Below are 57,671 nucleotides of genomic sequence, written 5' to 3'. Positions count from 1 at the left end.
CGGGTAGCGGCGCATCACCGTGTACAGCAGGCTGGCGACGAGCAGGCCGCACACGTCGATCACGAAGCACCAGCCGACGCCCGCGTACGCCACCAGGAGGCCGCCGAGGGCCGGGCCGGCGAGCCTGCCGGCCAGCAGGCCCATGCTGTCGAGCGCGCTCGCCGCGGGCAGTTCCTCGTGGGCGACCGTGCGCGGGAACAGCGCCTCACGGGAGGGCCGCTGCAGGCTGCTCGTGCTCGCCAGCGCCGCGGCCGCCACGAAGATCACCCACGTGCTCGGCTGGTGCTGGAAGGCGTTGGCCGCGAGCACCGCCGTGACGGCCGCCTGCGCGAGCCCGGTCAGCACCAGGAGGCGGCGGCGGTCGACGTGGTCGGCCAGCGCCCCGCCGTACAGGCCGAAGACGAGCAGGGGAAGGAGCTCCGCCGCGCCGACGGCGCCGACCATGGCGTTGGAATGGGTCAGGGCGTAAAGCTGGTACGGAACGGCGACGTAGGTGACCATGCCGCCGAGGTAGAAGACGGTGCCGGCCATCAGCAGCAGGCGGAAGTCACGCGAGGTGCGCAGCGGCGTGGTGTCGACGCGCAGCGCCTCGAACCGGTCGGACCAGGACACGGAAGGACATCCTCGCAGCGTGCCGCCCGGCTGGGCTGCCCGGCTGGCCTGCCCGGCTGGGCTGCCCGGCTGAACTGCCCGGCTGAACTGCCCAGCCGGGCCGACCCGGATCCGGGCGGTCGTCGTGAGATCCCTCGCCCGGGCCGCCGGCCCGGACCGGGCTCCTCCAGAATCCAGGTGATCGGTCCGGCTGATGAGTTCCTTTCCGTCGAGGGTCTCCGGTCGGCGCCTGGCACCGGTCAACTCGCTGGTCCGGCCGGAGATCTCGGGCGAGAATGAGCGACGTGTTGGAGGTACGCCTGCTCGGCGCGTTCGAGGTCCGCTCGGGCGGGACGCCCGTCGTGATGACGTCGTCGCGGGCGCAGTCGCTGCTGGCGTACCTGGCGCTGCGGCGGGGCGCCCCGCAGCGGCGTGAGCAGGTCGCGTTCCTCCTCTGGCCCGACTCCACCGAGCAGCAGGCCCGCACGAACCTGCGGCACGTGCTGCACACGCTGCGCTCCGTGCTTCCCGCCGCGGACCACCACGTCGAGGTGACCGCGCGGACGCTGTCGCTTCGCGGGTTCTCCACCGACCTCATGGCGTTCGACGCGGCGGTCGCCCGGTCCGGCGTGAGCACCCGGCGCGGCGGGACCGCCCACTCCGGCGAGGCCCCCCAGCCCGGCGAGAACGCACGGTCCAGCGAGAACGCAAGGTCCGACGAGAACGACCCCGACGTGCTGGAAGGGCTGCGGCTGGCGGCCGACCTGTACGCGGGCGACCTGCTCGACGGCTGGTACGACGAATGGCTGATCGCCGACCGGGACGAGTACCGCCAGCGGCTCATGGCGGTCCTCGCCCGCCTGGTGCCGCTGCTGGAGGGGCGCGGCGAGATCGACGCCGCGGTCGGCCACGCGGAACGCGCCCACCGCCACGACCGCCTCGCCGAGGCGCCCTACCGGTGGCTGATGCGCCTGTACGACGCGCAGGGCGACCGGGCCAGGGCCGTGAACGCCTACCACGAGTGTGTGGCCACGCTGTCCGACGAGCTGGGCGTCGAGCCGTCCGCGCGGACCCGGGCACTGTACGAGACGCTGCTGCCCAGGGGCGACGACGCGCCGGCGGCAAGCGGAGCCGCGGCCTTCGTCGGGCGCCAGGCGCAGCGGCGGCGGCTGACCGAGCTGTGGCGCGACGCCGGTGCCGGCGTACCCCACCTGGCTGTCGTCACCGGCGAGGCCGGCGTCGGCAAGACCCGCCTGGTCGAGGAGCTCCGGCACTGGGCCGCGCGCCACGGCGCGATCACCGCGCACGCCCGGTCGTATGAGGCGGAGGGAGCGCTGGCGTACGCCCCCGTGGCGGCCTGGCTGCGCGACCTGGGCGCGGCCCGGTGGCGTGGGCGTCTCGCCCCCGCGCAGGTCGCGGCGCTGGCCCCGCTGCTGCCGGAGCTGGCGGCCCAGGCGGCCCCGGCCGAGCCGGGTTCGCGCCTGCGGCTGTTCGACGCGGCCGCGGACGCCCTGCGCGCGGCCGCCAGCGCCGGCGCCGGCCCGGTGCTGCTGGTCGCGGACGACCTGCACGCCGCCGACGCCCCGACCCTGCGGTTCCTGCACTACCTGGTGCGCGCCGACCCACCGGTGCCGCTGCTCGTGGTCGGGACGGCTCGCCTGCTCGACACGGAGGCCGGGCACCCACTGCACGGCCTGCTCGCCGGCCTGCGCGTCCTCGGCCGCTGCACAGAGCTGACGCTGGGCCGGCTGGAGCGCGCGGAGACAGCCGCGCTCGCCGGGCGGCTCGGGCACGACCTGGACCGCGCGGACGCCGACCGGCTCCACGACGAGACGCAGGGAAACCCGCTGTTCGTGGTGGAGGCGCTGGCGGCGGGCTGGCGCGGTGACGGGCCGCGGGTGCTCACACCGCGGGTGCAGGCCGTCCTGGAGGCTCGGCTGCTGCCGCTGGCCGACAGCGCCCGGGAGCTGATCAGCATGGCGGCCGCGGCGGGATCGTCGGTCTCCGTCGACCTGCTCGTCAGGATCCACGGGCGTGGCGAGCACGAGGCCGCCCGGGACCTCGACGAGCTGTGGCGGCGTCGGCTGCTGCTCACCAGCGGCGGCGACACCTACGACTTCAGCCATGGCAAGCTGCGCGAGGTCGCCTACCGGATGATGTCGCCGCCGCGGCGTCGCCACAGCCATCTCCTGCTCGCCCGGGCGCTCCAGGACATCCACGCCGGCCAGTCGGACGAGGTCGCCGGGCAGATCGCCGCCCACCTCCACCAGGCGGGCGCCCGCGACGAGGCGGTCGACTGGTACGCGCGCGCCGCCCAGGCCGCGGGGCGCCGCTACGCCGACGCGGAGGCCGCGGACCTGCTGCACCGGGCCTGGGAACTCCTGCGGTCCGCGCCGGCGTCCCCGGCCCGCGACGAGCGCGAGCTGGCGCTGCTGACCGCGCTGCCCGGCCCGCTGAGCGCGGCCGACGGGTACGCCTCCCCGCGGCTGCGGACGGCCCTGGACCGGGCGTTCGACCTCGCCGCGCGGCTCGGCGCCGAACCGGCGGCTCCCCTGCTGCGGGCGCGCGCGATGGCCGTGCTGTCGCGCGGGGAGTTCGACGCGGCCCTCGAGTACGGCGGGCAGCTGCGTGCTCTGGGCGAGAGCGACGACGTGCTCGCCGTCGAGGGTGACTTCGTCCGCGGCGTCGCGGCGGCCTGGCGCAACGAGGCCGCGGCGGCTCGCGATCATCTGCGCGCCGCCATCGCCCGCTACCGGCCGGAGAACCGGCCCGCGCATCTGCTCGCCTACGGTCAGGACCCGCAGGTGCTCTGCCTCGCCCGCCTCGCGCACGTGTGCTTCTGCCTCGGCGACGTGGCCGAGGCGCGCCAGTCCCAGTGCCGTTCACTGGAGCTGGCGCACGCGGTCAACCACCCGTTCACGCTCGCCGGGGCCCTGCTCTTCGCCGCGATACTCGACCTGGACCTGGCGGACCTGCCATCGCTGCGTCGGCGGGTCGCCGAGCTCGCGGCGGTGCGCCAGCGGGTCGAGGCGCCGCCGGTCCGCCTGATCACCGAGGCGATGACCAGCTATCTCGACCTGCTCGACGGCGCCGCCGGGCCGGGCCTGGCACGCATCGACGCCGCGCTGGCCGACCCGGCCCGCGACACCGCGCCCGGCGTGCCCGCGATGCTGCTGCGTATCCGCCTGGCCGCGGCGCGGGCCGCCGGGCTCGACGGTGAGAGCCGCGAGACCGCCCGACGGCTGCTGGCCGACGGGGTACGGGTCTGGGACGCGATGGCGCTGGCCGAGCTGGGCACCGGGCCACCCGACGCGGACGGGCCTGTCAGGCATTGACGAGCCAGCCGAACGGCGAGGCCGCCAAACGCTGAGACCGGCGTCGAGGAACGCTCGCGGAACGCCCGCCCGCGCACCCTGCCCGCATGACCACATCAACCCTGCACCGCGATCCACCGGACGCGCTGCGCCGCCACTTCCGCGGGACGGTGCTGCGACCGGGCGAAGAGGGCTACGCCGAGGCCCGCCAGGTCTGGAACGGCGCCGTCGACCGCCGGCCCGCCCTGATCGCCCGCTGCGCCGGCACCGACGACGTCCAGGCGGCGATCCGGTTCGCCCGCGAGCGTGACCTGCCGATCGCGGTCCGCGGCGGTGGCCACTCCGTGCTCGGGTACGGCGTGTGTGACGGCGGCATCGTGATCGACCTGTCGCAGCTCAAGGCCGTGTCGGTCGACCCCGCCGGCCGCGCCGTGCGTGCCGCGGGCGGCCTGACCTGGGCCGAGTTCGACCTCGCGACCCAGCGGCACGGCCTGGCCACCACCGGCGGGTCGGTCAGCTCCACCGGGATCGGTGGGGTGACGCTCGGCGGCGGGTTCGGGCACCTGATGCGCCGGCACGGGCTGACCGTCGACAACCTGCTGGCCGCCGACCTGGTCACCGCCGACGGCGACCGGCTGCGGGTCGACGCCACGACCGAACCGGAGCTGCTGTGGGGGCTGCGCGGCGGCGGCGGCAACTTCGGCGTCGTCACCGCGTTCGAGTACGGCCTGCACCCGGTCGGGCCCGTCGTCCTCGGCGGGCCGGTCTTCTGGCCGCTGGACCAGGCCCCGCGGGTGCTGCGCTTCCTGCGCGCGTTCGCGCCGACGGCACCCGACGAGCTCAGCGTCGCGATCGTCGCCATGCTGGCTCCCCCGATGCCCTTCCTGCCAGCCGAGCGGTACGGCACCCCGGTGCTCGGGCTGCTGCCCGTGTGGTGCGGCGACCTCGCCGAGGGCGCCGCGGCGCTGGCGCCCCTGCGCGCGGTGGGAACGCCGATCGGCGACCTCGTCCGGCCGGTCCCCTACCGCGCCCTGCAGTCGCTGCTCGACGTCAGCGCCTCGCCGGGGAACGGCTCGTACTGGCGTTCCCACCGGCTTCGCTACCTGTCCGACACGGCGATCGACGTCGTGGTCGACCTCGTCGCCTCGATCACGTCTCCGCTGTCGCTGCTCAACGGGTGGATGATCGGCGGCGCGGTCAGCCGGGTGGGCGCGGACGCCACGGCCGTCGGTCCCCGCGATCCCGGGTTCGAGCTGCGCATGATCGCGAACTGGCGCCCCGGCGACCCGGACCCGGAGCGGCACCTGGCCTGGGCGCGCGAGGGGTGGGCGCGGCTGCGGCCCGACAGCGCCGGCCAGTTCGCCACCTTCCTGTCCGACGAGGGCCCGGCCGGCATCGAGGCCGCCTACGGCGACCGCCTCGGCCGGCTCACCGCGCTCAAGGACCGCCTCGACCCGTCCAACGTCTTCCGGCTCAACCCGAACATCCCCACGAGCGACCCGAACACCCCCACGAGCGACCCGAACACCCCCACGAGCGAGCTGACCATCCCCACGAGCGAGGGAGTCTCCCGATGAAAATCCTGGTGACCGGCGCGACCGGTACCGTCGGCCGGCACGTCGTGCGCGGCCTCGCCGAGGCCGGCGTGGCGGTGCGGGCGTTCGTCCGCGACGCCGGCGCGGCGGCCGGCGTTCTCGGCCCTGGCGTGGAGCTCGCCGTCGGCGACTTCGCCGACGGCGACGCGCTCGCCCGCGCCCTGTCCGGCGTCGACCGGCTCTTCCTCGCCTGCGGCAACGTCCCCGGGCAGGTCGGGCACGAGCGCGCGGCCATCGACGCGGCGGTGACCGCCGGCGTCGGCCGCGTCGTCAAGCTGTCGGGCCCCGACCCGTACCCCGCCTCGCCGCTGGTCTTCGACAGCTGGCACGGCGTCATCGAGCGGCATCTCGCCGCGTCCGGTCTGCCCCTGGTGCTGCTGCGCCCGAGGACCTACCTGACCAACCTGCTGGCCTACGCCCCGGCCGTCGCGAGCATGGGCATGCTGTTCGCCCCGGCCGGCACCGCCGAGATCTCCTTCGTCGACCCGCGCGACGTCGCGGACGTGGCTGTCGAGTGCCTGGCCGGCGACGGGTACGAGGGCCGGGCCTACACCCTGACGGGACCGGAGGCGATCACCTTCGAGCGCGTCGCCCGCGAGCTGGGCACGGCCACCGGTCGCGACGTCCGCTACGTCCATGTCGGCGACGACGACGCCCGGGCGGCCATGACCGCCGACGGGCTGCCGCCGATGGTCGTCGACGCCATCGTCGCGATCTTCGCCGCGCAGCGGACGGGGTGGATGGCGACGACCACCACCGACGTGCGGGACGTCACCGGCCGGGCACCCCGGTCGATCACCGACTTCGCCCGCGACCACGCCCACCTGTTCGGACCGGCCGGCTCCGGCGACGGGCGCGGCGGCGAGGACGGCCGCGCCGATATTGCCTTGGCAGAGGCGGGCGACCTGGCGTAGAGATTCCTCGATGAGTCTCTCCAGGTACGTCCCCGCCCGAGTCTGACGGCGTAGCGACGCGGTGCCAGCCCGGCCCGGCTCGGTCATCCGAGCCCGGCCGGGCCACCGTCCCATGCCCTGACCTGGAACGACGTGGGGCGGGCGCCCGCGGCGCCCGCCCGGAGACGAGACAACCCATGGATCTTCACGAATACGCGTGTCATGACGCCGTCGGTCTGCGGACGCTGATCGCGAAGGGCGAGGTGAGCGCCGTCGAGGTCGAGGCGGCGGCGCGGGAGGCGCTGGCGTGGGCGCACGACAGGTGCAACGCCCTGGCCGCGCCCCTGTTCGGCCCGGCGCTGGACCACGACCCGCACGGACCGCTCGGCGGGGTGCCGTTCCTCATCAAGGACACGGGGCCGATGGCCGCGGGGGTGCGGTTCCGGTGCGGCAGCCGGAGCCTGGGACCCGGGGTCCCCGCCCAGGCCGACCATGAGCTGATGCGCCGCTTCCGGGCCGCCGGCCTGGCGACGCTCGGCCTGACGATCTCCCCGGAGCTCGGGCTGAGCTTCACCACCGAGCCGCTGCTGCACGGCCCGGTCCGCAATCCCTGGGACCCGTCGCGCACGGTCGGCGGCTCCAGCGGGGGCTCCGCCGCGCTGGTCGCGGCCGGCGCCGTCCCGGTCGCCCACGGCAACGACGGCGCCGGGTCGATCCGGGTCCCGGCGTCCTGCTGCGGCCTGGTCGGCCTCAAGCCGAGCCGCGGCCGGACGCCGACGGGTGCCGGGCTGGGCGGGGCGGCGTTCGGCATGCTCTCCGAGTTCGCGCTGACCCGCACGGTGCGTGACGCGGCGGCGCTGCTCGACGCGGTGCACGGGCCCGCGGCCGGCGGCGCGTTCGCCGCGCCCCCGCCCGCGCGTCCCTACGCGGACGAGGTGCTGCCCGCCGCGTGGGCCGGCCGGCCTTCGGGCGGCGGCCCGCGGGTGGCGGTCATGACCCAGGCCTGGTCCGGCGCCGCGGTCGACTCCGAGGTGGCCGCGGCGGTCGTGCGCGCCGGCGGGGCGCTGGCCGCGCTGGGGCACCACGTCGAGGAGGCGTCGCCGCCGCTGGTGTGGGACGACGTGATCCGGGCCTGCGTGACCGAGGCGATCGGCGTGGCCGCCCCCTTCCTGCTGGCCCCCCGCCAGCCTCCGGCCGACCGCCTCGAGGCCGTCTCCCGGCGGGTCCTGGCCGACGCCCGGGACGCCGGCGCCATCGACCTCGTCATGGGCCTGGACGCGGCCGGCCGGGTCGCCCGCGACCTCGACCGCTTCCTCGCCGGGTACGACCTGCTGGTGACCCCGACGCTCGCGCGCCCACCCGTGCCGCACGGCACGCTGGACTACGACGACCCGAGCCACACCGTCGAGAGCTGGCTTCGCGCGATCTTCGACTTCGGGCCGTTCACCAGCGTCGCGAACGTGACCGGCGTGCCGGCGGTGAGCCTGCCGCTCGGGCAGAGCGCCGCCGGGCTGCCGATCGGCGTCCAGATCATCGCCGCGCACGGACGGGAGGACCTGCTGCTGCGCGTCGCGGCCGCGCTGGAGGAGGCGATGCCCTGGCGGGACCGCCGGCCACCGCTCGCCGTCGACCGCGCGTGACCATCGCTGTCCGGGCTACCGGATGGCCGAGCCGCCGGGCACCCGGTAGCCGGTAGCCCTGGCCACCACGCCGTCGTCGTGCCGCCGCCCCATGTCGGGCGGCGGCACGTCAGCGGTCAGCCGGCGAGCCAGGCGCCCGGCACGGGCGGGGCCAGCACGTCCTGGACGCGGGCCAGCAGCTCGTCGACGTCGACGGGTTTGGTGACGTACTCGGTGGCGCCCGCGTCGAGGCACTTCTGCCGGTCGTCGGGCATCGCCTTCGCGGTGACCGCGATGATCGGGATGTCGGCGAACCGGGGCATGGCCCTGATCGCGGCCATCGTGGTGTACCCGTCCATCTCCGGCATCATCACGTCCATGAGGACCAGGTCGGTCGACGGGTTGACCAGCAACTTCTCGATCCCCTTCMGGCCGTCCGGGGCATGGTCGACCGTCGCGCCGTAGAACTCGAGGATGCTGGTGATCGCGAAGACGTTGCGGACGTCGTCGTCGACGACGAGAACCGACCGCCCGACCAGGATGTCCTCCTCCTCACTCGCGGCGGCGGCCTCGGCGGCGGCGCTCGCCGCGGCCGGCTGACCGTTGCGCGCCGCGGGGCGCGCGGCCGCGGCCAGGTCACCGGCGGGTGGAAGGTCCGCGCGGCCGCCCTGGTTCGGCACGTGGGCCGGCCGGTCCTCGGGAGCCGTCCGGGCACCGACGGTGCGCGGTCCCGCGGCGGGCGGCCGCGGGTCCACGGACGGCGGGCCGGCGGTCGCGTCATCCGTGGCGTCGCCGGGCGTCTGGTCCACCGGGCCGGGCAGGCCTCCGTCGGCGGCCCCGGCCATGCCGGCCTGGCCGACCGCTGCCTTGTACACGGCACCAGCCGCGAAGATCCCCAGGGCGCCCGCCGCGGTGCCCGGGGCGGTGGCCGGCACGGCGTCGCGGCCCGGCTCGGCGCCGGTGAGCTCGGCCGGCGGGGTGGTGGGCAGCCGCAGGGTGAAGGTGCTTCCGCTGCCGTAGACGCTGCGCGCGCGGATCTCCCCGCCGAGCAGGGTCGCGACCTCACGGCAGATCGACAGTCCCAGGCCGGTGCCGCCGTAGCGCCGGCTGGTGGTGCCGTCACCCTGCTGGAAGGCGCCGAAGATCCGGTCGAGGTTCTCCTCGGCGATACCGATCCCGGTGTCCGTCACGGCGAACAGGATGTGGTCGCCCGCGGTGGCACCCGGGGCCGGGGCCATCGTGATGGCCAGGTCGACGCGGCCCTGCTCGGTGAACTTCACCGCGTTCGAGAGCAGGTTGCGCAGGATCTGCGCGAGCCGGTGTTGGTCGGTGAGCAGGCGGTCGGGCACGTCCGGGGCCACGTCGACGGTGAGCCGCAGGCCCTTCTCGATGGTGACGGGCGCGAACGTGGCGCGCAGGTCGTCCACGACCGAGGCGACGGCGACCGGCTCGACGTGCAGGTCCATCTTGCCCGCCTCGACCTTGGACAGGTCGAGGATGTCGTTGATGAGCTGCAGCAGGTCCGAGCCCGCCGAGTGGATGACGTGGGCGTACTCGACCTGCTTGGCGGTGAGGTTGCCCTTCGGGTTGCGGGCGAGCAGGCCGGCCAGGATGAGCAGGCTGTTGAGCGGCGTGCGCAGCTCGTGCGACATGTTGGCGAGGAACTCGGACTTGTACTTCGAGGCGAGCGCCAGCTGGCGTGYCCGTTCCTCCAGCTCCTGGCGGGCCTGCTCGATCTCGCCGTTCTTGACCTCGATGTCGTGGTTCTGCTGGGCGAGCAGATCGGCCTTGACCTCGAGCTCGGCGTTCGAGCTCTGCAGGTCCTCCTGGCGGGACTGCAGCTCCTCCGACCGGGCCTGCAGTTCGCCGGCCAGCCGCTGGGACTCCACCAGCAGGGCGTCGGTGCGGGCGTTCGCGACGATCGTGTTGACGTTGACGCCGATCGTCTCGGTGAGCTGGTTGAGGAACGCGTGGTGGACCCCGGTGAACGGGGAGAACGACGCCAGCTCGATGACGCCCAGCGCCTGGTCCTCGAAGACGATCGGCAGCACGACGAGGGCGACGGGCGCGGCCCGGCCGACACTCGAACCGATCGTGATGTAGTCGACGGGGGTCTGGTCCACCACGATGGTGCGCCGGGTGCGGGCGGCCTGGCCGATCAGGGAGTCGCCGAGGCCGAACCGGCGAGGCGTCGCCGGCGAGGGCTGGTAGCCGTAGCTGGCGATGAGAGCGAACGCGGGTTCGTCGACCGAGTCGACCGAGTCGACCAGGAAGAACGTGCCGTGCTGCGCGCCGACGAGCGGGGTCAGCTCGTCGATGACGAGCTGCGCGACGGTCGCCAGGTCACGGTGGCCCTGCATCAGCCCGGCGATGTGCGCCAGGTTGGTCTTCAGCCAGTCCTGTTCCTCGTTCATCCGGGTCGTGTCGCGCAGCGAGCGCACCATCGCGTTGATGTTGTCCTTGAGCTCGGCCACCTCACCCTGCGCGTCGACGGTGATCGAGCGGGTGAGGTCGCCGGTGGCGACGGCGCTGGTCACCGCCGCGATGGCGCGGACCTGGCGGGTGAGGTTCCCCGCCAGCTCGTTGACGTTCTGCGTCAGGCGCTTCCAGGTGCCGGACACGCCCTCGACCGTGGCCTGGCCACCGAGGATGCCGTCGGTGCCGACCTCCCGGGCCACCCGGGTCACCTCCGCGGCGAACGAGGACAGCTGGTCGACCATCGTGTTGATGGTCTCCTTCAGCTCCAGGATCTCCCCGCGCGCGTCGACGTCGATCTTGCGGGTGAGGTCGCCCTGGGCGACCGCGGTGGTGACCTGGGCGATGTTGCGGACCTGGCTGGTCAGGTTGTTCGCCATGAAGTTGACGTTGTCGGTCAGGTCCTTCCAGGTGCCCGACACGCCCTTCACGCTCGCCTGGCCGCCGAGCCGGCCGTCGGTGCCGACCTCGCGGGCCACCCGGGTCACCTCGTCGGCGAAGGCGCCCAGCGTGTCCACCATCGTGTTGATGGCCGACGCGAGCGCCGCGACCTCACCCTTCGCCTCGACTGTGATCTTCTGGGACAGGTCGCCGCGGGCGACGCCGGTGGCGACCTGGGCGATCGAGCGCACCTGGTCCGTCAGGTTGGACGCCATCACGTTGACGTTGTCGGTCAGGTCCTTCCAGGTGCCCGACACGCCCCGCACGTTGGCCTGGCCGCCGAGGCGTCCGTCCGTGCCGACCTCACGGGCCACCCGGGTCACCTCGTCCGCGAACGAGGACAGCTGGTCGACCATCGTGTTGATGGTCTCCTTCAGCTCCAGGATCTCCCCGCGCGCGTCGACCCGGATCTTCTGCGACAGGTCACCCTTCGCCACCGCCGTCGCCACCTGGGCGATCGAGCGGACCTGGCTGGTGAGGTTGCCGGCCATCGCGTTGACGTTGTCGGTCAGGTCCCGCCACGTGCCGGACACGCCCTTCACGTCAGCCTGGCCGCCGAGCCGGCCGTCGGTGCCGACCTCACGGGCCACCCGGGTCACCTCGTCCGCGAACGAGGACAGCTGGTCGACCATCGTGTTGATGGTGTTCTTCAGCTCCAGGATCTCGCCGCGGGCCTGCACGGTGATCTTCTGGGACAGGTCTCCGCGGGCGACCGCCGTCGCGACCTGGGCGATGTCGCGGACCTGGCCGGTGAGGTTGCCGGCCATCGCGTTGACGTTGTCGGTCAGGTCCTTCCAGGACCCGGACACCCCCGGCACCTCGGCCTGGCCGCCGAGCTTGCCCTCGCTGCCCACCTCACGGGCCACCCGGGTCACCTCGGAGGTGAAGAGCGCGAGCTGGTCGTTCATGCCGTTGAAGACCACGGCGATCTCGTCCATCAGCTCGTCACCCACCTGGGGCAGGCGGGTGCCGAAGTCACCTCCGCGCACCGCGGTGAGCCCGGCGAGCAGCTGACGCAGCGCGCTGTCGTCGGGCCTGGCGGGCGAGGCCTTCGTGGGAACCAGGGTGTCGCTCACCGACGTCCTCCCTGCGAGTGTTCAGATGCCGGCACGGCACGGCGACTGCGGTAGCACATTGGCAGCCATCATGCCTTCCGACGGCCACCGAATGTGCGAGAATGATCTTTCTCGGCACACCCGACGGCCATGTCATCCGGCTATGAATGGCACCCCAGTAGGGTAAGCGGCGCCATAGCAGCCCGCAGGTGAGAAGCCTTCACGAGGGCAAGCAAGAGGAGAAGGGTGGCCCGAACGCCGCAGGAGCCCGAGCCGTCGCCAGAACGCCGCAACCGGCTCCTCGACATCGTCATCCGGCAACGGCAGCGGATCGTCGAGCTGGAAGCCCGGGCCTCCGGCGCCCACCTCGTGGACCTGGCCGTCGGCCTCCTCGTGGCGCGGCTCAACGCTTCCCCGGCCGACGCCGCCGACCAGCTCCAGCGGCTCGCGCACACCGCCGGCGTCAGCCCGGCCGAGTTCGCCGCCGAGCTGCTGGGCGAACCGCGGCCCACCATCGCCGGCGCCCCCGCGAAGGCGGGGGCCTGGCGGCGGCTCTGGCGTGCCACCACGACGGCGGACCACGCGGCGGACGGCGACGCGGTCGCCCGGGCGGTGCTGCGGGAGGGCCTGGCCGCCCACGGAGCCCGCGCCATCGCCCTCTGGATGCTGGAACCGGACGGCGCGCTCACCCTGGTGGGACAGCACGGCCTCACGGCACTCGACGCGAGCCGCTGGCGGCGGATACCCCCGCAGCTGGACTGCGCGCCCACCAGGGCGGTCGCCCAGGGGCAGCCGGTGTGGTGGCCGGCCGGAACGCCGCCGGCGGACGAGGACGGATACGCCGATCGCCCGCCGCCTCCGAGGCTGGGCTCCTGGGCCGGGGCCCGCGCCGCGCTGCCGCTGCTGAACGCCGGCACCCTGGTGGGCGCGGTCGAGATCTGCTGGACACGGCCGCTGGACGGCGACGGCACCCGCCTGCTGCGGGAGCTCGCCGCCCTCGCCGACATCTGCCAGCGCGCGCTGCGGCCGCGCGTCGAGGAGGGCGACGGCGCGGCCGGTGCTGGTGCTGGTGCCACCGTCGCTGCCGGCGGCGGCGGTGCTGGCCGGGTGCCGGAGGCCTGGCTGCCGGCCCTGCTGGACGGGCTCGCCGGCTCGGTCCTGCTCGCCCAGGCCATGCGCGACGACGCCGGCGAGGTCGTCGACTTCCGGGTCACCCATGTCAACCGCGACTTCGTCGACCCCGCCGGGCTGCCCGCGGACGAGGTGCGCGGCGCCCGGCTGCTCGACCTCTATCCCCTGATGGGCGCGGACGATGGCCTGTTCGGGCGGGCGGTCGATGTGCTGGGCACCGGCGCGCCGTACGCGGCCGACCGCACGATGCTGCTCTGCCTCGTCGGCGACGTGATCGTCAGCCGCGAGATGGACATCCGCGTGACCAGGCACGCCGACGGGGTCGCGATCAGCTGGCGGTTCACCGACGGGGCGGACGCGCCGGCGTCGCTGGGCACCCATGTCCAGCGGCTCGGCGGGTTCGGCGGCTGGCAGGAGGACGTCGGCAGCGGGGCCATCCGGTGGACGGACAACACCTACGACCTCTTCCACCTCCCGCGGTCGGCGCCGCCGATCGCGCTCGAGGACCTGCACCCGCTCGTCCACGCCGAGGACCGGGACGCGTTCGAGCACCTCCGGACGGCGCTGCTGCGGCTGGGCCGGGCGGCGAGCGCCTCCTTCCGCGTCCTGCTGCCCGACGGCGGGCTGCGGCACTGGCGCACGTTCGCCGAGCCGGTCACCGACACCGCCGGCACCCTGGTCGCCGTCCGCGGGGTCTACCAGGACCTGACCGACCAGTACCGGACCGAACTCGTCCTGCACGCCACCCAGAGCCAGCTCGCGGACTCCGAGGCGCGGGCCGCGAGCCAGCACATGCTCGCGCTCGCCCTCCAGAAGGCGATCCTCCCGGAGGCCCAGCCGCTGCTGACCACCAGCGGCCTCGCCGTGGCCGTCCGCTACCGGCCCGCCGAGCAGGAGAGCCTGGTCGGCGGTGACTGGTACGACGCCCTGGTGCTGCCCGACGGGCAGATCCTGCTGGCCGTCGGCGATGTCGCCGGCCACAGCATCCGGTCGGTCGCGGGAATGACGGCGCTGCGCAACGGCCTGCGCGGCCTCGCCGTCACCGGCGCCGGGCCCGGGCAGCTGCTGCGGTGGCTGAACAACGTCGCCTGCCACCTCACCGACGACATCACCGCCACCGTCGTCTGCGGCCTCTACCGGCCGGAGGACCGCGCCCTGCGCTGGGCGCGCGCCGGGCACCTGCCACCCGTCCTGGTCCGCGACGGCCGGGCCGAGGCGCTCCCGGTCCCCGATGGCCTGCTGCTGGGTGTCGAACCCGACGTCTCCTACGAGGAGACCGTAACGCAGCTCACACCTGGCGACGCCCTGCTGCTCTACACCGACGGACTCGTCGAGCGGCGCGGAACCGGCCTCGACGAGTCGCTGCGTGACCTGCTGCGTCTCGCCGCCGCGCCCCACCCGGACGTCGGGCGACGGGCGGACTTCCTGCTCGCGCGCTGCACGCCGGACACCGACGACGACACCTGTCTGGTCATCGTCGAGTTGTTGGCCTAACTGCGGGTGATACCGCCGTTCCGCCGGGTAAGACCCGGATCGGCATCTTTCAGACGGATCGAGAGAAGGTGGTCGCGCCGTGAGGCTGACTGTCCCACCGCCGGGCGAGTCCCGCTCTCGGAGACCTTCCCACAGTCCTCCKCGGGGCGCGGTGCTCGATATGTTCACGGTGCCCGCCAGTCCCGAGTCGGCCCGGATCGCCCGGCGGCGGGCCACCGAGGTACTGACCCGGCACGGATGCGAGCCGGCCCTGGTCGACGACGCGATCCTGCTGCTGAGCGAGATCGTGACCAATGYGGTCGTGCACGCGGGCAGCGCGGCCGAGGTCGAGGTGCGGGCCGACGACCTGGTGGTCTGGTTCGGCGTCCGAGACGCCGACAGCCGTCGGTGGCCGGTTCACTGGCCGGTGAGCCTGGGCGCGTCCGGTGGCCGCGGCCTTCATCTTGTCGCGACGCTCGCGGCCGGCTGGGGCACGAACGTGCACGGCGACGGGGGGAAGACCGTCTGGTTCTGGCTTGGTCGTTAACCGCGCGCCTCGACGCCGTCCCCTTTCTGTCGGCCTCAGGACAATGTTGCCCGGTGACGTAAGCCAGGCAGCCCGACTCGGTCTCCTTGTCGTCGTATCGCCGCAGGCGGATGGCACATGTCCGCCTGACTCCAAGCGATGAATCATAAACTGAACGTGACATGCCGAGCAACAATCACTCCCGGTAGTGACAGACAGTGACTTGAACGGGCGGGAATTCGAAACAAAGGCCACCGTAGGACGCCTTCTAGAAGTCGTCTCGCGCCCCGTGCGGGCCAGAAGCACGATCCGCGGATACCTGAACCGGGACCGTTCCGGGTGCGGTCTGTGCGCCGATCGGTGCAGGTAGAGTTTCCACCTGGCCGAGAAGCCGTGGTCCGGCGGCGCGGGGAGGGGGYGGCCTTGGAGGCATTGGGTCCGAATGACCCGACGACTGTGGGCAGCTATCGGCTCGCGGCCGTACTGGGCAGCGGCGGTATGGGGCGCGTCTATCTCGCCTTCTCACCGAGTGGACGCCGGGTGGCCATCAAGGTTATCCGCCCCGATCTCGTCCAGGAGACGCACATCCGTCAGCGGTTCGCCCGCGAGGTGGCCGCGTCCCGCGCTGTGAGCGGATTCTTCGCGGCGCCCGTCATCGACGCCGATCTCGACGCGGATCCGCCCTGGCTGGCCACCGCTTTCATTCCGGGCCCGTCCCTCAACGCCGCGATCCGTGATGCCGGGCCGCTTCCGGTCACGTCCGTGCGAGCGCTCGGCGCCGCCCTGGCCGAGGCGCTCGCCGCCGTCCACGCCGCCGGCCTGGTCCATCGGGACCTCAAACCCGCCAATGTGCTGCTCGCATCCGACGGTCCCCGTCTGATCGACTTCGGGATTTCCTCGCTCGCGGATTCGGGAACCCTTACCCATGCCGGCGCCATGATGGGCTCGCCGGGATTCATGTCGCCAGAGCAGGTGCAGGGCAACCAGGTCGGGCCGGCGACAGACATTTTCGCGTTCGGCGCGGTCCTCGCCTTCACGGTCACCGGAACCGGTCCGTTCGGCGTCGGGTCCGTGCCCGCCATGCTCTACCGGAGCGTGCACGCTCCGCCGGACCTGTCCCAGGTACCGGACGAGCTGCTGCCCCTGTTGTCCGCCTGCCTGTCCAAGGACCCCGCCAGCCGACCCGATCTGACCACCATCCTCAGGCAGCTGACCGGCGGGCAGGGCGCCGCCGACATGTTCCCGCCGGGCTGGCTGGCCGCGGCCTTCGCCACGGCGCCGATCACGATCGCGACCCCGCCGCCCCTGGCGGGACCGACGCCGGCACCGCTGGGAACGACGCCCATCCCGCCCAGTCCCCCGATCGCCGACAGGGCCCCCGGGGCCGCCCCAGCCGGGTCGCGCGGGTCGGCGGACATGGCCACCCGGGAGCAGAGCCTCGCCCCCACGCCCATCCCCGTCGCGGGCGAGCCGACGGTCCGCCAGGAGCCCGCGCGGCCCGCGCCCATCCCCCGGGCCCCCACGGCTCCCGAGGAACCGCCGGACCAGCCATCTCAGCAGGCGCGGCCCAGCCGCCGTCGGCTGCTGGCCGGTGTGATCGGCGCGGTGGGCGCGGTCGGCGTCGCCGCCGCCGGAACGACGGCCTGGCTGCTTCTCGACGACGACGCTCCCGCCGCCAGGACCCTGCGCTGGAAGTTCCGCACGGTTGGCACCACGTTCTCCCGGCCCCGGGTCGCGGGCGACTTCGTATACGCGTCCAGCAACGACGGAACCCTGTACGCGCTACGGACATCGACCGGGACGCAGGCGTGGAAGTTCACGACCAAGGCCGCGCTCGGGTCCGCTCCCTTCACCCTCGGCGGCGTGGTCTACCTCGGCGCCGACGACACCAACCTGTACGCCATCGACGCCGTCACGGGCCTGCAGCGCTGGGCATACAAAACCGGCGGGATCGTGCACTCCGCGGTGGGCGGCGGGGGCATCGTGTATGTCGGCAGCGCCGATCACAACCTGTACGCCGTCGATGCGGTCGCCGGCACGCGCCGGTGGCAATTCACGACCGACAACGACACGCACTCACCAGCCTTTGCCGGCGAGACCGTGTACGTCGGCAGCAGCGACACCAATCTCTACGCCGTGGACGCCTCCAGCGGCGACCAGCGATGGGCCTTCCCCACCTCCGGCGCGGTGTCCGGCATACCAGCCGTGATGGGCGGGACGGTCTACTTCGCCAGCGGCGACGGAACCCTGTACACCGCCGAGACCGGCAGTGGGAAGAAGGGCTGGACATTCGGTGACGTGTCCGTCGACGCCGGGCCGACCATCGCCAACGGTGTCCTCTATATAGGCGGTAAAGATCGGACCCTGCACGCGCTGCGCGCGACAACGGGGGAAAAACTGTGGACGTTCCGTGCCTCAGGGGACGTCAGCGCGCCGACGGTGGTGGGTGACACGGTCTACGTCGGCAGCAGCGACACCAATCTCTACGCCCTGGACGCCGCCACCGGAGCACAGCGGTGGGCGTTCCCCGCCAGCAGCGGAGTGCACACGGTCGCGGTCGTCGACGACACCGCCTACTTCGGGACCGATGACAACGAGCTGTGCGCAGTACGCGTCGGATGACCTCCTCGCGTGACGTAACAAACCTCACGTCCCGTCGGCTCGCTGATTCCGTGCCAGGAGCCAGGTGGTCAGGGCGGTCCATGGCGAGGGGGAGGCTATGGCGGTAGCCGGGCGGAGATCCGCGCGGCCGGTGGCGAAGCACGCCCGCCGTAACCTCACGGTGCGCGACGTCTACGCGCGCTGCGCCGAGGCTTGTGGACCCCTGTCCGCCCCGCGGGGCGAGAACCCGCGGGTGGAGTTCCGCTCCGTGGTGCCACCGGGCCGCCGGTTCGCCCTCACGCTCCTGTTCACCTTCACCACGCTCGTGGATCTGCTGCTCATCGGCTGGCTGCTGCTGCCGGACCACGTGCCCGGCCCCGGCGTGATCGGTATCGGCGACTGGCGGCTGGCCCTGGCCAGGGTGAGCTTCTGCCTCGTCATCCTCGTCGAGGTCATCAGGCTCGTTCAGGTCACGGTCATCTGGATACTCGCCTGGAACGCCAAGGACCCCGTACCGCTCACCCCGCCCTCGGGGCTGCGGGTGGCGGTGCTCACCACGATCGTTCCGTCGAAGGAACCGATCTCCGTCGTGGCCAGGACCCTGCGGGCGATGCGGGAGATCTCCTACCCCGACGGTTTCGTGACGCCGTGGATCCTGGACGAGGAGGACGATCCGGAGGTCCGGCGGATCGCGGACGAGCTGGGGGTCCTGCACTTCAGCCGCAAGGGACGCCCGGAGTACAACCAGCCCAGCGGCGAGTTCCGGGCCAGGAGCAAGGCCGGCAACCACAACGCCTGGCGCGCCGAGCACGAGAGCCACTATGACGTGGTGGCCCAGATGGATCCCGACCACGTGCCGCTGACGTGTTTCCTGGAACGCACCCTGGGCTATTTCCGCGATCCCGACGTCGCCTTTGTCGTGGCTCCCCAGGTCTACGGGAACATGCGCGAGAACTGGGTCGCGCGCGGGGCCTCGATGCAGCAGTACCTCTTCAACGGCGTGATCGAGCGGGGCGGGAACGGCCTGGACGCCCCGCTGCTGATCGGCACCAACCACCTCTACCGCCCGGACGCCTGGCGGCAGATCGGCGGCTACCAGGACTCGATCATCGAGGACCACCTGACCAGCATGCGCGTGCAGGGGACGGTCAACCCGGCGACCGGAAATTCCTGGAAGGGCGTCTACACGCCCGACGTGATCGCGATCGGCGAGGGGCCGACCACCTGGACCGACTACTTCAACCAGCAGAAGCGATGGGCCTACGGCGTCTGGGACGTCAAGCTACGCCGCCGGGCAAGGGCCGGGATCAGGCTGCGCGCCCGCCAGCGGCTGGTGTACGGAATGGTGCAGTTCTACTATCCGAGCGTCGCCATGAGCCTGCTGTTCGGCAGCCTGGCGACGATCGCCTACCTGATTTTCGGTGCCACCGCGATCAGCCTGCCCGGCGATCCGTGGCTGACGCTGTGGTCGGCGAGCCTGGGCAGCTGGCTCAGCGTGTGGCTGTGGCTGCGCCGGTTCAACCTGGCCAGTCACGAAAGGCGTGAGGCCGGGATGGCCGGCATGGCCCTGACGCTGTTCGCCGGGCCGATCTACGTGTCCGCCGCGGTCGCCGCGCTGCTGCGCCGGCCGCTCGCCTACGCCGTCACCGCCAAGGGCGAGCTGCGCAGCAGCGAGTCGCTGCGCACGTTCCGTCTGCACCTCGCCTGGGCGGCCATCGCCGGGACCCTGCTGGGCGTCAACCTCACCGTGTACCGCCACTACGCCACCCCGCAGGCCTGGGCGCTCCTCAGCCTCGTGGTGGGAGTGTCCCCGCCGCTGATCGCCGCGGTGGGCAGAATCGCCGCGCGCGGGGAGGCCAGAGCCGGGCCATCCGCCGACCTCCCCGAGGCGGCGGTGCCGCGCATACCCGCGCCGGCCGCCTCGGACCGGGTGGAGAACCAGCTCCTGCTGGCGCCGCGCCTGGCCGAGCAGGCTCCGGGCAAGGAGAGCGCACGGTGAGGCTGGCGGTGCCGCGGGTGCTCGGCGTGGTCCTGGTGCTCGCGCTCGCGGGCTATGTCTTCCGGGTGGCGCCGAACCTGGCCGGAGCCGAGGAGCCGGCGGCGACGCTGTCCGGCGCGCTGCCAGCGGATCTCATGCCGCCCTCCGCCGGCCCGGGGGCGGCGGGCCCCGCGGCGCTCTTCCCCGACGAGGGAAAGGTCTTCGTCGGCATCATGACCGCCGAGGGAGTCCACGACTTCGGCGCCGCCGCGGACTTCGCCCGGACGACGACCTACCGGCCTCGCGCCTATCAGTTCTCCCAGGGCTGGGCCGGCGATGGGTTCAGCGCCGACGCCCTGAACAAGGTCGCGGGCGCGGGCATGATGCCGATCGTGGCGTGGGAGCCGTGGGATTTCACCGTCGTGCCCAGGAGCGACAAGCTCCGCGGCGAGCAGCCGGAGTACCGGCTCAGCCGGATCATCGAGGGTTCCTTCGATTCCTATATCCGTTCCTGGGCGCGCGGCGTGAAGAAGCTCGACTACACGATCGCCATCCGGTTCGCGCACGAGATGAACGGCTACTGGTACCCCTGGTCCGAACAGGCGAACGGCAACAGGCCGGGGGACTACGTCCGGGCCTGGCGCCACGTCCATGACATCTTCGCGGCGGAGGGCGCGACCAACGTCGCGTGGATCTGGAGCCCGAACATCAGCTACCAGAACTCCACCCCGCTCGCCGAGCTCTATCCCGGCGACGCGTACGTGGACTGGGTGGGCTTCTCCGGCTACTACRGCACGGCCGGCCTCGAGTCCTACCGGTCCTTCGACGAGCTGTTCGACAGCAGCATCGCCGAGGTCTCCCGGATCACCCGGAAGCCGATCGTCATCACGGAGACCGGCGCGGCCGACGGGGCGGGGCGCAAGGCCGAATGGATCGCCCAGCTCTTCCAGTCCCTGCCGCGGCACCCCGAGATCATCGGTGTCATCTGGCAGGAGGCCGTGAAGGAGACCGACTGGCGGGTGTCCGTGTCCCCCACGGCCGCGCGGGCCTTCGGCCTCGGTGTCGCCGATCCTCGCTACGACGTGACCTGGCAGCGAGGGAGCAGGCCGCGGCTGACCCTGGCGCTGCGCTGACCCGCGGTCAGGGGGCGACCCGGCGCCAGACGGTCCACCCGCTGGGATCTGGCACCTGCGCGATCTGGCGATACCTCGTCGGGTCGTCGAGGATGTCGCGGATCTGCCGGTCGAGCGCCGCGGTGGGGCCGTAACGCAGCACGACGATCTCGAAGTAGCGGTCGGTGAGGGCCGCGCGGTAGGCGTCCACACCACCGGCGATCGCCGTCTTCGTGTCCGGGTCCACGTAGTAGAGGTAGTACGTGTTGTCCCACTGCCCGGACGCCGTCCGGTCCGCCAGGTAGTAACGCGGTACTTCCGACTCCTCGACCAGGTAATGGTCGGATGGATTGCCGACCTGGGTCCTGAGGAACGCGACGAGAGGACGGCTGTCCGCCCACTGGCCGAACAGGTCGTGCGCGGTCCGTGCGCCGCTGTACAGCAGCGCGAGGCCGGCCACCGAAGCGAGAACAACGGCGGGTGTCAGAGTTCGCCGGGGATCACGAGCGCTCAGCCACGTGACCGMGCTCGCCACCCCGGCGCCGGCCAGCGGGGCCGCGAAGGCGAGGCCGAAGGCCACGTGCTTGTGCAGCGACGTCAGCTCACCGGACCGCGCCTGGAAGATGATCGGAAGAAGGGAGGTGACGAGCAGCAGGCCGGTCAGCGCCGGCCGCTGACGCCCGACCAGCGCAGCCGCCAGTACTGCCACCAGCAGGGCCGGCGCCGCCCACCGGAGACCATGCTCGAACACGTCCAGCCGACCCGTCGTGACGAACGGCGTGCGGGAGATGGTGGTCGTCACCATGCCGTCGAGCTGGCCGGTGCCGGTGAGCCCCAGCCAGATGCCGGCGACGGCCGCCGCTCCGGCCACGCCGCCGAGCGCGAGCGCGGCCAGCCGTACCGACAGCCGGAACTCCCGGCCGCGGGCCCGCCGGGTCTGCCTCCGGTGGCTCCCGGCCGCCGACGCGCCCGCGGCTGGCGGCCCCGGCGCCGGACCCGGCCCCGGACCCGGCGCCGGCGCCGGCGCCGAGGAAGGCGCTCCCGGAGCCTCCGTACTCCGCTGGGACAGCGACCTCGATCTCCGAATGGTCATGGTGAGGACGACCAGGCAGACGGAAGGGACGAACAACGCGACCATGTACTTCGTCGCGACGGCCCCACCGAGAAGGACGCCCGCGACGGACGCGAGCGGCAGCGCGGTCCTGGCCCGCTCCGCGGCCGCGGCCCGGAGCCCGGCGGCCAGGCCGCCGACCAGGAGCATGAGCGCCATCGCGTCGTAGGTGGCGAATCCGCCGAGGAAGAGGACCGGGCCCCCGCAGACGAACGCCGCCGCCCCGGCCACGCCCGCGGCCCGGCTGAAGAGGGTGCGGCCCACCGCCGCGACGAGGACCGTGGTGACGAGAGCGAAGAACAGGCTGAGCGTTCGTGCGCCGGCGAGACCGCCGGCGCCGTCCGCCAGGGCGCCGAGCGGCGGGTAGACGTATGGAGAGCCGGAGAAGTAACTGGCGTAGTCGTCATAGCCCGGCCCGCCGTGAATCCAGGAGTTCAGGATCTGCCGACCGGCATGGAGGTAGAGCGCCTCGTCCTCGAACGCCGTGGCCGAGAGGCTCAGCGAGATCGCCGCCTGAACGGCCAGCACCGCCACCAGCCCGGCAGCCAGTCCCAGCCGGGCGTCGACGACGAACCGCGGCCGCCCGCGGCGCTGGCTACGGGTGCTGCTGATAGCCGGTGCCCGCGGGGGTGCGATATCTGTCATTGAGAAGCGATTTTAGGGTTGCGGCCCGTTGCGTCGCAGCTCCGCCAACCACACGGCGGCGCTCCCGTCGGAGGGAGCGCGCCAGTCGCCGCGCGGCGACAGCGTGCCGCCGTAGGTCACCTTGGGGCCGTTGGGCAGCGCGGAGCGCTTGAACTGGGAAAGCTGGAAGAAGCGCAGGAGAAACTCCTCCAGCCAGCGTGTGATCGTCGGCAGGTCGTAGGCGTGCCGGCGGTCCTCGGGGAAGCCGGCCGGCCAGCGGCCCGCGTCGGCGTCACGCCAGGCATGCCAGGCCAGGAACGCGACCTTTGACGGCGGCAGGCCGTAGCGCAGCACGTGGTACAGAAAGAAGTCGTGCAGCTCGTAGGGGCCGATGCGGTCCTCGGTGCTCTGCATCGCGCCCGTCTCCTCGTCGGCGGGAACCAGCTCGGGTGAGATCTCCGTGCCGACGATCTCGTCGAGCAGATGTCCGGTCGTCTCGTCGAACTGCCCGGAGGCGATGGTCCAGCGGATGAGGTACTGGATGAGCGTCTTGGGAACACCCGCGTTGACGGCGTAGTGGCTCATCTGGTCGCCGACGCCGTAGGTGCACCAGCCGAGCGCCAGCTCGCTGAGATCGCCGGTGCCGATCACGAACCCGGCCCGCTGGTTCGCCAGCCGGAACAGGTAGTCGGTACGCAGGCCGGCCTGGACGTTCTCGAAGGTCACGTCGTACACGGGCTCGCCCGCGGCGGCCGGATGCCCCAGGTCGGTGAGCAGCTGGCGAGCCGCGGGGCGGATGTCTATCTCCGCCGCCTCCACGCCGAGCGCGCGCATCAGCGCCCAGGCGTTGGCCTTGGTCTTCTCCCCCGTGGCGAAGCCGGGCAGGGTGAACCCGAGGATGGACGAGCGCGGGATTCCGAGCCGGTCGCAGGCCTTCGCCGCGACGATCAGCGCGTGCGTGGAGTCGAGGCCGCCGGAGACCCCGATCACCATCGTCTTCCCGCCCGCGGACCGGAAACGCCGGGCGAGGCCGTGCACCTGGATGTTGAACGCCTCATAGCAGTCGAGGTCGAGCCGTTCCGCGGTGTCGGGGACGTAGGGGAAGCGACGCTGCCGGCGCTTCAGCCCGACGTCGCGCCGGTGCGGCCGGTGCTCGAACTCGACGGTCCGGAACCGGCGTTCGGGGTGGTCCGCCTGGATCGCGTTGTCGTTGAACGTCGGGGTGCGCATCCGCTCCAGCCGCACCCGCGCGAGGTCGACGTCGGCGACCAGCAGCTGCGGTGTCTCGGCGAACCGTTCGGACTCGGCGAGCAGGTCGCCGAGCTCGTGGATCGTGCCCTGGCCGTCCCAGGACAGGTCGGTGGTGCTCTCGCCGGTGCCCGCCGCCGAGTAGACGTAGGCCGCCATCGCCCTGGCCGACTGGGCGGCCGACAGCAGGGCGCGCTCCGCCGACTTGCCGACGACGATGTTCGACGCCGAGAGGTTGGTGAGCAGCGTGGCGCCGGCCATCGCCTGGTAGGACGACGGCGGGATGGGGCCCCAGTAGTCCTCGCAGATCTCGATGCCGACCACCAGCTCGGGTAGGTCCTTCGCCGCGAAGATCAGGTCGGTCCCGAAGGGCACCGTCTGGCCGGCCACCGAGATCTCCTCGCCGACCACACCGGCGCCGGGCGCGAACCAGCGCTTCTCGTAGTACTCCCGGTAGTTGGGCAGGAACGTCTTCGGCACCACCCCGAGGACGCGGCCGTGCGAGATCGCCAGCGCGGTGTTGTACAGCCGGCCGCGGCGGCGCAGCGGCGCGCCGACGAGCAGCAGCGGCGCGAGGCCCCGAGACGCGTCGCGGAYCTGCGCCACCGCGTCCTCGACGGCGTCCAGCAGCGCGTCCTGCAGGTGCAGGTCGTCGATCGCGTAGGAGGACAGGCCGAGCTCGGGATAGACGACGACGTCGACGCCGTCCGCGTCGGCCTCGCGGGCCAGCGCGATCGTCGCGTCCGCGTTGCGCGCCGGGTCGGCGATCGCGACCAGCGGGGTCGCCGCGGCGACCCGGACCAGCCCATGGCTGTGGATAGCCCCAAACGCACGCTGACTCACGTCGTCTCCCGTCCTGTCACGGCTTTGGCCGGTGTTCACGTACACGGCGGCCTTAGCGGCCTACCTCCATCCTCACCCGCCTGCTCGGCCGCCTCATCGACCGGCCGCCACGGCCCCCGCCTGTGACATGCCGTAGCGGACCGGTCTCGCCGCATCGGCTCGGCGGCCGTGGCGACCGGACGGGCGCTCAAAAGGGGTTAAGGCGGTGAAAACGGGGAACCCGAGGATCATCGTCGCCGAAGGCCGGCGCGGTGTTCCTCCCGGAACCCATCCTCGTCTGTTCTGGAGCGCTGACATGGGCCTGCGTTATACCCGTCGCCCGCACTACGGTCCCTTCCACGTGAACATGAGCGAGAACGGGGTGCAATCGGTCACGCTGAAACTCGGGCGCGTCTCCTGGCGGGTCTGGTCGAAGAGGCGCCGAGCTGGCCTGTCCAGCGTCGACCTTCCCGGCCCGTTCTCGTACCGGCGCGAAGGCTCAAGTTCCCGCCGATAACGGTCCGCTAACGATCCGCGCCGTCCCCGCCCGGTCTCGCGGCGGGCGGGGACGGCGCGTGTCAGGCGTCTCCGGTCCGCGGCCCCTGGCCGGCGATTTCTTCGATCTGTGCCCGGACGAACGCGTCGACGGCCTCATAGCCGGAGGCGATGCCCAGATCGACGTCGATTGTCATGATCTGGGTCAGCCCTATCATCGCCAGCTGYGCGAAGAGTGGTGGGCACCGTTCCGGCGGAACCCCGAGGTCGGTGAGCGCGACCGTGAAAGCGTCGAGCTGAAGCTGGCGATAACGCTGGTAGTAATCGATGATCGCGGACCGGATCGCCTTGCGGTGGTTGGCGAGGGCCATGAACTCCATGTTGAACCTGGAGTTCGTCACGCCGGTGTCGCGCAGGTCCCAGAGCTGCCGCAGCGTCGGCCGGGAACCGAGCACCTCCCGCAGGAGCTCCAGGCCCACGTCCGCGCGCCGCCGGAACACCTGCAGAAACAGGTCGTCCATCGTCTGGAAGTAGTAATGCACCAGCTGGGGTGTGAGGCCGGCCCGGGCGCCGACCCGACGTGAGGTGACGGAGGCGTAGCCTTCCTCCAGCAGCAACCGCTCCGCGGCGTCGAGCAGTTGCTCACGCTTTCCTGACTCCGCTGAAGCAGTTCTACGCTGGCTTACCATCTGTCCTTCATATCGCGGCGCGACGGCCAGTTCCGCACGGTTCACGCCGTGTCGTGCCGGTCAGGTTATCAGGATGCATAGTGATCAGTGGGATGAGCGGAGCGGCGAAACGGGCACGAGAGCCACCGGCAGGCCTCTCGCCATGACGCACTCGGGCCCTGCCCAGTCACCCGGAGAGCAGGGCCCGAGGCGGCTCGGGAGTCAGATGTMGTCACCGGGGCGATGGACGCGGCCGGTGACGACATCGGCGGTCGCGATCCGGCTTATCGGGCGCCGCCCTCGACGGTGGTGAACTCCAGGTGCAGTTCGGTCAGGCCGCGCAGCACCCACGTCGGCTCGTACTTGAAGCGCCGTGCGCCCGCCGGCCCGTGGTGTTCCTCGGAGAGCCGGATGTCGCGGGTGCGGTCGAGGACGCGCTCCAGGCTGATCCGGCCCTCGACGCGGGCCAGCGGGCCGCCGGGGCAGGAGTGGACTCCCCGACCGAAGGCGATGTGCTGACGGACGTTCTTGCGGTCATGGCGGAACTCGGCCGGGCATTCGAACTGCCGGGGGTCACGGTTGGCGGCGCCGTTGAGCAGCATGACCGGCGTCCCCGCCGCCACGTCGACGCCGCCGATGGTCGTGGCGCGCCGGGTGAGGCGGAAGTCGGTCTTCACCGGGCTCTCGATGCGCAGCGTCTCCTCGATGAGGTCCGGGATCAGTTCCCGGTGTTCCCGAAGCTCGTCCTGGACCTCGGGATGCTCGGCCAGGTACTTCAGAACCGCGCCCAGCAGCCGGGCGGTGGTCTCCTGCCCGGCGGCGAACAGGAACGTGGCGGCCCGCACGACCGAGATCACCTCCGGGACGCTCCCATCCGGGTAGGTGGCCGCCGCCATCTGCGTCAGCACGTCCTTGCGCGGCTTGAGCCGGCGATCCTCGATGTACCGGGCGAACCAGTTGTCGAGCCATCCGAGCGCGTTCAGCTCCTCGCCGCGCTCGCCACCGGCGCCGATCTGGCCCGGGCTGCCGGACAGGCCGAAGCCCTGCCGGAACCGCTCGTGGTCGGCCTCGGGCACGCCCAGCACGTCCGCCACGGCCAGCATCGCGAACGGCTGCGAGAACCCGCGGATGAACTCGCSCCGCCCGCCCGCGAGGAACTCGTCCAGCTGCCGGTCGGCGAGCCTCCAGATGAACTCCTCGTTCTCCTGTAGCCGTTTCGGCGTGAGCATCCGCATCACCAGCGCCCGCTCGCGCGTGTGCATCGGCGGATCCATCGTGACCATGTGCTCGTTCATCGGGATCTGGTCCCGATAACGGTCAATGATCGCGCCGACGTCGTCGCCCTCAAGCGGTACCGGGAACGTCGCGAACGGACCGATCACCGAGTTGCACGACGAGAACGTGTCGACGTCGCGGTACACCTCGTGCGCCTCGTCGTAACCGGTAACAGCCACCACGCCGAGGTGAGGCAGCGGGAGCACCGGGCACGCCGTGCGCAGGTCGTCGAAGTAGGAGTACGGGTCTTCGACAAGCGACTCGTCGTTGAAGAAGTCGATGGTGGTCCAGTCGGTCATCCCAGCCGCCTTCCAGGCTTCGGACACGATATCCAGGAGTCTTGGGCGGTCGCCAAAACGATTGTCGACGAGTTTTTAGCACACGCCCAGCCCGCCCGCAAGCAGCACCCGGAGTCACTACTCGCGCCCCGCGACTCGGCCATGGGCTCTGCCCCACGCGCCAGCCCCGCGCGAGATGAACAGGTGGAAGGCCCAGGTCACAACACCGAGGTGAATGCCCGCGCGGCCGCGCCGACACGCCTCGGGCCGCCGCGGGCCAGCGGCGAGCGCCGCTCCGGTTCCGCTCGTGGCACCGGGTGCAGCAACCCGCGGCCGCGTGCGAGGATCTGGCGCAGCCGACGATGAGGCCGGCACCACCGACCCACCCCTCGCGGCTCCCACCCCCCGCGGCTCCCACCCCCGCGGCCATAGCCACTTCCACTGGGCCCCAACGGGAATGCGAGCGCGGTTCACGACGGTCGGGCTTGCCGGCCCGGTGGACATGTGTTAGACACCGGGCGAGCAAAAATTGGGCGACCGCCCAAGGTGGCGTTGGCCGAGGCCGTCATGGTCGGGCTTCGGCGTCGACGGTGGGGCGGTCCGACGTTTCCCAAACCAAATACCAACGCCGTCCCCGCGGCAGAGGAGAAGATTCATGACGATGGCCGGACGTCCCCTGCGGATCGTGCAGTGGACAACGGGGAAGGTGGCTGGCGAGGCCGTCAAGGCGATCGTCGAACGCCCGGACCTCGAGCTCGTCGGTGCCTACGCGTTCAGCAAGGAGAAGGTCGGCCAGGACGTCGGTGACCTCGTCGCGCTCGGACGCCCTCTCGGTGTCGCCGCCACCGACGACATCGAGGCCATCATCGCCTTACAGCCCGACTGCGTCGTCTACATGCCGTTGCACCCGGACGTGGATCATCTGACCCGCCTGCTCGGCGCCGGCATCAACGTCGTCTCCACCGCCGGCTTCATCACCGGCCGCGCCTACGGCCCCGAGACGCGCGCCGCGCTGCAGAACGCCGCCCTCGCCGGCGGCGCGAGCCTCTTCGGCAGCGGCATCAACCCCGGTTTCGCCGAGTACATCGCCACGGTCGCCTCGGGCCCGTGCCGCGAGGTCAACTACGTCCGGGTCACCGAGTCGTTCAACATCGGGCTCTGGGCCGCGGACGCCAACCAGGACGAACTCGGCTGGGGCCGCCCCGCCGGCGACCCCGGCCACGCCGACGACATCGAGAAGGCGACAGCGGTGTTCGGCGACGCGGTCGAGTCGATCGCCGCCCACCTCGGCCTGCCGCTCGACGACATCCGCTGCGAGGTCCAGTTCGCCCACGCGGCCAGCGACGCCGACGTCCCCGGCCGGGCCGTCAAGCGCGGCAGCGTCGCCGGCATCGACGTCCGCTGGATCGGCTCCGAGGCCGGCGTCGACCTCGTCGAGGCGCAGGTCCGCTGGACGGTCGCGGCCGACCTCGAACCGGCGTGGGACATCGCGATGGCCTACCTCATCGAGGTGCGCGGCACGCCGCAGATCAACCTGCGCGTCGACGTCCTGCCTGCGGACATCACCACCTTCACGCTCGAGGACGCGTCCGCGATGGGTTCGATGATCACTGCCATGCCGGTCGTCAACGCCATCCCCGCCGTCGTGGCCGCCCCAGCCGGCATCGTCACCTACGCCGACCTGCCGCTCGTCTCCTCGCGGCTGAGGGCGAAGCGCTGACGGAAGCGGAGGCCAGCCGCCGAACAGGGTGATCCCACGGCGGGGTGCCCGCGCTGTCCCGAACACCCCGCTTCGAATTTCGAGCAGCGTCGGCACACCGAATCGAGGTGGCGATGAACGACAGTGCCACGGGGACGCCAGGCGAGTTACCCAGCCCCCGGCGGGCCCGGCCGCGTCACGGGTGCCCGGGCCCGCCGACCACCGCGGGCGGGCCAGGCGGCGGCGAGAGGAACGCGGGCGGCAAGGGCCGGCGCGGGCCTCGGCCTCGCCGGCCACGGCGCACGGCGTTGGCCGCCGCCGCGATGGTCACGGCACTGACCGCGAGCTGCGCGATCGCCGGCGGCGGCGCGGACAGCGGCGGCGCCCGCCCGGCCTGCGACACACCCGGATACAGCGACGACGAGATCCGGGTGGGCTTCGTCTACCCGGACACCGGCGCGGTCGCCAGCTCGCTCGCCGCGTCCATGAGCGGCTTCATCGCGCGGATCGGCGAGGTGAACGCGGCCGGCGGTATACACGGCCGCAGGCTGGTCTACTCCTGGCGCGACGACGTCAGCGCGAGCGGCCAGAACCTGGAGGCCGTGCGCGATCTCGTCGAGAAGGAGAAGGTCTTCGGGCTCGTCGAGGCATCCGTGAGCGCCATCGGCGGCGCGGACTACCTCCGCGCGCGCGGCGTCCCGGTGGCGGGGATAGCGGCCGAGTCATTCTGGGCGGACCCTCGCTACCGCAACATGTTCGCCTACACGTACCTGTTCACGAACGGCCCGTCCGTCTCCACCTTCGGCGACTACGCGAAGACCCAGGGCGGCACCCGGGCGGCCGTGATCCAGAGCGACGTCACCTCGACCGGGAACGACATCGGGTCGCGGATGAGCGTCAGCCTGGCGGCCGCGGGCATCCCGACCGTGCCCGGCCGCTTCGTCTACAACCCGGCCGTCACCAGCCCGGTGCAGCTTGGCCAGCAGCTGCGCGCCRCTCAGGTCGACACGGTGATCGCCGTCCTCGCGGGCAGCAATCTGGCCGAGGTCATGCGCGGTATCCGGGAGGCCGACGCACCGGTCAAGGTCGTGCTCGCGCCGAGCGGCTACGACAAGGCGCTGATCGGCCAGTACGGCCAGACACTCAGCGGACTGAGCGCGGCGGTCACCTACTCCCCCGCCGAGATCGGCGGCCCGGCCCACCAGGCCTATCTGCAGGCGATGGCCCAGTACGCCCCCGAGCTCCGGCCGCCCGACCAGGAACTCGCCTTCGTCACGTACATCATCACCGGCCTGTTCCTGTCCGGCCTGGACAGGGCGGGGCCCTGCCCGACCCGCGCCCAGTTCATCGACACCTTGCGCGCCAGCAAGTACGACGCCGACGGGCTCCTGCCCGCCCCCGTCGACATGACGAAGGACTTCGGTCAGATGGCCACCTGCTACACCTTCATGCGGGTCAACCCCGCCGGCACCGGTTACGAGGTCGTCCCCGACCCGGCCAACCGCGACCGCTGGTGCGGCCGCCGCCTGGAGCAGTAGAGATTCCAGTCGTTCCGCGGCTCCCACCCCCACCTCCGCCGCCGCCGCCCGCCCGCCGTCCCGCGCCCGCCGGACCAGCTGACGGCGACCGGCGGCGGGCGGCGGCGGCCGGCGGTCCGAGGTGGCATGGTTTGTGATCTGCCACGTGGTGTGCCCGAGCGCCTACTTTACGTTTAGGAGCGGGTGGCACAGAGTCGCTCCATGCGCCGTACCAGAAGCTCACGCGCCGCGACCGGCATGATCATCGCACTCGTCCCGCTGGCGCTCGCCGCCTGCGGCTCCTCGACGAGCCCGCCGGCCGCCGCCGCGCAGACCTCGCCCTCCCCCGCGACCTCCGCCCCGGGCACCACACCCGCGCCGTCGCCCCTTCCCACTCTGTCAGCTCCGCCCACGGTCGTGCTCGACGAGTTCACCCCGTACGGCCCGGGCGCCAAGGCCGTCACCTACGACCCGGCGCGCGTTCCGGTCAACTCGGACGTCGCCGTCGTGCTGGTGCAGACCACCGGCCAGACGCTCACCCTGCTCGCCGTCCGCGGCCTGCCCGCGAACCAGCACTTCGGCGCGCACGTGCACACCAACGCGTGCGGCGAGAACCCGGAAGCGGCCGGCTCGCACTACCAGAACAAGGTCGATCCCAAGCAGCCTTCGGTGAACCCCGACTACGCGAATCCCAGCAACGAGATCTGGCTGGACTTCACCACGGACGCGGCCGGCTCGGCGCACGTGGAGTCCACCGTCCCGTGGACCTTCAGCGACCGGCCGCACAGGTCGATCGTGATCCACGCGCAGCACACCGCCACCGACCCGGGCCACGCGGGCACGGCCGGCGCCCGGCTCGCCTGCGTGAACCTCTAGCCAGAGCCGCCGGCGGCCACAGCCGCCGGCTCCGGTGGTGCCGTCCGTCGGTCTCGGCCAGGCCGCGGTCGCGTCGGTGACAGCCGACGCGGCCGCGCGCCGGCAGACTGCCCGCATGACCAAACTGATCGACAGTCTGATGCGGCTGTGGTCCAGTCCGCTGCCGACCGACGACGCCGCCGCCGAAGCCGCCTTCCGCCAGATGTACACCGACCCGGTGACGATCAACGGGGCGACGGTGTCGGCCGCCGGCCTCGTCGCCCGGGCCCGTTCCCTGCAGGGCGCCTTCGACGGTCTGGGCCACCAGCTCGTCGACGTGGTCGAGGGGCCAGGGAAGATCGTCGTCGGCTTCTACCTGCGCGGGCGGCACACCGGGCCCTACCCCACGCCGCTGGGCACCGTGGCGCCGACCGGCCGGACGGTCGAGGTGCGCACCACCGACATCCTCACCGTCACCGACGGCCTCATCAGCGACGTCTGGGTGGTCAACGACGAGCTCGGGATGCTCAACCAGCTCGGGGCCGTCGCCCTGGCGAGCGCCGCCGCCTGAGAACGCGGGCGGTCCCGCGCCTCGGGCCCCCGACCGCCACGGACGGACGGGCGGTCCCGTTTGCGTCGGGTTGCTCGGCGGCACATGCTTACCGCACATGGACTACCGCGTACTCGGCCGTACCGGCGTGCGGGTCTCCCCGCTCTGCCTGGGCGCGATGATGTTCGGCGCCTGGGGCAACCCGGACCACGACGAATCGATAAAGATCATTAACCGGGCACTGGACGCCGGCRTCAACTTCATCGACACGGCGGACGTCTACTCCGCCGGCGAGTCGGAGGAGATCGTCGGCAAGGCGCTGGCCGGCCGCCGCGACGACGTCGTGCTCGCGACCAAGCTGTACATGCCGATGGGGCCCGGGCCCAACCGGCGCGGCCTCTCCCGGCGCTGGATCGTCGCCGAGGTGGAGAACAGCCTGCGGCGCCTCGGCACCGACTGGATCGACCTCTACCAGGTACACCGGCCAGACCCGTCGACCGACATCGACGAGACGCTCGGCGCGCTCACCGACCTGGTCCGCGCCGGCAAGATCCGCTACTTCGGCAGCTCGACGTTCCCGGCGCACGAGGTGGTCGAGGCGCAGTGGGTGGCCGAGCGCCGGGGCCGCGAGCGGTTCGTCACCGAGCAGCCGCCGTACTCGCTGCTCGTCCGCGGCATCGAGGCCGACCTGCTGCCGGTGGCCCAGAAGTACGGGCTCGGGGTGCTGCCGTGGAGCCCGCTCGCCGGCGGCTTCCTGTCCGGGCGCTACACCCGCGGCGGCGGCGAGGTCGCGAGCACCCGGGCGGCCCGGATCCCGGGCAGGTTCGACCTGTCCGTGCCCGAGAACCGGCACAAGGTCGACGCGGCGATCGCCTTCGGGGACCTCGCCGCCGAGGTGGGCATCACGCTGATCGAGCTGGCCCTGGCGTTCGTGCTGCGCCACCCGGCGGTGACGTCGGCGATCATTGGCCCGCGCACGATGGATCATCTGGAGAGCCAGCTCACCGGCGCGGACATCACTCTGGACGAGGCGACCCTGGACCGGATCGACGAGATCGTCCCGCCGGGCGTCACCATCAACCCGGAGGACGCCGGGTGGATCCCGCCGGCCCTCACCAAGGCGGCCCTGCGGCGGCGCTGACACCCAGCCCGCCGGGTCGCACCGGGTGGCCGGTCAGGCCAGGCGGCCGAGCTCCCGCAGGAAGGGCTGCGTGTAGACGACCCGGCCGGTCGTCGCGGCGGGGTCGGCGGTGCAGAGGACGAGCGCGGTCTCGATGATCAGGTCGATCTCCTCGGTGTCCTCCTTCGCCAGCTCCAGCGCCCCGGCGCCCGGCGTGGACACCGGCTGGAACGGGGCGGCCGCGTTGACCGCGATCCGGTCGTCGTACAACTCCGCGGCGAAGGATCCGGTCAGCCGGTCGAGCGCGGCCTTGAYGGTGCCATAGAGACCGAAGCCGGCGGTCCGGTCGAACTCCGAGAACGGCGGCCCGGCCGGGCGCTGCCCGGCGATCGAGGTGAGGTTCAGGATCCAGCCGCCGCCCCGGGCGCGCATGCCCGGGGCGGCGAGCTGGATCAGGTGCATCGGGGCGAGCACGTGCATCTCGAACATCAGCCGGGCGCGTCGCTCGGGAAATCCTTCGAGGGGGCGCAGGAAGGTCACGGCGGCGTTGTTCACCAGGATGTCGGGCGGGCCGGCCGCCTCGACGGCGGCGGCGAACAGACGCTCGCGGTCGTCGTTCTGGGAAAGGTCGCACTGGATCGCGACGGCCAATCCGCCGGCCGCCCTGATCTCCTCCGCCGTCTCCCGCAGCGAACCCTCGTACCTGCCACCCGGCTCCATCGTCCGTGCCGTGATGACCACGGTGGCACCCTCGGCGGCGAGCCGCTGCGCGATCGCCTTTCCTAAACCTCGACTCGCCCCGGTGACGAGCGCTACCTTGCCTTCGCACAGCCCTGACATGCTGTCTCCCGAAATATCAGCCCGGCGACGGGACGTGGTGACGATAGATATCGATCTGGGCACGCTGGAAGCACGGCTCGCGGTAATCGGGCTCACCGGCCTGCGTCGCCTTTCGGGCGGCGCGTCCAGCCTGTCGTACGTGGGAACGGCGACCGTCGACGGTGTTCCTCGTCGCGTCGTCGTGAAGGCCGCGCCGGCGGGCCTGGAGCCGGTGCGCAACCGCGACGTCCTGCGCCAGGCCTCGCTGCTGCGCAGGCTGGCCGCGACCGACGTCCCGGTGCCCGACGTCCTCTGGGAGGACCCCGGGGACCCGCCCGAGGTCCCGCCGGTCTTCGTGATGTCGTTCGTGCCCGGGGCCTCGTTCGAGCCGCTGTTCGACGACGACGGCGACGACGACGCCCCCGCTGTCGTCGCCGGCCGCCTGCGCGACGCCGCCCGCACGCTCGCCGCGCTGCACCGGCTGGACCCGGCGGCGCTCGGGCTGGCCGACGAGCCCCGGGTGAGCCTCGCCGACGAGGTACGGCGCTGGACCCGCGCGCTGGGCACCGTCGACGCCTCCCTCGTGCCCGGGTGGGAGGCGGTCGCGAAGGCCCTGCTCGCCACCGAGCCGGCCGCGGCCGCGCCCGCCGTCGTCCACGGCGACTTCCGCCTCGGCAACCTGCTGGCCTCGGGCCCCACGGTCACCGCCGTCATCGACTGGGAGATCTGGTCGGTCGGCGACCCACGGGTGGATCTCGGCTGGTTCCTCATCAACGCCGATCCGGCCACCTATCGCCGGCGGACCCGTCACGCCGGCTCGCTCCCGGCGCCGGACGACCTCGCGGCGACCTACGCCGAGCACCTGGGCCGCGCCATGCCGGCGTTGGCCTGGTTCCAGGCACTCGCCTGCTTCAAGTCCGCGGCCACCTGGTCGCTGATCGTGAAGCACTCCCGGCGCCGGGCGGCGCCGGACCCGATGGCCGAACAGGTGGCCGGCGTGCTGCCCGCGCTGCTCACCCGGGCCGCCGAGCTGCTGGCCTGACGGTCCCGGCCGGCGCCCGGCGCGCATCAGGACCGTGGGATACCGGCGAGGCGGTCGGCGAACTTCGCCTCGGCCTCGGCGCGCAGCCGCAGCAGGTGGCCGGACGGGAACAGGCCCTCCGCGGGCGAGTACCCCTTCAGCAGCTCACGCCCGAGCGTCACCTTGTGGACCTCGGTCGGCCCGTCGGCGAGTCCGAGCACGAACGACTCGACGAGGTAGTGGACGAAGGGCATCTCGTGGGTCGTGCCCAGTGAGCCGTGCAGCTGCAGCGCCCGGGAGCTGACGTCGTGCAGCACCTTCTGCATCATCGCCTTGACAGCTGAGATGTCCGCGCGGACCGCCTTGTAGTCCTGGAACTTGTCGATCTTCCAGGCGGTCTGCAGGGTCAGCAGCCGGAACGCCTCGATCTCCATCCACGAGTCGGCGACCATCTGCCGCACGAGCTGCTTGTCCCCCAGCACMTCGCCCTGGGTGAACCGGGAGACGGCCCGCTCGCAGATCATGTCGAAGATCCGCCGCACCAGCCCGACCGTACGCATCGCGTGATGGATGCGGCCGCCGCCGAGCCGGGTCTGGGCGACCATGAACGCGCCGCCGCGCGGGCCGAGCATGTGGTCGGCCGGGACGCGGACGTTCTCGTACCGGACGTAGCCCTCGCTCCCCTGGCCGACAGGCTCGTAGCCCATCCCGACGTTGCGCAGGATGTTCACGCCGGGCGTCCCCGCCGGGACGACGAACATCGACTGGCGCTGGTACGGCGGCGCGTCGGGGTCGGTCACCGCCATCACGATCAGGAACGACGCGAGCGCGGCGAACGACGTGAACCACTTCTCGCCGTTGATGACCCACTCGTCGCCGTCGAGCTTCGCCGTGGTCGTGAAGATCTTCGGGTCGGCGCCGCCGTGCGGCTCGGTCATCGAGAACGACGAGACGATGCGGTTGTCGAGCAGCGGCTCGAGGTAGCGCTCCTTGAGCTGCGGTGTGCCGAAGCGGGCGAGGATCTCGCTGTTGCCGGAGTCCGGCGCCTGCGAGCCGAAGACGATGGGCGCGCAGACCGACCGGCCGAGGATCTCGTTGAGCAGTCCCAGCTTCACCTGCCCGTAGCCCGGGCCGCCGAGCTCGGGGCCGAGGTGGGTGGCCCACAGCCCCTTCTCCTTGACGATCGTCTGCAGCGGTGGGATGAGCGCCTGCCGTACCGGGTCACCGAGATCGTGGGACTCCCGGACCACCAGGTCCAACGGCTCGCACTCCTCGCGTACGAACGCGTCGGCCCAGGTCAGCAGCTCGGCGTAGTCCGGATCGGTCGAGAAGTCCCATGCCATCCGCGGTCGGCTCCTTCTCTTGCCTCAACACCGATGTCGATATTGGCTGTCTACCATGAGCGAAGCCGTGATGTGCGCGGGCCGGACCTGCATCGTCACCGGGGCCGGACGTGGTTTAGGCCGCGAATACGCCCTCTTATTGGCCCAGCACGGAGCGCACGTCGTCGTCAACGACGTCGGTGGCGACCGGGACGGGACCGGCGGCAGCGGTGGGCCGGCCAACGACGTGGTCGAGGAGATCACCGCCAGGGGCGGCTCCGCGATCGCCAACACCGACGACGTCAGCAGCTGGGACGGCGCCGCGCGGCTCGTCCGGCAGGCGATCGACATGTTCGGCGGCCTCGACGTGCTGGTCAACAACGCCGGGATCCTGCGCGACCGGATGCTGTTCTCGATGTCCGAGGACGAGTGGGACGCGGTCGTCCGGGTGCACCTCAAGGGCACGTTCGCCCCGAGCCGGCACGCCGCCGCCTACTGGCGGGAGCGGGCGAAGGCCGGCGAGACCAACGACGCCCGCCTCATCAACACGACGTCCGTCTCCGGCCTGTACGCCAACGTGGGTCAGACCAACTACGGCTCGGCCAAGGCCGGGATCGCCGCGTTCACCCAGATCGCCGCCCAGGAGCTGGGCCGGTACGGCGTGACCGTCAACGCCATCGCCCCGGGCGCCCTCACCCGTCTCACCGCCAGCCTGGAGATCACGGACGAGATCCGCTCGACCTTCTCCCCCGCCGCGGTCGCCCCCGTCATCACCTGGCTCGCCTCCGCCGACTCCCGCGACGTCACCGGCCAGGTGATCGAGGCGTCCGGCATCGTGCTGGCCGTCGCCGAGGGCTGGCACCGCGGCCCCGGCGTCGATCCCGTCGAATCGCCCGGCGAGGTCGGCGAGGCGGTGCGGCGGCTGCTCGCCGACGCCCGCCCCCGCACCCTGTTCCACGAGGTCAACTGACATGGACGCGTGGATCGTCGACGCCGTGCGGACCCCGCGCGGCAAGGGGCGGCCCGACGGCGGGCTGCACGAGGTGCACCCGCAGGAGCTGCTCGCGCAGTGCCTGCGCGCGCTGGCCGGCCGGGTCGGCTTCGACCCGGCGGAGGTCGAGGACGTCGTCGCCGGTAACGGCATCTTCACCGGCGACCACGGCGACTGCGTCGGGCGCCTCTCGGCCCTGCTCGCGGGCTGGCCACAGACCGTGCCCGGCATGACGCTCAACCGCTTCTGCGGCTCCGGCCAGCAGGCCGTCACCATCGCCGCCACCGGCGTCGCCAGCGGAGCGCAGGACCTCGTCGTCGCCGGCGGCGTGGAGTCGATGTCCCGCTGGGGGCTCGCCGCCGGCTCCGCCACCATCGACGGCCACAACCCGGCGCTGCGCGAACGGTTCCCCACCGTGCCGCAGGGCGTCTCCGCCGACCTCATCGCCACCCTGGCCGGCCTCGGCCGCACCGACGTCGACGCCTATGCCGTCACGAGCCAGGACCGCGCCGCCAGGGCGATCGCCGAGGGTCGCTTCGACCGCGGCGTCATCCCGGTCAACGGCCCCGGCGGCGGCGTGCTGCTGGACCGCGACGAGCACCCCCGGCCCGGGACGACGCTCGAAGGTCTCGCCCGGCTGCGCCCGGCGTTCGCGGCCGCCGGCGCGACCCGACCGGACGGCGAGTCCCGCACCTACGACGAGCTCGCCCTGGCCCGCTACCCCCGGGCGGGCAGCGTCGAGCACGTCCACCACGCCGGCAACTCCTCCGGCGTCGTCGACGGCGCTGCCGCGGTCGTCGTCGCGTCCGGCGCCTGGGTGAAGGCCAACGGTGTCACCCCGCGGGCCCGGATCCGCGCCACCGCCGCCGTCGGGTCCGAGCCGGTCATCATGCTGACCGCGCCCGCCCCCGCCGCCCGCCGCTGCCTCGCCAAGGCCGGGATGGCGGTCGGCGACGTCGACCTCTGGGAGATCAACGAGGCCTTCGCCGCCGTCGCCCTCACGACGATCGACGACCTCGGCCTCGACCCGGACCGGGTGAACGTCAACGGCGGCGCGATCGCTCTCGGCCACCCCATCGGCGCGACCGGGGCGATGCTGCTCGGCACCATCCTCGACGAGCTGGAGCGTCAGGACCTGACGGCCGGCCTGGTCACCATGTGCACGGGAGGCGGGATGGGCACCGCGACGATCATCGAGCGGGTCTGAGTCCGACGCGGGAGCGGCGCGGTCAGCGCGGTCAGCGCCGCCGGACCAGCGGGGGGCGCGTGGCCGGGGCCGTCACCGCTCGCCCCAGGCCGCGCGCGCCGCGGCCGCCTCGTCGGTGGCATGGGTGATCACCTGGTTGCGGTTCTCCAGCTCGATCGCCGCCGCGAGGCTGGGTGCGTCGGTGTTCTGCGCGAGGGCACGTTTCGTCATCCGGGTGGCGAGCGGCGAGTGCGAGGCGATCAGCGCCGCGGTCCGCATGGCCTGCTCCCCCAGTTCGTCGTCGGCGTGGACGGCGCTCACCAGCCCGCTGCGCAGCGCCTCGTCGGCGGCCACCATCCGCCCGGTGAGCATCCAGTCCGCGGCGACGCTGGTGCCGACGACGCGCGGCAGGTGGTAGCTCATCCCCATCTCCGCCCCGGACAGCCCGAGCCGGATCGCGGCGTTGCCGAACGTCGCCGACGCGGCGCAGATCCGCACGTCCGCGGCGAGGCAGAGGGCGAGCCCGCCGCCGACCGCCGGCCCGTTGACGGCGGCCACGACCGGCTGCGGCAGGTCCCGCACCGCCCGCGGAAGGGCCGCCATCATCTCCTGGAACCGCAGGCGCTCGATGGCCGGCGCCGAGGCGTCCGGGATCTCACCGCCGAAGTCGCGGATGTCGATGCCCGAGCAGAAGCCCCGGCCGGCGCCGGTCAGCATGACCACCCGGACGTCGGGGTCGTCGGCGATCGACGCGCAGGCCGTGCGCAGCGCCGTCACCAGGGACGAGTCGAGGGCGTTGAGCCGGTGGGGACGGTTGAGCCGCAGCACCGCCACGCCCTCGGACCGGTCGACCAGCAGCACCGACGGCTGGGCGTCCACCGGACCCGACCGCGTTGAACCGGACACCCGCGACACGTCACCGTCCTCGATCGACACCGGCGAGATCACTCGCCGATGAGGGCACACCGTCCGCGGTCGAGCACTGTAGCGCCGCCGGCGCCCGACCGGAAGGGCGCCTCCGGCGGGCTGCCACGCCCGGTGGGCCCGCGCCTGAATCCCCGCCTCGAGATTCCGTCCATGCTCGACGTCGATGTCGACATCGACGGTGACGTCCGTCTATCGTGAGGCCGTCCCACCGACGGCACCGCCACCGCCCCCCTCTGCCGCCACGCCGCGGGCGGCCACCTCCCGCGTTCGCGGGCGCCGGCATTCTCGTACTGTCGCCACCTCCGGAGGAAGATCACGTGGATCTCGCCGTCACGCAGGAGCAGGCCGAGCTGCGCCGGACCGTGCGCGACTTCCTCGACAGGACCTCGCCCGAGACCGAGGTCCGCCGGCTCATGGAGACGGCGGAGGGCCACGACCCCGACACCTGGCGGCGGCTGGCCGGCGAGCTCGGCGTCGCCGGCCTGACAGTGCCGGAGGAACACGGCGGCGCCGGCTACGGGTTCGTCGAGCTCGGCATCGTGCTCGAGGAGGCCGGCCGCTCCCTGCTGTGCGCGCCGCTGCTGTCAACCGTCGTCCTGGCCGCCTCGACGCTGCTCGCACTGGACGACGAGCAGGCCCGCGCCGACTACCTCCCCGGCATCGCCGCCGGGACGACCCTCGCCACGCTCGCGCTCACCGAGGCCGCCGGCCGCTGGGACGACCCCGCCGCCGTCACCACCACGGCCGCCCGCGGCGGACACGGATGGACGGTCACCGGGGCGAAGGCACACGTGCTCGACGGACAGCTCGCGGCGCTGCTGCTCGTCGCCGCCCGTACCGACGCCGGGATCAGCGTGTTCGCCGTCGAGGGCGACGCCCCGGGCGTGCGCCGGGAGCCGCGGGCCACGCTCGACCAGACCCGACGGCAGGCCGACCTCACCTTCACCGCGGCCCCGGCCCGGCTGCTCGGCCACGAGGGCGGGGCCTGGCCGGCGCTGGCGCGCGTGCTCGACCTGGCCGCCGTCGCCGTCGCCGCCGAGCAGGCCGGCGGCGCGGCGCGGGTGCTCGGCATGGCCGTCGACCACGCGAAGACCAGGGTCCAGTTCGGCCGGCCGATCGGCTCGTTCCAGGCCGTCAAGCACAAGCTGGCGAACATCCATCTCGACGTGGAGTCGGCCCGCTCCGCCGCCTGCTACGCCCTGTGGACCGCGGCCGACAGTCCACCCGACCTGCCGCTGGCGGCAAGCCTGGCGAAGGCGTGCTGCGGGGACGCGTACGTCACGGCGGCCACCGAGAACATCCAGGTGCACGGCGGCATCGGCTTCACCTGGGAGCACCCGGCGCACCTCTACCTGAAGCGGGCGCACAGCTCGCGGCAGCTCTTCGGCAACGCCGCCGACCACCGCCAGCGGCTCGCGCGGCACGTGCTCGCCGAACCGGCCGAGTGAGCCCGAGCGGCCCGAGTCGCGGCGAGCGGCCCGAGTCGCGGCGAGCGACCGGACGACCGGACGACCGGACGACAGCGAAGGTCCCGAATGATGCTGGCAGGTCCGAGTGGCCCGGGCATCCAGCTACGAACGCGCGTGGAGGCGAAGACCTGATGCCGACCTCAGCCGTACCGGCGCCCGAGGGTGCCGCCGAAGGGCGCGCCGAGTTCCAGGACCGGGTCCATGCCTGGTTCGCCGCCAACGCGCCGCGCAAGGGATCACCGGAGGACTTCTCCGCGGTCCATGTCGTCAGCGCGCGGACGTCCGAGGAGTACCGCCGGCAGGAGCAGCACGCGATCGACGTGACCCGCGCCTGGCAGCGCAGGCTCTTCGACGCGGGCCTCGCCGGCCGGTCCTGGCCGGCCGAGTGCGGGGGCCACGGCGCGCCGGCCTGGCAGGACGAGGCCGTCGCCGCGGAGCAGGCCCGGTGGGGCGTGTCGACGAAGATGTTCGCCGTCGGTCTGGAGATGGTCCCCGCGGTGCTCTTCGCCCACGGCACCCCCGAGCAGCGGGCCTTCTACCTCCCGCCGATCCTTCGGGGCGAGCACAGCTGGTGCCAGCTGCTCTCCGAGCCGGGTGCCGGCTCCGACCTCGCCAGTGTCCAGACGAGGGCGACGCCGCGGGACGGCGGCGACGGCGGCTGGGCGGTCACCGGCCAGAAGGTGTGGACGTCCAACGCCGGCTGTAGTGAGTACGCCCTGCTCATCGCCCGCACCRGCACCAGGGAGGAGGGCCGCGCCGGCCTGTCCTGCTTCGCGCTCGACATGACCCAGCCCGGCGTCGACATCCGCCCGCTGCGCCAGATGTCCGGCGCCTACCACTTCAACGAGGTCTTCCTCGACGAGGTGGCCGTCCCGGCGACGGGGCTGATCGGAGGCCTGGGCGACGGGTGGGCCGTGCTGCGCACGATGCTCGCGAGCGAGCGGGCCGCGATCGGCGGCGGCACCAGCGCGCGCTCCGCCACCCAGCTCGTCGCGCTCGCGAGAACGCTCGGCCGCGACGGCGACCCCGTCGTGCGGGACCTGCTGGCCCAGGCGGTCATCCGGGAGCGGACGCTGGACCTGCTGCGGGCCAGGATCGCGGCCGGCCATCCCGTCCCGGCCGCCGGGCCGACGACGAAGCTCCTCTACTCGGAGCACGCACGGCTCAGCGCCGACGCCGCGACCACCATCCTCGGGATGGCCTCGACAGTCGTCGACGACCCGGCCGCCGCGCCGTGGATCGAACGGCTGCTGTTCGCGCCCGGCCTGCGCCTCGGCGGCGGCACGGACGAGATCCAGCGCAACGCGATCGCCGAACGCGGGCTCGGCCTCCCCCGCTGAGCCCTCGGCAGACCCGACCGGGAGCACCCGTCCCGCGCGTCCGGTCGGGTGCGCGGGGACTCGCACCGGGCTTGGGTTTGGGTTTGGGTTTGGGTTTGGTGGCGACCGTCCCGGTCCCATGCGGGTGGGCAGGCCCATGTACCCGGATGGAACGTGATGTTCCTGTCGTCCTACCGGCGATTGGCCCGGCCGGGCGGAGCCAGCCTCGACGGGGAGATCCGGAGGGCGTCGACAACAGGATCGACCTGAGAACAGCTCCGGTATAATCAACATTTATGTCAGGGCTTCCTGCTCGACCGGACGTGCGCAAGGACGCACGTGGCATCCACACGCGGGATCTGCTTCTCCGGACGGCGGAGCGGCTTTTCGCGGGTCAGGGAATCGCTCGCACCTCGACCCGGCAGATCACGGCGGAGGCCGGCATCAGCCGGGACGCAATCCACTATCATTTCGGCTCCAAGGCGGCCCTGGTGCTCGCGATTGTCGACGCACGCACCGAGGAGCTCAGTGCCGATATCGAGCGCCTGTTCGCCGTGAACGTCCCGGACCGGGACGTCACCATTCGCGACATCGCACATGCCATGGTGGTCGCCGCGACCAAGATGGCCGAACACGAGACCGGCCGGTACTACCATCCCTTCCTGGCAGCCCTGATGAACGACCCCGAGTTCCGCCACCTCGTGAACTCACGGTCCACGCCACAGAGCGAGGCGGTCGTGGCGCTGCTCACCCCGCTCACGCCGGGACTCGGCGAGGCGGAACGCGTCTATCGGGTGGCCTGCGCGTTCGTGCTGATCCTGTCCGGCACGGGAGACAGCGGCGTCGCCGAATGGGTGAGTTCCCAGGTCGCGACGACGCCCGGCCAGCTGCTGATGATGCTGGTCGACGTCGTCACGAGCGTGTTGGCCGGCGGCGCGCCCGCCGCGGACGGTCCGGGCGCGCCAGAGCGGCGGGTCGCGTCCCGCGGTCACAGGCCCGCGGCGGCGGCACGGTGACGACAGGCTCGGCGGGGTAGGGCCGCCCGTTCTCGGTGGGCCGGGCGCCGTCTGGCGCGACGAGTCGCCGGGCCGGGCGCCATCGAAGCGGCGCCCGGCCCGGTCCGGTCGGCTACCGGCTCAGTTCCCGATCGAGGAAACCCCGAACGGTCTGTAGTCGGTTGGCTCGCCCTTGTCGTTCAGCGTCGCGATCAGCCCACCTCGGACGCACCCTCCGGGCTGGTCGGGAACCGCCCTGCCATTGCAGCGGAAACGCAGGCCTCCGGCGCCCGGCAAGTCCTTCTCCGGCATCCCCTTGATGGCGGCGGCCACCGACGCGGGCGTGACGTCACCGGTGAGTCCCTCCACCGCGGATCCCAGGGCGGCGACCACGGTGAACATGCTCATCGTGCCGGACCGGTTGACGTCGATGTCATGGCCGTAGGTCTTGACCACGGCGTCAAGGAGGCGGGTCGACGGGTTTTCCGTGCCGATGGGCGCGGTCGCGGAGACGGTGATGCCCTTGAGCGAGGACCCGGGCATCGCCTTGCGCGTCGCGTCGGTGATGCACAGTCCCACGGCCACGACCGGGCCGGTGAACCCGACCGCGCGCAGGCCGTTCAGCGCGCTGATGCAGAAGGCGTCGCCGCCGATGATCGACACAACGCTCGGCTCACCGGAGGCGATGTCTCGCAGCTGCGGTGTCATGTCGGCCRTACCCGGCGGGACGGAGACGACGTCGAGGTCGATCCCCAGCTTCTGGAACCTCGCCGGCGCGAACGACTGGTAGAAGTCCGCCACGACGGGCACGTCGATCACCACGGCGGTGACTTTCTTGAGGCCCTTGTCCTTCGCGACCTGGGCCGGCAGGTTGATCTGCCCGAAGTACGGGTCGGTCAGGTTGAACGACGTCTCGCCGTCGTTCAGGACCACCGAGGCGGACGTGTTCGCGAACATCAAGGGGATCTTGGCCGCGTGCAGCGGGGCCCAGATGCTCTCCCCGACCGAGGACGAGCCGACCACGACGGCCACGACGTTCCGCTCGACCATCTGGTTGGCGCAGTCGGTGCCCTTGCCCGGGTCCGCCAGAGCCTCGCATTTCACCAGCTCGATCGGCCGGCCCGCGATTCCGGCACGGTGCTCGTTGAGCCATGTGACGGTGGCGTCGGCGACGCGCGGCTCATAGGACAGGTCCGAGACGGGCCCCTTGCCGTCCGAGATCATTCCGATCCGGACCGGAGCACCCTTAGCCGGGGCGGACGGGCCCAGAACATCGGCGGCGTTCGCGGCGGCGGTCGTCGCCGCGCCACCACCGCCGTCGTTGCCGCCACCGTCATTGCCGCCGCCGCACGCGGCGACCAGGAACAGGCTGGCCGCCAGACCGGTCGAGGCGGCTAACGTCATCCCTGCCGGGCGTCTGCCCACTCGTCGGCGGCCCGCGGTATGACGCGAGATCCCAATATCTCTCATGGTTCTTCTCCTCTTGTCACGGTGACGAATGCCGGCAGTTGAGGGGCGACTTTCTTCGGAGGCGCCGAGAGGCACCGAGAGGCACCGATTCGCGGACGCGCCGTCARTCCTCGTTCCAACCCGTCTTGAGAACACTTTCAGTGTGCTTCCCGATCCGGGGAGTCGGCCGGGAGATACGCCAGGGGGTACGGCTGAACCGGTACGGCGCCCCGGGGTGGGTCTCGACGGGGCCCGTATCCGGATCGGTCACGATCCGACCACTCGCTGCCTCCCGGGTAGGTGCCTGGGGCGGGGTGGAACCACCCGCGGAGCACAGTTTCTATCAAGCGCTTGACAGAAACGTCTAGACCTTCGCCCGTTTCACGGCGTATGTCCACCCATCGCGAAGCCGGCTTCCAGGCGCGGCTCCAGCAGCGGTCGACCACCGCGGCGACCCGACATTCGACGTCACCGACTCCGGCGCCGACTCCGGCGCCGGCCACGTTCCACGGCCAGTGGCCGAGTCTTGACACGTCCCGTTCGTCGGTACATTGGTCGAGTAATGAACCGACTAACCAACCATCGGGACGGGCGGGTCCGGCCGAGGAGAGGGGCGTGGGCGTGCTTGACGACAGCAGCCCGATCTTCGCCCAGATCGCAGAGCGGCTGGCCGACGAGATCGCGGACGGCACGCTCGCCGAGGGCGAGCGGGCGCCGTCGAGCAACGAGCTCGCGGCCTTCTACCGGATCAACCCGGCCACCGCGGCGAAGGGGCTCAACGTGCTGACCGAGGACGGGTTACTGGAGAAGCGCCGCGGCGTGGGCATGTTCGTCGCCGCGGGCGCCCGCGAGCGCCTGGTGGAACGCCGCCGTCAGGCCTTCGCCCAGCGGTACGTCGCGCCCATGGTCGCCGAGGCGACCCGGCTCGGCATCGACGCCGGGGCGCTGCTCGCCCTGGTCCGCCAGGTGAGCGACGACCCGCCCGGCGCGGCCGCCGTCGATGGGACGCAACCCAGCTCTGCCAGGGGAGGCATCACGGTATGACACCCACCATCGCGGTGAGTGGCCTGACCCGCCGCTATCGCGGCCACGTCGCCCTTGATGACGTCACCGTCGACTTCGAGGACGCCACCATCACCGGCCTGCTGGGACGCAACGGCGCCGGCAAGACCACGTTCCTGCGGATTCTCGCGGCCCAGGAGTTCCCGTCGGCCGGCGACGTCCGGGTGCTCGGCGCGAGCCCGATCGAGAACGACGCGGTGCTGCGGCGGATGGTGCTGATCCGTGAGGACCAGAGCTACCCGGACATCAGGGTCGGGCATGTCCTGCGGGCGGCGTCGTGGTTCTACCCCAACTGGAGCGGCGAGCTGGCCGCCACCCTGCTCCGCGCGTTCGACCTGCCAGCCGGCCGGCCCGTCAAGAAGCTCTCCCGCGGGATGCGTTCAGCCGTCGGAATCGTGGTGGGCCTGGCCGCCAGGGCCGAGGTCACGCTGTTCGACGAGCCCTACGCCGGCCTCGACGCCGTCGCCCGGCAGATCTTCTACGACCAGCTCATCGCCGACTACGCCGAGCACCCCCGCACAGTCCTGCTGTCGACGCATCTCATCGACGAGGTCGCCGGGCTGCTGGAGCGGGTGGTGATGATCGACCGCGGGCGCGTCGTGCTCGACGCCGACGCGGACACCGTGCGCGGCGCCACGACGGCCGTGAGCGGCGCGGTGCCGGCGGTGGACACGTTCGCGGCCGGTCGGCCCGTCTGGGACCGTCGCACGCTCGCGTCCCACGCGTCGGTGGTGGTCGGCAGCCCGCTGACCGACGGCGACCGGGCGTGGGCCCGGGAGCTGAACCTAACTCTCACTCCCCTGTCACTGCAGCAGGCCGTCGTCCACGCGAGTGCCGGGGCGGCCGGCGAACGAGCCGAAGGGTCACACGCGTGAGCACCGCGGCCCCCACCGTCCATCCCCTCGACACCGCGGTCAAGGTGGCCCGCCTCCACCTGCTCGACCGAGTCGCCTATCTCCTCGCGCCGGCCGCGGGGCTGCTCTTCGCCTTCACGGTCGACGCGATCATCGTCGGCATGCTCCCGAGCGGCGACCGGGGTGACCACTCGGTCGGCGGGCTGGCGGCCATCTGCGTGGTCGCCTTCGTCATCGGTCTGCAGAGCATCACCAAGGGCCTGTCGTTCGGGCTCTCGCTGGGCCTGTCCCGACGCGGCTACTACCTGGGGACGGCCCTGCTCGCGATCACCTTCGCCGCGGTCAGCGGCGCGATCCTCACCGTCCTGCGGGCCGTCGAGGGCGCGACCGGCGGCTGGGGCCTCTCGATGCGCATGTTCCGGCTGCCGTACATCCTCGACGGGTCCTGGTACGAGGCCTGGCTGACGTCGTTCGTCGTTCTCACCCTGCTCTACGTCTACGGGTGCTGGTGGGGCCTGGTCTACCGGCGCTGGACCCTCATCGGCATGATCGCCTTCGCGGCCGGGCAGGTCACCGTCGTGCTCGCCGGGGCGCTCGCCGCGACCTGGACCCACAGCTGGTCGGACGTCGGGCACTTCTTCACCACGCTGTCCGCGGTCGGGCTCACCGGGGTGCTCGCCGCCGTGACGGTCGCGCTCATGGCCGGCGGATTCACCACCCTGCGCCGCGTGACGATCTGACGAGACGACCCGACAATCCGACGAGACGACCCGACGGGCCGACCCGCCGCCCAGGCGGGTCGGCCCGCGGCTGTTCCGCGCGCGGTTCCCGACGACGAGGTGACACCATGGACCTAGCCCGGATCCCTGGCCGCCTGTCGCCACGGTTCGCGGCGGGTCGCTGGTGTGGTCGGGGGGAAGCCGGGTAGCGCGCCACCGGCGACGAGGAGAGCGGATGTCGCTGAGCGGACGCGTGGACCAGGCACAACGGCGGTTCGGGGCGTTCGGCTATCCCATCGCCGTGGTCTACAAGTTCTACGACGACCAGGGCGGATATCTCGCCGCCCTGATCACCTACTACGGCTTCCTCTCGCTGTTCCCGATGCTGCTCCTGTTGACGACGGTTCTCGGCTTTGTGCTGCACGGCCACGCGGGCCTCCAGCAGGACCTCGTCGACTCGGCGCTCGCCCAGTTCCCGGTCATCGGCGCCGAACTGCGCAACGACGTCACACAGATCAGGGGCAGCACGTCAGCGCTCGTCGTCGGCATCGTCGTGAGCCTCTACGGGAGCCTCGGGGTGGCCCAGGCGCTGCAGCACGCCCTGGACAAGGTGTGGGCCGTGCCGCGCCAGGCTCGGCCCAACCCGCTGCTCTCCCGGGTACGCAGCCTCGGACTGGTGGGTCTGCTCGGCGTCGGCGTCCTCGTCACGGCCGGTCTCTCGGCCGTCACGACCGGGGCCGGCATCCTCGGGGCCGACATCGGGCCGTGGTCCCGCCTCGTCGCCGGTCTTCTGTCCACCGTGAGCAACGCCGGCCTGTTCCTGCTGGCGTTCACCCTGCTCACGGCGCAGCGGCCCTCCATCAGGGACGTGTGGGTCGGGGCGATCGCCGCCGCCGTCGGGTTCCAGCTGCTGCAGACGGTCGGGGCCTACTACCTCAACCACAGGCTGCGCGGGGCCAGCCAGGTGTACGGGACGTTCGGCCTCGTGCTCGGCCTGCTCGCGTGGATCTACATCGAGGCCGTCATCGTCGTCTTCGCGGCCGAGGCGAACGTCGTACGGCGCCGCCGGCTGTACCCACGCGCGCTGCTGACCCCCTTCACCGACGACGTGGAGCTCACCGAGCACGACCGCCGGGCCTACGCGTCCTACGCGAAGGGCGAACAGTTCAAGAAGCACGAGCGGGTCGACGTGACTTTTCACGATCCCCTCGCTTCGCCGCGCCGCCCAGCGGGAAATATCGCGGATCCCGTCGATTCCAACAAAGAAGCCGACGAAGAAGCCGACGAGGCGGACTAGCGCGAATGCCGGTTGTTCGGTTCATCGGGCAGGGCCGGCCGCGACCAGCCCGGGCGCCGAGCGGACCACGGGCTTGCCATCCGGGCGCAGCGTCAGCGAGCCGCCCGCCGGGATGCCGAGGGCTTCGGCGGCACGCCCGTCGAGGCGCCAGGCCCTGATCGGGACCTGTGCGGTGAGGGTGCCGCCAAGCGCGTGCCCGAGCGTCTCTCGGTCGGCCGCCTGTCGGTCGGCCGCCGGCGCGTCCGGGCCGGTGAGCACGGTCAGGCCGGGCCCGAGGAGATCGAGGGTGGAGATCCGCCCGGCGACGGCGACCCGCTGGGGTGAGGCGGTTCCGCCGTGTTGGTCGCCGCCCTCCTGGCCGCCGCCGTCCTGGCCGCCGGCCGCGTGGTCGACCCAGGCGTGGGCCACCCGGCCGCCGAGGTCGAAGTCCAGCTCCTCGGCCGGGTCTCGGTAGGAGCCGAAGGACCGCGCGGACAGCGTCGTGTTGCGGCGRCCGATCGGCTCGCGCTCGGTCTCGTAGCTGTCCAGCAGCTCGGGGGACGCCCAGCCGAGCGTGACCCAGGCCAGTTTCCAGCCGAGGTCGTGGCCGTCGTGGACGGCGGTGTTCAGGCCCGTGCCGCCCCGCGGGGTCATCCGGTGCGCCGCGTCGCCGACGAGGAACACCGCTCCGTCCCGGTAGCGGCGGGCCATCCTGGCGTCGAAGCTGAACGTCCCCGTGCGCAGGACGGTCGGGCGCAGGTCCGGCAGGCCGACCGCCGTCGCGATCTGGCCGGCGAGGTCCTCGTCGGTGGGGGTGGGCGCCTGGAGGTCCCAGTCCTGCCCGAACAGCCAGCGGCCGTCGCCGGCGGGAAGCAGGACACCGCTGGCCTCCGGGTTGGTGACCGTGTAGATGAAGTACCGGCGGTCGCCGAGGACGTCCCACAGCGACCCTCCGGGCAGCGGCGCCCTGAACAGGGTGGCGCGGGCGCCGAGCCACGGCGAGCCGAGCATCCCGCGCGGGCCGTCGTCGCCGCCCACGTCGTCCGTCTCGATCCCGAGCGCGTCGCGGACCGGGCTGCGGGCGCCGTCGGCGGCGACGAGGTGGTCCGGCCGGAACACGGTGACCGCGCCGGTGCCGCCGTCGCGCAGCGTCGCCTCGACGGTTCCGTCGGCCTGGCGCACGGCGACCAGCTCGGTGCCGAACCGCACCTCGACGTGGGCGAATCCGGTGAGGTGGTCGAGCAGGACCGCCTCCAGGGCGTCCTGCGGAACGCAGGCGGGCGCGGTGGGGCTCAGCCGGGCCACCACGTCGGGATGGGGCCAGACGGTGTCGAGCGCGATCCCGTCCGGCGAGACGAGGCTCGGCCCGATCCAGGCCTGCCCGCGGACGTCGACCCCGGCGGCGCGGACCCGCTCCTCCAGTCCCCAGGAACGGATGAGCTCCATGGTCCGGGTGCTGATCCCGGTCGCCCGGGGCAGTGGGGACGGCTCGGGGCGGCGCTCCACCACCAGGGTGGGCACGCCGTGGCGGGCGAGCGTGACGGCGGTGGCGAGACCGGCCGGGCCGGCCCCGACGACGAGAACGGTCATGACGACCCTCATTTCGCGAGACAACTTGTCTTTCGCTGCACATGCTGTCTTTCACCGGGCAGCTCGTCCATCGAATGTAAGGTTGGCGTCATGGCCACCCGGCGGTACGAGCAGCGGCTGCGGGCGCAGAGCGCGGAGCAGACCCGGCGGCGCGTCCTCGACGCGGTGTACGACCAGCTCCCGAAGATCCCCAGCGTGGACGCGGTGGCCCGCCAGGCGGGGGTGGCGCGCTCCACCGTCTACCTGGTCTTCGGCTCGCGCGCCGGGCTGTTCGACGCCCTGCTGCACGACGTCAGCGAGCGGGGCGGCTTCGCCGACCTCGTCCGGGCCGTCCAGGACCCGGACCCGCTCACCCACCTGCGCGGCGCCGTCCTCGCCAGCACCCGGATCTACGGCGGGCAACGCGACGTGCTGGTCGCGCTGCGCGCGGAGGCCGCCTCGCTCGAGGGCGCGCTGGAGCGCACCGAGCAGGGCCGCCTGGGCGGGCTCGTCCATCTCGCCAACCGGCTCGACGAGAACGGCCTGCTGGCGGTCGAGAAGGACGTGGCCGTCGACGTGCTGTGGACGCTCACCGGCTTCGAGGCGTTCGACGCCCTGCACACCGGCCGCGGCCTGCCGGTGGACGACGTCGCCGCCCGCCTGCTCCTCACCGCCGAGCGGACCCTCCTGCGGCTCCCGCCTCCGTGATCCTTCCGAGGGGCCGGCTCAGGTGGCCCGCCGCGGCGGAGAACACGGTCGCGCCGATGGATGTCGGTGAATAACGCCTGGTCATGTACGCGACACCGGGCGGCACGCCTCGGGCATACGCTGAGCCGTCGAGGGGTGATCAATGCGGATTCGACTCCTGGGAGCCTTCGCCGTCGAGATCGACGGCCGTGACGTGGCCGCCCATCCGTGGCGGTTGCGCAAGTCGCGGACCCTGGTGAAGGTGCTGGCGCTCGCTCCCGACCAGCGCGCGCACCGGGACCAGCTGCTGGACCTGCTCTGGCCGGACCTGCGCGCGGCGGCGGCGGCCAACAACCTGCACCAGGCGCTGCACGTGGCGCGCCGTGAGCTGATCGACGCGCGCCGGGACGAGGCCGTGCTGGTGATCCGCGACGGCGTCGTCCTGCTGCACGGCGACCGCGCGGTCGAGACCGACGTCGACCGCTTCGGCCAGCTGGCCACCCGCGCCTGGGCCACCCGCCAGGTGGCGGACCTCGCCGCGGCGATCGACGGGTACACCGGGGAGCTCCTGCCCGAGGACCGGTTCGACGACTGGGCGCGGGTGCCGCGCGAGGACCTGCGCCAGGCCTTCTGCGACCTGCTGGTCGCCCATGCCGCGGCGGCGGTCCGGGGCGGGCAGGCGGAGGTCGCGTGGGAATCGCTACGGCGCGCCGTCGAGGCTGATCCGGCGCACGAACCCGCGGTACGCGGCTTCGATCTGCCGGTCGGCAAGGCCACGGCCAGCCATCACTTCGCCGTGCTGCGCGCCGCCGGACTGCTGGAGCAGGTCGACCAGGGCTCGCGCCGGCTCAACCGCCTGCGGCGGGCCGAGTTCGACACCCGTTTCCCCGGCCTGCTCACGCTGGTCCTCGCGGAGCAGACGCCGCCCGCCGACGGACGGTGACGACCCGAACCCGCTGGTCAGCGGCTGGCTTACGGCGCGTCGGCGGTGGTCGTGGCGGCGGTAGCGGTGGTCGCCGTCGCGCGGTCGAGGGCGTCGTTGAGGGCGCCCAGCTCGGCGGCGAGGGCCTCGACGCGGTCGCGGCCGAACTCGGCGAGCGCCTTCTTGAAGACCTCGCCGCGCAGGGTGCCTTCGTACAGGTAGGCGCTCTCGCCCTGGGGGGTCGGCCTCAGCAGGCGACGCCGGGTGCCGGRCACCGGGTGGAACTCGATGAGGCCACGGCTGATCGCGGACTTCACCTGGCGGCTGACCGTGGACTGCTCCAGCTGCAGCGCGTTCTCCAGGTCCCCCATCGACGAGGGACCCATCTCCGTCAGCACCCACAGGATCCGGAAGCTGGACCGGTCGAGTACCGACCCCTCGGGCGTCTGGACCCGCCGCCGGCTGAGCCGCAGGACCTCCCGTCCGATGGCCCGCAGCAGCGTCTCCTCGATGGGCGGCCGCTCCCCCGACGGGCCGYCCCCTCCGACCATCGCGCGCACCGTCCCGTCTCGCCCGTGCCCTGTTCGACGTGCCCCGATGATGCTCTCCATGAGCCGGGGGGCGACGCCGGGCCTCCGGGGCGACTGTCAGGGACTCGCTCACGGCGCGGGCCGGCCGGTTCACACCGTGGAGGGGACGTCCTCCCTACCGGCGGGCACCGTCGCCGCGGCGGCGCCGGCCTCGGCCGGCCGGCGGCGGGGGATGAACGCGGCGAGCCCCGCACCGAGGAGGGCCGCGGCGGCGCCGACGACGAAGCACAGCGTGAACGCGTGCTGGCTGGGCAGCTGGGTCGACCCGAACGCGGTGGTGTTGCTGGTGAGCAGGGTGCCCATGAGCGCGGCGGCCACGCTGCTGCCCACGGAGCGGGACAGGGAGTTCAGGCCGACCGCCGCGGCGGCCTTCGCCGGCGGCGTGGCGTCCAGGATGAGGGTGGGCATGGCGGCGTAGCCGATGCCGACGCCGGCCGAGGTGACGCACGTGACGATGAGCAGCTGCCACGAGGCGTCCATGAGAAGCGTCCCGGCGCCGTAGCCGGCCGCGATGACGAGTGCACCGATGATGAGAGTGATCTTGGGGCCGATGCCGCCGATCAGCGCGCTGGAGATCGGGGCGAACAGCAGCATCATCAGGCCGGCCGGCGCCATCCACAACCCCACCGCCTGGATGGACTGCCCAAGGCCGTAGCCGGTGGCCGCGGGCAGGCCGAGCAGCTGCGGGATCACGATGGACGACGCCATCATGCCGAAGCCGACGGCCACGGCGGCGATGTTGGTCATCAGCACCGGCAGCTTCGCGGTGGACCGCAGATCGACCAGCGGCTCGGACTGACGCAGCTCGAAGGCGCCCCAGGCCACCAGCACGACCAGGCCGGCGGCGATCGCGCCGAGCGTGCGAGGGCTGCCCCAGCCCCAGGCGGTGGCCTTCGAAATGCCGACCAGGAACACGACCAGCCCCACCGCGAGGCCGAGCGCGCCGACCAGGTCGAAACGGCCGCGATGGCCGTCGTGGACATGCGGGATCGCGACGACCGTGAGCACCAGCACGACGGCGGCCACGACCGTCGAGACCCAGAACAGGGAGTGCCAGCTGCCGACATGGACGATCCACGCGGCCAGCGGGAGGCCGATCGCGCCGCCGACGCCCAGCGTGGCGCTCATCGTGGCCAGCGCGGTGGGAGCCATGCGCGGCGGGGTGATCTCCCGGATGAGCGAGATCCCCACCGGGATGAAGCCCAGCGAGACGCCCTGCAGGGCACGGCCCACCAGCATCGGCGTGAGCGTGCTCGACAGCGCGCACACCAGCGATCCCGTGACGAGGAGGGCCGAGCTCACGACGAGCACCCGCTGCTTGCCGAACAGGTCGGCGAGGCGGCCCGCGACGACCATGGACACCGCGGCGGCCAGCAGGGTGATGGTGACGACCCAGGGCGCGTTGGACGGCGAGGTGCCGAGCAGTTGCGGCAGCTCCGACTGGATCGGGATGACGAGCGTCTGCGTGAAGGAGACCGTCATTCCGCCGACGCACAGCACGCCGACCGACACGGCCGGCGGAATGGACCGGGCTCCTGAAGCAAGAGGCATGATCTTCCTTCCGGCGGGCGTCCGGGCGTCGACATGCATGCTACATGCATGTCGAGATGATGATGCCGGACGCCCGTCACAAGCGGATGGAGATCCTCCACACAGAAGGCGGGATCACCCGAGGAGATGCCAGGGCTCGCCGGAAAGGCCGACGACAGGGTTCCCGCGGTCATGGACCACGCCCAGCCAGGCCACGCCAGGCCGACTGGCCGGCCGCGGAGCCCGTGAGCGTCAGTCGGCTGGCAGTTCCCCCGGCCTGGGCCTGGATACCAGCGCGGCCGTCCCCAGCCCGACCTCCATGCCCAGGGAGAGCCAGAAGACCCAGTCGGTGCGCGGGCGATCGACCTTCATCGAGACCAGCCGGGCCGCGGCGGCGCCCAGCCAGGTCACACCCACGGCGGTGCGGGCGGCCGGCGCGCGGCTGACGAGCGCCCATCCACCGAGAGCGGTGTAGGTACCGCCGAGACCCGCCCTGGTCTCGGCGCGGCCACGGCCGGTCGTGGGCGGCAGGTCGAGGGCCGTGGCGAACCGGACCGGCATCACGACCCCGGCCGCCCCCGACACCATCAGCGCCGCGCTACTCAGCCGGCCAGCGTCCATGGCCGAACGCTAGCACGCGCCATACCCACGGCGATCATGACTGAGGAAGGAGCGCCGAGGAACGAGCGATGAATTCTGGCGCACGGCCTGGTCTATAGCAGGACCAGGGAGAGGGAGAAGGAGTGAGGGAGGGACGGGATGAGCGCGCCCGAGGTGCTGATGGACGGCGTCGTGTTCGGTGAGTCACCACGCTGGCACGCTGGGCGGCTCTGGTTCTCCGACTGGGGGGCGAACCAGGTGATCGCGCTCGGCGCCGCCGGCGGCCACGAGGTGGTGGTGTCCGTCCCCTCGTTCCCGATGTGCATCGACTTCCTGCCCGACGGGCGGCTGCTCGTCGTGGACTCGGCGCGGCGGCGGATCCTGCGCCATGAGCCGGACGGATCCCTGGTCGAGCATGCCGACCTTTCCAAGATCTCGGAGAAGCCGTGGAACGAGATCGTGGTCGATGACCGGGGCAACGCCTACGTCAACACCATCGGTTTCGACTTTCCCGGCGGGGACTTCGCCCCGGGCCTGGTCGTACTCGTCACGCCGGAGGGCGACGTCGACGAGGTCGCCGACAATCTCGCGTTCCCCAACGGCATGGCGATCAGCCCGGACGGCGCGACGCTCATCGTCGCCGAGTCGTACGCGAACCAGCTCACCGCGTACGGCATAGGCGCCGACGGCCGCCTCGGCGACCGGCGAGTGTGGGCGCCGACGCCCGGTGACCACCCCGACGGAATCTGCATGGATACCGAGGGAGCCGTCTGGTACGCCGACGTCGGCAACCAGCACTGCGTCCGGGTACGCGAGGGCGGCGACGTACTGGCCACGATCGACCTGGACCACGGCGCGTTCGCCTGCGCGCTCAGTCGCGGCGAGGAACCTCGCCTGTTCGTCGTCGGCCAGGCCTGGGGCGGCCCCGCGCCGACGCAGCCCAGTGGACGGGTCGTGGCGTTCCCCGCGCCCGCTCCCGGCGCCGGGAGGCCCTGAACTGGCCGGATCCGGCGCGACGGCCGAACTTGGCGTCCTMCGGTCGTCGGTTCGAGCCCCACTCGTCCCACCACGGAACGCGACAAACCATCTGACCTGCATAAATAGGTTGAACCTATCGGCGCGACTAGCCCCGCGCAGCCTAGAATGGCAGGTGCCGGGTCTGGCTTCTTGGTTCGAGCCCCGTCTGGCTTGAGCGCAAACAATCACCATTGGTGACAGTCGAGTTCGCCGCGGTCTCACGGACCGCCTTCGTCAGTCCGTGAGCAGCCCACCCGGACCGAGCAGGTGCGCCCCGTCCGCCCTCGCCTGCTCCACCAGGCGAGTTGCGAGATGTCTAGGGTCGTCACTGAAGCCTTCACCGGCTTGATGGTGTCGGTTCATGGTCCGTCCATCCCGCCGAGTTCGACTCGGTGTGACGGACGGACCACTTACGCCGCTATGTCGGCAGTCCGCTGGCGGGTAAGCCGGCGTGGGTGCGGATGCACGCGGTCGGGCTCACGCTTGGCGTTCCCGACCAGAGACCCCTATTTGTCGGCCGCGGCGCCGTTCTGATTCAGAAGTCCGCCGATTCCGCTGAGGCTGCCGGTGGCGGTGCTGGCGCCGCCACCGGAAGCTCCGGCGGCCATTTCGGCGGCTTTGAGGCCGAGTTCGGCCATTTTCTGGGCGTGTTCGGCGGCGACCTTCATCGCCGCGGTGGCGTTCTCGGCGGCGGCCTGGTCGTTGCCGGCGGCGAGTTCGACTCCCTTGGCGAGCAGTTTGCTCATTTCGGCGGCGCCGCTCATGTCGCGGAAGAGGTTGGCGGTGCTCAGGGCCTGGAGGGTGGCCTGCATGCCGGTGGGGTCGGGCAGGTGCTGGACCTGTTGGAACCGGGCCTCGCTGGCCGCGAGCGGGTTGACGCGGACGTCCACGTCGTTGCCGCGGGTCCCGGTGGCGACGGGGTCGATGTCGGGGGGAAGGATCGGGATGGGCGAGTCGGTCCAGTTCCAGAAGCGGGTGAGGTCGATTTTCTCGGCCGCGTTGGAACGGCCGAGGACAGCTTCGGCGAACACACCGCTGGTGGGCACGCCGAGGGTGGTCTCGACTGGTTTGGGGTTCTTCTCGGTGTTCTTGGTGGTCCAGGTGTCGCGTTCGGCTTCGGTGGCGAAGTTCCAGCGGAACGCGACGTAGTTCGCGGTGACGGCGACCGGGGTCGGGTCGAGGCGGACACCGAGCGGGGCGGTGTCGGTCTGCCCGGACGGGGCGTAGTGGTAGTTGGCCAGGATTCGGCTCAGCGTCAGCTCGTCGGCGTTGGCCCATACCGCTTGGCTGTAGTGTCGCCGATTGTCGTTCAGGTGAAGGAGGACGTCTTGGGTCTGTGCGCCGGTGTGCACGAGGTGGACCGGGGTGTTGGTGGTGTCCAGCAGCCAGACGTCCGCGGTGTCGATCGGTGCGACCATCGAGCAGGCTGGTAGGTAGGTGCCGAGGTCGAGCGTCGTCCAGGTTTTCGCGGTGGGGCCGACTCGGCAGAGCTGGCCGTCGGAGGTGACACCCCAGGTCGAGCCGTCGGACGCCGCGGCCATTCGGGTGATGCCCGGGGAGTCCCGCAGCGTCGAGGTGGTGCCGTCGAACTCCCAGGTCTGACCCTGCCAGCAGTGCCAGACTCGGTCGCGCTTCACCACGGCGACGTCGTCGGCTGGGCCCCTGGTGGTGTCCGTCCACTTGTGGGGTTTTCCCGCTTCCGGCGGGCTCAGGTGCATGGACCGGCTGTCCGACCCGATGCAGTAGAGAACCCTGTCGGTTCGGTCGGCACTGGCGACGATGCTGTGGGCGTTGGGCGCGGTCGAGTCACGCTGCCACTGCGGGTTGGTGGTGGAGCAGTGCACGATCTTGTTGTCGGTGTCGATGCCCCACAGTCCGCCCTCGATCGCGGTGATCTTCTTGAGGCGGCCCGTCGGCAGGCCGGTGGTGGGCACTGTCCGCCACTTTCCGGTCGCGGCGTCGAATCGCACCGGAATGCCGTCGGTCCGGACTCCGCACACGCCCCCTGCCTTAGAGGCGGACAGGTGACTTAGCTTGACGCCGTCGTAGCGCACGGGCCGCGCGGCGCCGGTGAAAGGGTCGAGGCCGCGGATGCGCTCGGCCCAGGCCGGCGGCGCCACGTCGGCGAGTACGGTCCCGAATCGTTTGAGTGTCTCGAGGGTGAAGGTCAGCTCCTTGAAAGGGATGAACAGGCAGCGTTCGACGGTCTTGGTGCGGGTGCGGACTTTGTAGACCTGGATGACTTCGTAGTACTGCATTGACAGGGCGTGCATGTGGTTGT

General features: G+C 72.2%; 43 protein-coding genes (1 of these 43 running past the window's edge). 28 read left to right on the top strand and 15 right to left on the bottom strand.

Translation table 11 applies throughout. The features are described 5' to 3' along the window. Positions 1 to 612, bottom strand: the 5' end (the start) of a protein-coding gene (locus BL253_RS05170) for an MFS transporter (protein ID WP_076814048.1). The gene continues 678 nt to the left of window position 1, outside the view; the window shows 612 of its 1,290 coding nt (coding positions 1-612); it begins with the start codon at positions 610 to 612; its stop codon lies off the left edge, out of view. 275 nt (positions 613 to 887) lie between these two features. Between BL253_RS05170 and BL253_RS05165 the strand changes: the two genes are divergently transcribed. From BL253_RS05165 to BL253_RS05150, 4 genes are all read left to right on the top strand, one after another. Then, complete coding sequence (locus BL253_RS05165; RefSeq protein WP_076814047.1) at positions 888 to 3,926, top strand: ATP-binding protein; 3,039 nt, start codon at positions 888 to 890, stop codon at positions 3,924 to 3,926. Between the two features lie 86 nt (positions 3,927 to 4,012). Then, positions 4,013 to 5,482 (top strand): FAD-binding oxidoreductase, encoded by a 1,470-nt coding sequence (locus tag BL253_RS05160; protein WP_241834546.1) that lies wholly within the window; start codon positions 4,013 to 4,015, stop codon positions 5,480 to 5,482. Then, on the top strand, positions 5,479 to 6,414 hold the full coding sequence (locus tag BL253_RS05155; RefSeq protein ID WP_076814045.1) for an SDR family oxidoreductase: 936 nt from the start codon (positions 5,479 to 5,481) through the stop codon (positions 6,412 to 6,414). The genes BL253_RS05160 and BL253_RS05155 overlap by 4 nt, the downstream gene beginning before the upstream one ends. Positions 6,415 to 6,590: 176 nt before the next feature. Beyond that, on the top strand, positions 6,591 to 8,033 hold the full coding sequence (locus BL253_RS05150) for an amidase (protein ID WP_076814043.1): 1,443 nt from the start codon (positions 6,591 to 6,593) through the stop codon (positions 8,031 to 8,033). A 116-nt stretch (positions 8,034 to 8,149) separates the two neighbouring features. Here the strand turns inward: BL253_RS05150 and BL253_RS05145 are convergent, their stop codons facing one another. Beyond that, entirely contained in the window at positions 8,150 to 11,866 is a 3,717-nt protein-coding gene (locus BL253_RS05145; RefSeq protein WP_476644103.1) for a HAMP domain-containing protein, read from the bottom strand. Between the two features lie 363 nt (positions 11,867 to 12,229). Between BL253_RS05145 and BL253_RS05140 the strand changes: the two genes are divergently transcribed. The 5 genes from BL253_RS05140 (at position 12,230) to BL253_RS05120 (ending at position 20,825) form a co-directional block, all read left to right on the top strand. Further along, positions 12,230 to 14,608, top strand: coding sequence for a SpoIIE family protein phosphatase (locus BL253_RS05140; protein WP_076814040.1), 2,379 nt, complete (start codon positions 12,230 to 12,232; stop codon positions 14,606 to 14,608). 160 nt (positions 14,609 to 14,768) lie between these two features. Then, entirely contained in the window at positions 14,769 to 15,134 is a 366-nt protein-coding gene (locus BL253_RS05135) for an ATP-binding protein (RefSeq protein WP_076814038.1), read from the top strand. Between the two features lie 372 nt (positions 15,135 to 15,506). Then, complete coding sequence (locus BL253_RS05130) at positions 15,507 to 17,735, top strand: outer membrane protein assembly factor BamB family protein (RefSeq protein WP_241834545.1); 2,229 nt, start codon at positions 15,507 to 15,509, stop codon at positions 17,733 to 17,735. Positions 17,736 to 17,865: 130 nt separating this feature from the next. Continuing rightward, on the top strand, positions 17,866 to 19,713 hold the full coding sequence (locus BL253_RS05125) for a glycosyltransferase family 2 protein (RefSeq protein ID WP_241834544.1): 1,848 nt from the start codon (positions 17,866 to 17,868) through the stop codon (positions 19,711 to 19,713). Then, on the top strand, positions 19,710 to 20,825 hold the full coding sequence (locus tag BL253_RS05120; RefSeq protein WP_076814033.1) for a glycoside hydrolase family 26 protein: 1,116 nt from the start codon (positions 19,710 to 19,712) through the stop codon (positions 20,823 to 20,825). The genes BL253_RS05125 and BL253_RS05120 overlap by 4 nt, the downstream gene beginning before the upstream one ends. A gap of 7 nt (positions 20,826 to 20,832) precedes the next feature. Here BL253_RS05120 and BL253_RS05115 read toward each other — a convergent pair whose 3' ends face one another. Further along, the gene (locus BL253_RS05115) at positions 20,833 to 22,560 is read right to left on the bottom strand and encodes a glycosyltransferase family 39 protein (protein WP_116438828.1); all 1,728 of its coding nucleotides are present in this window, start codon (positions 22,558 to 22,560) and stop codon (positions 20,833 to 20,835) included. Between the two features lie 12 nt (positions 22,561 to 22,572). After that, on the bottom strand, positions 22,573 to 24,630 hold the full coding sequence (locus BL253_RS05110; protein WP_076814165.1) for an NAD(+) synthase: 2,058 nt from the start codon (positions 24,628 to 24,630) through the stop codon (positions 22,573 to 22,575). A 295-nt stretch (positions 24,631 to 24,925) separates the two neighbouring features. Between BL253_RS05110 and BL253_RS05105 the strand changes: the two genes are divergently transcribed. Further along, positions 24,926 to 25,126, top strand: coding sequence for a DUF4236 domain-containing protein (locus tag BL253_RS05105; RefSeq protein ID WP_076814029.1), 201 nt, complete (start codon positions 24,926 to 24,928; stop codon positions 25,124 to 25,126). Between the two features lie 61 nt (positions 25,127 to 25,187). Here BL253_RS05105 and BL253_RS05100 read toward each other — a convergent pair whose 3' ends face one another. Together BL253_RS05100 and BL253_RS05095 are read right to left on the bottom strand one after the other, a co-directional pair. Then, positions 25,188 to 25,793 carry a TetR/AcrR family transcriptional regulator gene (locus BL253_RS05100; RefSeq protein ID WP_076814027.1) on the bottom strand — a complete coding sequence of 202 codons (606 nt, stop codon included), beginning with the start codon at positions 25,791 to 25,793 and terminating at the stop codon, positions 25,188 to 25,190. Positions 25,794 to 26,056: 263 nt separating this feature from the next. Next, positions 26,057 to 27,346: a cytochrome P450 gene (locus BL253_RS05095; RefSeq protein ID WP_076814025.1), complete on the bottom strand. Its 1,290-nt coding sequence runs from the start codon at positions 27,344 to 27,346 to the stop codon at positions 26,057 to 26,059. Positions 27,347 to 27,980: 634 nt separating this feature from the next. Between BL253_RS05095 and BL253_RS05090 the strand changes: the two genes are divergently transcribed. From BL253_RS05090 to BL253_RS05070, 5 genes are all read left to right on the top strand, one after another. Further along, positions 27,981 to 29,045, top strand: coding sequence for an NAD(P)H-dependent amine dehydrogenase family protein (locus BL253_RS05090; RefSeq protein WP_076814023.1), 1,065 nt, complete (start codon positions 27,981 to 27,983; stop codon positions 29,043 to 29,045). A gap of 287 nt (positions 29,046 to 29,332) precedes the next feature. Continuing rightward, the gene (locus BL253_RS05085; RefSeq protein WP_241834543.1) at positions 29,333 to 30,562 is read left to right on the top strand and encodes an ABC transporter substrate-binding protein; all 1,230 of its coding nucleotides are present in this window, start codon (positions 29,333 to 29,335) and stop codon (positions 30,560 to 30,562) included. A 201-nt stretch (positions 30,563 to 30,763) separates the two neighbouring features. Beyond that, positions 30,764 to 31,417, top strand: a complete 654-nt coding sequence (locus BL253_RS05080) for a superoxide dismutase family protein (RefSeq protein WP_241834542.1) — start codon at positions 30,764 to 30,766, stop codon at positions 31,415 to 31,417. A gap of 115 nt (positions 31,418 to 31,532) precedes the next feature. Then, the gene (locus tag BL253_RS05075) at positions 31,533 to 31,967 is read left to right on the top strand and encodes an ester cyclase (RefSeq protein WP_076814162.1); all 435 of its coding nucleotides are present in this window, start codon (positions 31,533 to 31,535) and stop codon (positions 31,965 to 31,967) included. A gap of 97 nt (positions 31,968 to 32,064) precedes the next feature. Continuing rightward, entirely contained in the window at positions 32,065 to 33,087 is a 1,023-nt protein-coding gene (locus tag BL253_RS05070) for an aldo/keto reductase (protein ID WP_076814020.1), read from the top strand. Between the two features lie 33 nt (positions 33,088 to 33,120). On the opposite strand, the gene BL253_RS05065 is transcribed toward BL253_RS05070, so the two are convergent. Further along, entirely contained in the window at positions 33,121 to 33,906 is a 786-nt protein-coding gene (locus BL253_RS05065) for an SDR family NAD(P)-dependent oxidoreductase (protein WP_076814019.1), read from the bottom strand. Between the two features lie 34 nt (positions 33,907 to 33,940). On the opposite strand from BL253_RS05065, the gene BL253_RS05060 reads away from it, so the two are divergent. Then, entirely contained in the window at positions 33,941 to 34,927 is a 987-nt protein-coding gene (locus BL253_RS05060) for a phosphotransferase family protein (RefSeq protein WP_241834541.1), read from the top strand. Between the two features lie 26 nt (positions 34,928 to 34,953). Here the strand turns inward: BL253_RS05060 and BL253_RS05055 are convergent, their stop codons facing one another. After that, the gene (locus BL253_RS05055) at positions 34,954 to 36,249 is read right to left on the bottom strand and encodes an acyl-CoA dehydrogenase family protein (RefSeq protein WP_076814016.1); all 1,296 of its coding nucleotides are present in this window, start codon (positions 36,247 to 36,249) and stop codon (positions 34,954 to 34,956) included. Between the two features lie 55 nt (positions 36,250 to 36,304). On the opposite strand from BL253_RS05055, the gene BL253_RS05050 reads away from it, so the two are divergent. Beyond that, complete coding sequence (locus BL253_RS05050; protein ID WP_241834540.1) at positions 36,305 to 37,198, top strand: SDR family oxidoreductase; 894 nt, start codon at positions 36,305 to 36,307, stop codon at positions 37,196 to 37,198. Between the two features lies 1 nt (position 37,199). Beyond that, the gene (locus BL253_RS05045) at positions 37,200 to 38,426 is read left to right on the top strand and encodes an acetyl-CoA C-acetyltransferase (protein ID WP_076814014.1); all 1,227 of its coding nucleotides are present in this window, start codon (positions 37,200 to 37,202) and stop codon (positions 38,424 to 38,426) included. A gap of 72 nt (positions 38,427 to 38,498) precedes the next feature. Here the strand turns inward: BL253_RS05045 and BL253_RS05040 are convergent, their stop codons facing one another. Continuing rightward, positions 38,499 to 39,311 carry an enoyl-CoA hydratase/isomerase family protein gene (locus BL253_RS05040; protein ID WP_198946173.1) on the bottom strand — a complete coding sequence of 271 codons (813 nt, stop codon included), beginning with the start codon at positions 39,309 to 39,311 and terminating at the stop codon, positions 38,499 to 38,501. Between the two features lie 338 nt (positions 39,312 to 39,649). Here BL253_RS05040 and BL253_RS05035 point away from each other — a divergent pair, with 338 nt between their 5' ends. From BL253_RS05035 to BL253_RS05025, 3 genes are all read left to right on the top strand, one after another. After that, positions 39,650 to 40,780: an acyl-CoA dehydrogenase family protein gene (locus BL253_RS05035; RefSeq protein WP_076814012.1), complete on the top strand. Its 1,131-nt coding sequence runs from the start codon at positions 39,650 to 39,652 to the stop codon at positions 40,778 to 40,780. Between the two features lie 152 nt (positions 40,781 to 40,932). Next, positions 40,933 to 42,141: an acyl-CoA dehydrogenase family protein gene (locus tag BL253_RS05030; RefSeq protein WP_076814011.1), complete on the top strand. Its 1,209-nt coding sequence runs from the start codon at positions 40,933 to 40,935 to the stop codon at positions 42,139 to 42,141. Between the two features lie 302 nt (positions 42,142 to 42,443). Further along, positions 42,444 to 43,136: a TetR/AcrR family transcriptional regulator gene (locus tag BL253_RS05025; RefSeq protein WP_241834539.1), complete on the top strand. Its 693-nt coding sequence runs from the start codon at positions 42,444 to 42,446 to the stop codon at positions 43,134 to 43,136. Between the two features lie 120 nt (positions 43,137 to 43,256). On the opposite strand, the gene BL253_RS05020 is transcribed toward BL253_RS05025, so the two are convergent. Then, positions 43,257 to 44,519, bottom strand: a complete 1,263-nt coding sequence (locus tag BL253_RS05020) for an ABC transporter substrate-binding protein (protein ID WP_076814009.1) — start codon at positions 44,517 to 44,519, stop codon at positions 43,257 to 43,259. Positions 44,520 to 45,185: 666 nt separating this feature from the next. Here BL253_RS05020 and BL253_RS05015 point away from each other — a divergent pair. The 4 genes from BL253_RS05015 to BL253_RS05000 all read left to right on the top strand — a co-directional run bounded on the left by BL253_RS05015 (position 45,186) and on the right by BL253_RS05000 (position 48,496). Further along, positions 45,186 to 45,608, top strand: a complete 423-nt coding sequence (locus tag BL253_RS05015; RefSeq protein WP_076814155.1) for a GntR family transcriptional regulator — start codon at positions 45,186 to 45,188, stop codon at positions 45,606 to 45,608. Next, positions 45,605 to 46,501, top strand: a complete 897-nt coding sequence (locus BL253_RS05010; protein ID WP_076814007.1) for an ABC transporter ATP-binding protein — start codon at positions 45,605 to 45,607, stop codon at positions 46,499 to 46,501. Before BL253_RS05015 ends, BL253_RS05010 begins: the two co-directional genes overlap by 4 nt. Then, entirely contained in the window at positions 46,498 to 47,220 is a 723-nt protein-coding gene (locus tag BL253_RS05005; protein ID WP_076814006.1) for an ABC transporter permease, read from the top strand. Before BL253_RS05010 ends, BL253_RS05005 begins: the two co-directional genes overlap by 4 nt. 214 nt (positions 47,221 to 47,434) lie before the next feature. Next, complete coding sequence (locus BL253_RS05000) at positions 47,435 to 48,496, top strand: YihY/virulence factor BrkB family protein (RefSeq protein ID WP_076814004.1); 1,062 nt, start codon at positions 47,435 to 47,437, stop codon at positions 48,494 to 48,496. A 21-nt stretch (positions 48,497 to 48,517) separates the two neighbouring features. Here the strand turns inward: BL253_RS05000 and BL253_RS04995 are convergent, their stop codons facing one another. Further along, positions 48,518 to 50,065, bottom strand: coding sequence for an FAD-dependent oxidoreductase (locus BL253_RS04995; protein ID WP_076814002.1), 1,548 nt, complete (start codon positions 50,063 to 50,065; stop codon positions 48,518 to 48,520). Positions 50,066 to 50,155: 90 nt separating this feature from the next. Here BL253_RS04995 and BL253_RS04990 point away from each other — a divergent pair, with 90 nt between their 5' ends. Together BL253_RS04990 and BL253_RS42805 are read left to right on the top strand one after the other, a co-directional pair. Then, a complete protein-coding gene (locus BL253_RS04990) occupies positions 50,156 to 50,752 on the top strand; it encodes a TetR/AcrR family transcriptional regulator (RefSeq protein WP_076814000.1) in 597 nt (198 codons plus the stop codon). Between the two features lie 142 nt (positions 50,753 to 50,894). Then, a complete protein-coding gene (locus BL253_RS42805) occupies positions 50,895 to 51,674 on the top strand; it encodes a BTAD domain-containing putative transcriptional regulator (protein ID WP_096335920.1) in 780 nt (259 codons plus the stop codon). A 29-nt stretch (positions 51,675 to 51,703) separates the two neighbouring features. Here the strand turns inward: BL253_RS42805 and BL253_RS04975 are convergent, their stop codons facing one another. From BL253_RS04975 to BL253_RS04965, 3 genes are all read right to left on the bottom strand, one after another. Further along, entirely contained in the window at positions 51,704 to 52,204 is a 501-nt protein-coding gene (locus BL253_RS04975; protein WP_076813999.1) for a MarR family winged helix-turn-helix transcriptional regulator, read from the bottom strand. Positions 52,205 to 52,333: 129 nt separating this feature from the next. Then, entirely contained in the window at positions 52,334 to 53,794 is a 1,461-nt protein-coding gene (locus BL253_RS04970) for an MFS transporter (RefSeq protein ID WP_076814153.1), read from the bottom strand. A gap of 231 nt (positions 53,795 to 54,025) precedes the next feature. Beyond that, positions 54,026 to 54,394: a DUF4345 family protein gene (locus BL253_RS04965; RefSeq protein ID WP_076813997.1), complete on the bottom strand. Its 369-nt coding sequence runs from the start codon at positions 54,392 to 54,394 to the stop codon at positions 54,026 to 54,028. Between the two features lie 138 nt (positions 54,395 to 54,532). Here BL253_RS04965 and BL253_RS04960 point away from each other — a divergent pair, with 138 nt between their 5' ends. After that, complete coding sequence (locus BL253_RS04960; RefSeq protein WP_076813996.1) at positions 54,533 to 55,369, top strand: SMP-30/gluconolactonase/LRE family protein; 837 nt, start codon at positions 54,533 to 54,535, stop codon at positions 55,367 to 55,369. Between the two features lie 527 nt (positions 55,370 to 55,896). Here BL253_RS04960 and BL253_RS42190 read toward each other — a convergent pair. Beyond that, positions 55,897 to 57,671: hypothetical protein (locus BL253_RS42190; protein ID WP_206745128.1), on the bottom strand; the 1,775-nt coding region annotated here is incomplete at its 5' end.

Source organism: Pseudofrankia asymbiotica (genome assembly GCF_001983105.1).
GTDB classification, from domain to species: Bacteria; Actinomycetota; Actinomycetes; order Frankiales; family Frankiaceae; genus Pseudofrankia; species Pseudofrankia asymbiotica.
This window is presented reverse-complemented; position numbering and strand designations above follow the sequence as displayed.

Bases quoted from the DNA above. Each gene is read 5' to 3' on its own strand.
- BL253_RS05165 (WP_076814047.1), top strand. From the start codon at position 888: ATGAGCGACGTGTTGGAGGTACGCCTGCTCGGCGCGTTCGAGGTCCGC.
- BL253_RS05160 (WP_241834546.1), top strand. From the start codon at position 4,013: ATGACCACATCAACCCTGCACCGCGATCCACCGGACGCGCTGCGCCGC.
- BL253_RS05155 (WP_076814045.1), top strand. From the start codon at position 5,479: ATGAAAATCCTGGTGACCGGCGCGACCGGTACCGTCGGCCGGCACGTC.
- BL253_RS05150 (WP_076814043.1), top strand. From the start codon at position 6,591: ATGGATCTTCACGAATACGCGTGTCATGACGCCGTCGGTCTGCGGACG.
- BL253_RS05105 (WP_076814029.1), top strand. From the start codon at position 24,926: ATGGGCCTGCGTTATACCCGTCGCCCGCACTACGGTCCCTTCCACGTG.
- BL253_RS05090 (WP_076814023.1), top strand. From the start codon at position 27,981: ATGACGATGGCCGGACGTCCCCTGCGGATCGTGCAGTGGACAACGGGG.
- BL253_RS05080 (WP_241834542.1), top strand. From the start codon at position 30,764: ATGCGCCGTACCAGAAGCTCACGCGCCGCGACCGGCATGATCATCGCA.
- BL253_RS05075 (WP_076814162.1), top strand. From the start codon at position 31,533: ATGACCAAACTGATCGACAGTCTGATGCGGCTGTGGTCCAGTCCGCTG.
- BL253_RS05050 (WP_241834540.1), top strand. From the start codon at position 36,305: ATGAGCGAAGCCGTGATGTGCGCGGGCCGGACCTGCATCGTCACCGGG.
- BL253_RS05045 (WP_076814014.1), top strand. From the start codon at position 37,200: ATGGACGCGTGGATCGTCGACGCCGTGCGGACCCCGCGCGGCAAGGGG.
- BL253_RS05010 (WP_076814007.1), top strand. From the start codon at position 45,605: ATGACACCCACCATCGCGGTGAGTGGCCTGACCCGCCGCTATCGCGGC.
- BL253_RS05000 (WP_076814004.1), top strand. From the start codon at position 47,435: ATGTCGCTGAGCGGACGCGTGGACCAGGCACAACGGCGGTTCGGGGCG.
- BL253_RS04990 (WP_076814000.1), top strand. From the start codon at position 50,156: ATGGCCACCCGGCGGTACGAGCAGCGGCTGCGGGCGCAGAGCGCGGAG.
- BL253_RS42805 (WP_096335920.1), top strand. From the start codon at position 50,895: ATGCGGATTCGACTCCTGGGAGCCTTCGCCGTCGAGATCGACGGCCGT.
- BL253_RS04970 (WP_076814153.1), bottom strand. From the start codon at position 53,794: ATGCCTCTTGCTTCAGGAGCCCGGTCCATTCCGCCGGCCGTGTCGGTC.
- BL253_RS04965 (WP_076813997.1), bottom strand. From the start codon at position 54,394: ATGGACGCTGGCCGGCTGAGTAGCGCGGCGCTGATGGTGTCGGGGGCG.
- BL253_RS04960 (WP_076813996.1), top strand. From the start codon at position 54,533: ATGAGCGCGCCCGAGGTGCTGATGGACGGCGTCGTGTTCGGTGAGTCA.